We start from the raw sequence: 45,023 nt of genomic DNA on the forward strand, positions 1-45,023 counted from the left end.
AATTCGACACTCCGTATCGTCAGTGCGATGAGTTACCTGGTCAGAGCTTGTTCTGTGTATATTATAATGCTAATGTATGCATACATTAGCATTATAATTTTTCCAGTGGAAACACGTAACGGATTAACTTAGGTTATGGCATTGGGAGGAATGCCAGACAAGCGGCGAATAGGCTCACCGTACAATATTTCACTATATTCAAACTAATCAATATGGGGGTCTACGCCGGACAATGGCATTCGGTTAAACTCTTGCCGGGGCATCAAAAGAGTTCCATCGGGTTCTGGGACGCATAGATTTTCGTGGATAGTGCCTCCCAGGCCTCACCCGGTGAGTCATTCCGGCAAGTCCCTCTGAAAGAGCACAATAAAATGATTTTAAATGTTTTTTTATCCCCTGAATTAGCAAAGACAAGTGTCTTACTACAAGAAACAAACAGTTTTTGAAATTCAATTTCTGTTTATTTTCTCTGCTATCAATGCAGTCGCTATCGTTGCCTCTGTGATTAATATCATTTTCCGATATCCTTGTCAGGTTCAGTAGTAATATATGCGCCTGGATTTCTTGTTTTACGCCTTTCTCACTCTGTGAATGGAAATCCTCAATGCAAAGGATTGACTTGGACAATTTATATAACTCTTCTATATTCCATCGATGGTGATATAAATCATGAAAAGCTTCGACTTCATAATATCCTCGTTCAACAAGAGTAGTGGCAAGAATATATTCACCATTTCGGTCAATATGCTTTATTAGTCTTAACGTTAAGCATGGGAATTCTGAAAGAAGGTTTCTCTTTCTAAGATCTGACTTTACCGCTTCCGATGGCGTATAACTAACAATAAGATCATCTGAATTACTGTCAGAAAAATCTCTAATAGTCTTATTCCTGTTTCCCTCCTGTACTCTAAATACGGCATTCAGATTGTTTTGCATTACTTGATATAACAAGTAATAGCTAAAATATCCCCGATCGAAGATCACGACAGCATTGCTATCCAAACACTGGAGATGCTTTTCGGCACAAGCCCTCTCATTGTTATGGTTAACAAAATCAACGTCATATATGATCGAATTCAATACATCATAGAGACAACTCATCATTGCATAGGGATAATGTCGTGATGTGTTTTTGGGTGTTTTATATCCATTTTCCAGCAACCCTCTGGGAATGTTTAATTTTGAGCCATCTATAGCAAACAGTCGATGTCCTTTCCATGTTTCAGGATGGGTATTATCTTCCCATACAGAAACGATATTTTTGTTTATGGTTTTTATTGCATCATCAGGTAATTTCATTCTGGCTTCGCACATTGATGAAGCAGAGACGGGCTTATGCTGAGGTAACGGTATTTTTTCATGAATGCACTCAGCCCATATTTCATTAATAATATAAGAGTATCCGTGGTTATTTTTCCCTGATATGATTTTCATGAGAAATAGCACAATCAATTTTGTGTCTATTGATCTTTTTCTTTTTCGCCAAAAATTATCAATTTTCGAGCATGAATAAAAAAAAGTTTTGTTCAGAAAATGATATATATCCATCAGCATACTCTCCGAGGAAACTTAGATTTTTATAGCATAGTTGTTATCTTAACCGAATGCCATTGTCCGGCGTAGAACCCCAATATTATATAAAAATTGTTCTTCAAACTTTTCATAGGCGAAAGATAGTTAAAGTGAGCGTTAAAGTATATTCGCCTGTAAGGGGCGAAAAAATGTTTCAGAGGACATTAGGAGTTGATGCGCCCCGAAGCGGAGCATTATTAGCCCAAGAGCGTAAGCGAAGGGCAAGTAATGCGACTGAGAGTAAAATAGAGAACCTCGATACCCCCTGCCCTGCTAAGCTGTGAGCGAAGCGAACTGAATGGCACGATATGATAGCAGTAGAGATGTTGGATGGTCGGAGACGAGAGGATGTTGAAGCAGTATGATTGAAAATCGGTTAGTTATTCCCTTATTTATTGTATGTGTTCATACATCTCCTTTCTGAGCGACAGCAGCGAAGCTGCTTGTAAGCGAAGTCATTTTTTTGTTTTTTTTTGGGGTTGCAGGGGAGCGTTGTTAAGCTCCCTGCTAACTCCCTTGTTAAAGGGTCGTTTAGTTCAGAAATAAAGATCGAATTTAATATGATTTTCTTTATATAGTTCGAATTTAATAGTTTTATTTTTAAACTATTCTAATTTAATTGATTGTAATTTAATCTTTACAAATGCTTGTCACTTAAACAACCGTTATTTTAGTGTTTTCCCCATGAGGAGGAAGCATAAAAAATAACCAACCATTGATTTCAGACAACACGAGAACCGCCAGTAAAGGCGGTTTATGTTAATTAGACGGGTTATTTGTCTGGTAGATGCTTTACATACACCTGATATAATTCATCGTTAGAAAGCCCTGGGAAACGGCCCTGGATATCTTTTTCAAATGCCATTACCCAGGCAATAGGTTGCTTTTGTTTCCAGTTTTCATATTGCTGCCAGTATACTTGATTCTGATCTGGCATCGGGCTAGTCGCATCAATAAGCTCTTGCCGGTGTTTAATAGCTTTTATTGCGTGTTTTTTTTCATTCTTCATGGCCTCATCTTCACCAACAACTAGGCGTTTAATCTTCTTCAATAGGTTTTTTAATGAATGACTATCATCGATAGATGCAACATTTGATTTGGCTAACCGTAAAATATGTTGGGCATAACGACGTTGATAAGAGTCACGTAATCCATTTTTTTCCATCCAACGCTTAAATTTATTCAACATATCTCTAATTTCAGCGATAGAAAAACCAAGTCCAATGAAAAACTCAGGACGAATCCAGATACGCATTGCTTTATATTGCTTCGCTTCAGGATCAAACCCTTCCTTAATTATTATTAAATTAGCCCCCTGCCAATCGTGTAATGCATGAAGAATAGGATCATAACTTTTCCGGCCATTCTCATAACGATATAGCTGACCACACAGTTCAGCAAGTTTTTCCACTGAACACATGACTTCGAAGAGATATTCATTGTTGGGGTTGTAATCAGCATAAGCGATCATTGCTAGTGCTAATTCAGAGAACGTTTCTCTTCGTTCAGAACGAATTGAAACACGCTGATTACGCTTGCAACGCAATTGATACATAAAGGGATTACGATTCCAATCATGCACATTTAATGCACCTGCAAAACGCCGGACAGTAACTATTTTTGGCAAGCCCCCGCTGTATTTAGGGACATAGTGACGATGAATTTTTGTTCTTTTATGCTGTTGCTCTAGATTATTCACCCCGACCTGCACTTAGGCCGGTCATAAAAGGGTATTGCATTCTGCTAGACATGAATTTATACTTCCCACTGGATCAAAACAATTTCTAGTAGTTCTAGATCAGCCCCGTAATCTGTGACATCCGGCCAAAGTTGAAACAGATTTGCGGGGTTTCTCTTGTGCGTGGCAGTTATGCTCTCGCCTCTCTCTCTAACACACTTTCGGCTGCGTTTACCAAATTGATGAGAATTTACCATTTCAAACGGATATGATCAACAATCTACTTCCAATTTTTTCGAGCTTGTTCAAGTAACATAGTGATATACATAGACTGTGAAACTCCTTCTTTTTTACAGAAAATTATCAAATCTTCTTTTATTTCTTGAGGTATAAAAACCCTTAACTCTTTTTCATTGTTAGCTATTCTTTTTTGTTTGTACCTGCTGTTATGCTCATTTTGAGTTAGTGGGTTGCCTTTTCTATACTCACGTTTTTTTCCTTCACTAGTTGACTTAGGCATAACACATCGTTCCTGATAGTTTCAAAACTAAGTTTTATAGATTTATTACTACTAATCATAACTTACGGTAATCCCTCGTAAAAGAGCAAATTTCGAGAGATTCACTAACTAAGCAAAGGCAATGACTACACCGCTATGCTCAATGAGTCAATAGATTTACCAACAAATCAGCACCATATTCTGTAATATGAACACCGTCACCTGTTCTAAGAGCCCGGTCATTTAATGAATTAATATAACGTTGTCCTAGTGCCGTTCTCATATCTATGGTGCCTATCTGTTTTTCTATTGCTGCCATCATAATTGCTTTCCTAGTATTATTTAATGATTGATTTTTCTTAACTTCTTTAAGTGTAGAAAGTAAAACCTAAGTAATATTTTTATTTTGTTGTTTAAGCACTCTAATTAGATCAATTGCTTTATCTCGATAACTCTCTATCTCTTCATAGCTGATAAGATCATTAGTACCTAAAACAATATACACGTTACCATATTGGCTTGTATTGATCTGGTTTACATAACCAAACCAATCAAATTGCAATTGGTTCTTTAGGCCAGATCCAACTAGATATTTTGCGTCTACAGATTGATATTTTTATAGCTCATTGCTACTCGATAAGTAAGCGAGTCTCCTAGAAAGATAGGCTCAGAATTGGCTATGATTGGTATACAAAAAATCAATATCACTATGTTTTTCATTAAGTTATAATTGTAATCACTCTCTTATAAATATTTCGATTATACTATACACTAAATTTATCTACAGGTTAAATATGTTATAAAAATCATATTTTGACATAATAAAAATATATTTTTTCGGGTTAATTGTTTATATTTTGTTACCTATGATACAATTAAAAATATGTTTATACTAATGAGAGTTTAGCAATGCTTGACACACTACCGCCTGATAATTCAATGATTACTATACCCATCTGTATACGACAAGCGGCTGAACGATTTCGCATTCCACTGAGAGTCTTTATAGGCGTTTTGAAAACTGAAGGAGGACGGGTCGGTATGCAAAACAAAAATAAGAATGGCACTATTGATTATGGCGCTTTTCAAGTAAATACAGTATGGGCTAAGGAACTACAAAAGTATAGAATTACCCCTGAACACCTTACCAATGATTTTTGCATTTCTGCTTATTCTTCAGCTTATATTATCCGTTATCATATCAATGAAGCAGGAGGGAATTTTTGGGATGGAATAGGCCGCTATCATTCTAAAACACCCTCGCTAAAAAATGCTTATATAAAACGTGTTTATAAGAACTCTATCAACTTTTAGATTAAGCACAAGGGGGTTACGTGAAAGTTTTACCAACAGAACAAATGATAGCTATCTTTACCTTTGTTTTTGTCTTGTTATCCAGTTTAGCATGGATAACTTTAGGGGTAGAGATAGTAAAAATTTATAGCTTTATCACGTATCATATTTATAATATTCTACCTAGTTTTGAATGGGTGGAAAATATTAAAATCATGCTAAAAAGTGCCAGTAAACATGCTGACAACGTTTCTTTGTTGAATTTTCTCTATATTCTAAATCACTCAGCATGGTTCTATGCAATTATTTTTTCTTTCTTTTCCGCATTTATTTTTTATAAAGTAAGAAAGTCTCCACATTACCGGTTTAATAGGCAAATTGACGTTAATAAGTTAGCTCACCTTATTGTAAGACGTTCACCGTCAATTGCTCATACTTTAGCTCGTTACTCTAATTTCTCAGATCAACTATTGAATTATGATGATGATGAGTCTAAATCACCATTGACGCCAATAGAATTTGCTAAAAAACATAATCTAATAGATAACGAAAAAAAGACATTTAGAAAATCTCAAACTAGAAAAATTTTTCGGCAACAAATTAACTTTGATTCTTTGAAAAATGGAAAATTGCAATTAAAAGACTATGAAAAAATATTAGCAGCTATATTTTCGCTTGCACGTTTTTTCAATGATTACACTAACGCTAAAGAATTATTATTTGATTTAAATTTATCATGTTTAGAAACAGAGGACGCCTACCCTAATTTTGAGCCTATTTTAGAGAAATGCGAAGTCGTTCTGAATACAGAAGAATTTCAAATTTTTTCATCTGGGTACCGAAGTTCAAGAACAATGTTATATGCCCTTTTAGACTCAGACTTATCCATTCCTTCTGCTCATTTTAGATGGCTTAAAGGATTAGATCGTACTTTATGGATGGCACTCACCAGCGTTGGCCGAGGTAAAAAATTTGTCGAAGGTGCAGGAGTGATCGCATATAGCATCACTGAAACATGGCTAAACGAAAACCCTACATATAAAGATTTAGATATATCTCCTACCGTTAGACCTGCAACAAATGGCTTAGAAACTGAGCTAATTAAGGAAGGAATTATAAAACGTTTCAAACCTTATACTGCAAGCGGTCAGTTCCTTTATATCAACGATATTGAATCACTAAGACTACAATCAAACAAAGAGGAAACTAAAAATAATAAAGGAAAATCAGACAGCGATAAAAATAACGCTCAATATTCTGAACCAAAAGAAGCAACACCAGAAAATAAAGAAATACCACCATTCTTCTAATGAGGATCACTATGCAAATTTCTATTAAAGATAACATTTTATTTTTGAATATTAACGGGGCTGTAGATAAAGAAAAACATGTCTCTGTATCTGTTTCTAACTATATCTTTTCTATAGAAAAAAACAAAAGTTATGACTTATTTTTGATATCAAACGATAGAAAAGAGATAATTATCTCCTTTGAAAATGAATATCATGCAATACAAGCGATAGAGAGAATTAGAAAAAAAGTAAGAAACTACTTTTTACTCAAAAAAATAATTAAGAGCATTAACTACGTTATTTACCCTGTTTTAATTGCCGGATTTATCTTATCCATAAATGGGGCTATTACTAATGCTTCATACATGCTCGCACAAACTCATCAGTCTATAACATTAGGTGATGAAACTTTATCTAACCCACCTGTGACAAACACAAATGCAAAGGAAATGCTAAACTCACTGAAACAAGCAGCAGCCACCGGGAAATTTACAGTTAGACTATCTAGCGGCTATGAACAAACAATCTATGTTTACTCTGATCCATTATGCCCTTATTGCCGCAAAATCGAACCAAAACTTGAAGAACTCGCCAAACACTTTAATGTTGAAATTCTTCCTGTTTCTGTAATTGGCCGTGAAAATTCAATACAAATCATTGAACAAATATTAAGTGCTCCAATTGAAAATAGGGTATCGATTTGGAAAACAGCAATTGAAGGTAAGCCCCTGGAAAAATCGCCTAAAATTACCTCTGAAGCCAAGAAATTTGCTGAAGCAAATAATATAGCTTTTTCAATGATGGAGTTGCAAGGTACACCAACAATCATTTCCGATAAAGGATTTGAAATATCCCAGAGTCTAATTAATGACATTCCTAAATTAAAATATATCTTAGAGCAAAAATGATACTATGACCGAAGAGATAAAAACCCCAGAACAACGAGATCCAATAGGTAATTTTATTATTACACCAGGAAATCTAATGATATTCTTGGTTATCACCTCTTGTTTATGCCTGATTTTTCCAGCACTACTAATCTTGTTCATACCGATCACGTTAGGGTGGAGCTCCGCTTTTTTTAGTCAACCGGAAAGAGCCCCCCTAAGACTACCGTTTGATGCTGATATGGTAGATCCCTCTCTATCTGTAGAAACAGCATCAGAATCCCGCTTTCTATGGGTTAGGTACGTTAAAAAAATATTTCGTACCTCCCCGGCAAATGGCCGGATATTTATCGGTTATTCCCGTAAGGATAATGCTGGAAAAGAGCTTTGGGCGACCGACGAAGATTGGTTACGTCACGTTGCTGTATTAGGAACAACAGGTTCTGGTAAAACAGAGATTCTTTTAGGCTTCTACCTACAATCTGTTCTGAATGGCAGCGGTAACGTCTTTATAGATGGTAAAGCGACAATGGCTTTACCGTTTGCGTACTGGTCATTGGCTAGAAGATTCGGAAGAGAAGAAGATGTTTATTTCGTTAACTTTATAACAGGGAACTTAGATAGATTTGAACACATTGCCAAGCAGAATGATCCCGATGTAATCACAAGTAACCCAGGGCTTGTTTCAAATACGATTGCCTTATTTAATGTTGCTACACCAACCCTAATCATTAACTTACTGCAATCGATGCTACCTAAAGTTGGCGGGGATTCTGCACAATGGCAAGAATCAGCCAAATCATACCTAGAGGCTTTGACCAATGCACTGTGCTATAAACGAGCCAGAGGGGAATTGAAACTAAATCAGCAAGTGATTAGAGAACATTTGTCGCTACATAATATTGTGAATTTATACAATGAAGCTATTGCTAATGATTGGCATCATGAGGGCTATTCAGCCTTAGAAACTTACCTCGAAAACCTGCCAGGCTTTAACCTTCAATTGCGTAATAATTCTGAACTCTGGGCTAAGGAGGCATTTGAACAGCATAACTACCGCTCAAACCAATTTGTAAAACTATTAAACTTTTTTTCTGAAACCTATAGCCATGTTTTCCCGGATGATAACGGAGATATTAACATGCAAGACGTTCTACATAATGGTCGTTTATTGTGTATTTTAATTCCAGGCACAGAATTATCAGAAACAGAAATGCAAACAATTGGCGGCATGTTCATTAATTTACTTAGAATGTCCGTCACTAAAGATTTGGGAAATAAAATTGAAGGTGATAAAGAAGTTTTAGAATACGCGAAAAATCGGTATTTTGGATTTCCATTCCAACTAATATTTGATGAATTGGGGCAATATTTTTCACGAGGATTAGCCTCACTCTTTGCCCTGATCCGCGCCTTAAAATATAACGGCATCTTTGGTACTCAAGACCTAAATTCTATGTCTAAGGTTGATAGAAATGAAACCTATAGCATGTTAGGTAATACTAGGGTGAAATGTTTCCTAGCTGTGGAAGACATGGGGGAAACCTATTCTACAATAGAAAAAAATGCAGGTACGGCCAATGTAGCCGATGTGAGTACCATCAAAGATAAAGGAAGTGCATTTTCTTCAGCTTCAGAAATATCAGACACTTACCAGATTAGGGAAAAATCCCGTGTGAAGTCTAATGAAATCAAAGGGCTAAAACAAGGCGAAGGGTTAATATCCATCGAAGATATGTTGGTTAAAAGCCGAGCATTTTATATTTCAGATAATGAAAAACTATCTAATACTATGAGCTTACGGGTAAATAAATTTATCAGTGTCGAAAAGCCAACAGTTAAAGCATTAACATCAATTTTTCCGGTACTTCAGGAAAGAAAAATCATTCAGCTTAATGAAGTCAGAACATCATTAACTGACTTATGGGAAGCCTTAGAGAAAATCCATGTTGACTACAGAAGAAATGATATAGAAGCCGAAATAGCTAGTGTCTTATTATTCGAACAGGCTTTCAAATTTTTTAATGAACTTGATAAAGTTGATGCACCTTGCTTTATAGAAAAAGAAGATGAATTTGAACTATTGTTATAAAGGTTGAAATGTGGGCGTACTCGATTCATGTACTCTCGGACTGAACGGGGATTTTTATGCATCTAATCAATTATCATCTGGTCTTGATAATGCGTTTCTTCCAAAGTGCTCTTCGGTCAAAAACCAACAGAACTGCGCTATAATAACAGAATGAAACCCGCTATAATTGGCCCACTGGCAGACAATGAGTTAAGTAGGAAAAATGAAAAAGATTTATGCTAAGGCTTTCTCCGAACAACTAGCGCGAGAATTCCTGAATTTACGGTCAGCAATGGAAAGAAAGGATAAGGACAGTGCTTACCTGCATTATGCCATGACGATGGGGATGATTAGCGGTGCCACACTCAGCGGCGGCATGAGCAGCAATGCAGGCTTAGACTTTATCAATACACTTGAAGAAATTCGGCACGCATTCATTGAAACATTTCATGAATCTCTCGATCTACCCGCTGACCTCAACGAATGAGACCGGACGGCCACCCCCTATATTTTGTTGTGTTTTCAAATACAGGTTCTTACAATTAATTGTCGGTAAGGCAACCATTCGTATATACGTAAGAAATGCTATTAAATAACTATGATAGATCATTCTACCAATAGTCAGGTTTAATGGCCGGTTTCTTATGAGTAGGTACTTTTACTGGAAACTGATGTTCTCTCAACTCGCTCATAGTCACATAACGTCTTATCCAATTGGAGTAGTTTTGAAGAGAACCAGGAACACCTCGTTCAATACCTTCCCGATGTGGTAAAATGATTCCAATCGTCAGCTCAGGAAAATCTTCTTTAATTGCACGTAATGCGGGGGTCATATCCGTATCAGCCGAAACTAATACAATCTGCGTGATACGCTCTTCTTCGGGAAGGAATGCTTGCTTTACAGCCAAACGGTACATACTTATTGCCAAATGAACGTCAGTTTCCTTTTCCTCAAGATCCCATATGTCTACTTTATCTTGTCTGGACGCAGGAATATCTTTACTTATGTAACGTGGAGCTGTTCCATGTTCCAGCCGGTGGCGCCCAAAAAAAACATTTACGCCTTTTGTCTTAAGCGCCCTAATATAGGTATCCTGAGCTTGTTTAGATAAGATCCCGCGCGTAGCAAGGTCAGGTTTAACAGGGGCAGTGAAATAGTTTACAGACACAGGCTCACTCTGTGGATTTTGTATACGTACAATATAAGAAAGCAGACTATGAAGATCGAGCCATTTGTACTCTGTTCCAGCCAGTAAACCGTAATATAAATTGTAACCATCGACAAAAAATGTTGTGCGCACACCTTACCCCTAGATACGAAAAAACCGGCCTATAGCCGGTTTTTTCACCCCAACAGCCATTGAACTTAATCAATGCGTACGAGGTTGAGTTATGTATATATGATACTACATTTAACAGAAACGTCAATACTAAGAAAAAGCGGCCACAATTGACCGCTTTTTCTTAGTACATTTAAGCTTGTTATTAGCATTTAGATACTAAAGACGGACGAATTGAGGTATTGAATTTCTCTGTTCCTGGTACTATCAGCCAACCCTTATTTAACGTTTCTTGTCGCCAGGCTTGATAACCATCCCCCCTAACTGCGGCCAATTGTTCCGGGGTTTTATGCGTAATCGCTGAAGCTGTTCGGAAAAATGCTGCCTCGTATTTAGTCGGTAGGGTAAACACTATCTGCGATACATCTACAGAATCTAACGTAAGTATCACTTGGTATGTTGCCGATGATATCAACGTAAACTGGAAGTGTAAGACGTGCTCAAACTCGATGATAGACACATGCCTATCAAAGTTTTTGTAAGGAGAAATCAAGCACATGCATAAAATGCCTGTGGTATCATCACACCCTATTTGAAATTCTCTACAGCTCCCACGCCAGCCCCGTTTAGCCCAATCAAAATAACCTGACTTTTCAAGCTTGTAGTACGGCTCTAACTGTTTCAAGTTATAGCAACCGGACTTCACAATGATATACACCATCAGTATGTCGGCTAGTAAAAACAATTGTAAAACCGGCTCTTCCAATAGGCCATGATTTGGCCTTTGCAGTGCCGGGATAATTGCTACTAACCCTACATTCCAAAATCCAATAAACAGGTATAAGTAGGCCAATATAGACCATATACGCCAAGGATTTTGTTTTACTGTATTAGCAGTTAAATTAGTCATACCCCTCCTTAATGTTTGCCGTCCATGCCATCACCCGTAGGAGTTTTTTGTGATGAACTTCCGACACTTGGTGTTCTTGTAACACGAGATAACCCCCCAAATATGCCAGAAACATGGCTACTGATGTCACCCAGGATAGAATCATAGCCCCGATTGCCAATCCAACTGATTACCCAATTTGGCAGACGAACAGGTAAGGAAAAAACCCGCAGGATAATCCCCCCCATAATTCGGGCATAACATAGTAAAAAGAAAATAAAAGTAACCAACCCTGTAGTAGATGTACCTTGAGCAATTCTAAATGCTGGCACAACAATAACATCAACAAGCGTTCCTAATGCTATTATGGCTAAGGTAGCGAATAAAAAACCAATGGCCATTAACAAGGGTCGAATCAAAACATCAATGAGAAAAATATAACCCGTTTGGCTACGGTTTTCGTTGCTATCACCAACATTTAAATGTGTGGCCGCCCATAATGTAGAAGCGACAGATCCAGTTATTACCGCAACAAGCCAGTCAGTAACAGCAACCAGCCAATTCAATATAGGTATCAAAGGAATGTAGACAGACATTATACCGCCTAGAATAATTAGCACCATTAAGGCTGTATAAACCCAACCATTCAGGATTTTTAACCCTTCATCGGCAGCATCACCAATCCCTGTAAAAAAATTGGCAACCCGGCCACCAATATTGTTTTTTACAACTTTTTCACCAACATTCAGACCAAACCACGCCGCCAACCCCATTTCGGACAATCCTATTGTCCAATCACCAACCTCTTTAACTTTTAAAACCGGGTTAGTCAGTTCTGTTTCACCATCACCAGTTCCCCATTTAGCCTGAAAGAATTTTTCCCAGGGAATGATTTTACTAATTATCCCTGAAACATCACTTGGATCGACTTTTTCACTATTTGATGTAGGTTCTAGTGCATCGATATTGGAACCACTACCCCCTAATGCTGGCGTATAAGTGCTATTTTTAAGCTGTGAATGATAAGCTTGAAATACTCCCTGGAAATAATCAAGAGAAGAGTAATCTCCTTCCGGTTGAATCCCGAAAACGGTAGGTGTATGAGAAGAAACATTCTGAAGGCTAGTGTTCATTGAAGATATAAGACGGAAATAGCTTCCTAGCGCCATCCAACCCTTTTCCTCCAATTCCTGAGTTAATAACCGGCGTTCTGTTTCTGCCATTCCTCTCATATTTATTGATGCACTAACCGACTGCTGATATTGTCTTGCTGCCTGTTGAATTTTTGTTTCAACATCTGGTAACACAACATCTACTCCTCTCAACCGGGCAAAGTAAGCGTTATTAAATTCCTGAGCAGTATTTCTCATTGAATCAAACATCGTCCGGGAAGCATTTCTAATGCTGTTCGTAATGCTCAAAAATTCCGCTCTACTATCAAGAATAATGGCAGGTTTTAAGGTAAACCCACCACAATTGGCCGAACCGTTAGTAACTTCCAGGCTATAACCTCGTATATCATCTTTTACTTTTACCCGCATTTCTGCACTGGCTTCATAGCCTTCCCCGGAAGCTTTTTGTTGCGCTAAACCTTGATTGATACCTATCTCACAAAGATTCGTTTCAAACATAGACTTAGCAACCGATACCATTTCCGGCATGACCGGCTGAGTATAAATCGTTTGTCCTCTATCCAATTCACTCACTATCTTATCGCTGACGATATTTCCAGCACCAATCCCGGCCAAAGACGCAGCCCATAAGAAAAACAATTGAGCAATATTCCAACCTGATGCTGTTGGAACTAATGAGACAAAACCAAGAGTTGTTTTTACAAACTTATTGCCAGTATCAGTACCAGCTTCCATGATTTGTCCAAGTTGTGCCCCTCTCGTTGTTTTCCTTAAAGAGATCCAACATAGATAAACAATGGCTAATGCGATAACCACCGCATTAAATGAAAAAACAACGTTACCCAATAATCCACCATCACCATTAAATTTAAGCGGGTTTTCAATAACTTCACCAAAAATTAGCTTTAATACTTGTCTGGATAAATCACCGGATCGTTTAGCTGCATCAATGAGATTATCAACCCCCATATCATCAGCGGCCAAGGTAATACTTGGAATAAAAGCAAAAAACCAGGGAAGTTTATTAAAGATTGATATTTTCATTTTTTTCCTGCTTTCCGCATTGTTGGAAATTTAGTGTTTGCCATACCCAATCAGTATTTTTAAATGATTGAAAACTACCGCCTTCCTCTTGTGAATGGCGCTTATTGGCTATTTGCCAGGCTAAAAACTCATTGATCATGCTTTTAATAAAGATATAACCGCTAAACAGGATCACTAAGACAAACATTCCCCAAGATTTAAGATAAACAGAAAAAGGTAGGTTACTGACAAATAATGTAGATAGACAAACAACGGCAGAAGCTACGGCCACAACCCCTAAAATCACCAACAAAACTAACCAGAGCCTTTTGGCTGATTTTAACGCCTGTAATAATTCCCTCTCCTTTTCAGGGGACACAGCGAAATCAGAGTAGTTTTTATCAGAATAATCTTCCTTGCCGTATTGACTTCTGAAATCATCATATTGGCCTTTCAATAAAGAAAAACGTTTCTTCTGTTCACCAACGACATCACTTAATACTTTCTTTATAAAAAAAATATCTGAAAGGCCACTTGCGTGATAAATAAACGTTTTCGTTTTTCTAAATTTCTTAGGATTTACATCTTCATTTTTATTATCACTCATTAAATTTTACCTTTGATATTTTGACAGCATAGAGATAATTTTATATCAAAACATAAATTTCAACAATTAACTGTCCACCAATATCAACCCATTATCATCACCTAGAGCTAATTGACTGATTTAATTGATTAACTTTAGAATCAAGCAAATCTTTATATTGACCATAAGCTAAAATAGTAAGTATCTGACCAGTTAAGATGTTTTGTTTTTCTAGCTGTTTTTTATTTTCCAATAAAAGCCAGTTATTAAGGTTAGTTACCATAATCTGTTCTTTTAAAAGATCTGTATCAGTTTTACTTGTTAAATCAGCTTGATAAGCGATATTGGCGTAACGCCTACCAACCTCGAACTGTTCAAACTCCCTTAAAGACATTCCTTTTGATTTAGCCGTGTTGGAAACCGTTTTATCATAATAATATTTCATGCTCGGTACTTTTAAGGTTTCTCTAACAGGCTCTATCGTTTGTGGATTAGGTTTACTGGCCGCAATCATTTCCAATTGCGGTTGCTGAGATGCATCAATATACGCTTGGTACTGTTTTAACAACCCTAAATAAACTCGACCAGCAGCGGATTTAACCTCGCCTTTTGCCGGTGCTCTTCCAGCACTGCGCCCAGTAGTATTTTTGGCATATAGTAAAGCCGCATCTGTTTGTTCTTCAGTAAAAGTTAAATCTGGTTGCTTATCTGCTTTTCCAGCTCCCTGTAATACGCTTGTAAGCGAGATATCACCGCTAGGCATATCCGACGGCCTCTCACAAAACTTAGTGCCACCATAGGCCACCATATCCGCTTCACTACAATAGGCGCTATGTGCTGAAGCGGTATTCCCTGTATCAACATCCGTTGATTTGGCCGGAGCTAAATAAGCATTTCTCACATTTTTATTTGAACTGGATGCCCCTAAAGAGGACACACCAGAGTGAGCCGCATTACTTGCCCTCCCCATACCTCCTGAAATCGACTGAGCACAAATATCATCGGGGATCTTGTACTTATCAATAACCTCTTTCTGTCTGTCCTGTTTTTTCTGTGCAATTTCAAATTGTTGCTGCTTTTTAAAAGCCTGGTCTATCAGGGCTGCTTGTCTATCCCCTTGCTGTGTAATGGCTGTACCAATATTAATTAATGTTGCCTGGATTGTGCCTAACTGAGAATTAACCGTTCCCAATGCCGGCATTATCTGAGACGAAACCGGCGTTGAACTTGCTATATGGCACGTATAAGCCAAAGCATTAGAACTGAAGAACAAAGCAGATAAAACCAATGACAGTTTTTTTAATGGTGATCGGGAATATTTCATTTCGCCCCCTTATGAGAATGAGCCACGATTAATTCTTTAGCCAATTTTTCAATCATCGTTGTATCTTCGCTATCGTCGCTATCCGAATCAGATAAGCTATTGAGGTAAGGATCAGCCGTAGATGTAGGGAAACGTTCTGCCAGAATATCTAAGGTAGCGTTAACCCCTACCGCTTTGTACAGTAATTCACGCAGCTTTCTATCCTTCATGTTTGAAGTTAGTGCCCATAACTGCTTAGTACCCACTGTATTTTTCAAAATATGGCAAATATTCCCCTCTATCGTTTTGAATACGGCCAAAAAATATGTACCGCTGCCGTCTCTGGCAGCACCGGCTGAAAGCCGATTAAAACGTTTAATAACATCACCTGGAATCGATATCCCCAGCCCATCGAGATATTCTTTATCACCTTCAGCTAACCGCATCATAAACAAGGTATTTACTGATTTAACAACGGATTCCGGCATATGCTGAACGTACTGAGAAGAAAAGACTGTTCTTACACCAAACTTACGATCTTCCAAATCAGCGGTATTCAGGGCTGTTTGAATAAATTTAATATCTTTAAAGTTATGGCATTCATCATAAAAAGTATGCTTTGTTTCTTCTGAGAGTTCAGCTATACGCTTTTCATGATACTTACGATAACGAGGGTGAATTCCTTGTAAGAAGGACTCTGTACATTGCGGTAGATAGTAATTCTTGGTTGCTAAGTGCCGGGCAAATAAGTACATAATCCCTGACTGTAATTGTCCTTCAGGGGTATTTGCACCTAAAACATTCATCATATCGATGATCACAATACGGGTTTGAGCGTTGTAATCATAGTTTGTTATATCAGATAGAATTGGGTACTTGCTAACTGCTGCCCGGATTGAACGGCCTATATAATCAAGTACACTTTCCTGAGAGCCTTCGATATTGACTTTCTCAAAGTCTGAAGTCAGTTTTGCATCAGAGAGATAGGATTGAAAATCATCCAAAACTGGCATTGCGTAACGGTGCGCTATTGTAGCAGCATAAATTTCGACTTTATCAAATAACACATCTTCCACATCGAACCAGGTCGCCGTATCGAGCCAACTTTCACCTTTTTCTTTTAAAATCCCTGTACGCTCAAGCGCCTCATTAACAACCTGTTGGCTAGGCTCAAATAGCTTAGCCTTTTCATGGCGCAATTTCTCATACACGAGATCAACTAAGATATTTAAAACAGAATTAATATCATTTGCATTAGGGGGCAATCCCTTTTCCGGGTCAATACAAAATGCTGATAGCATCTGTACAACGAATGTTTTCTCTAAGGTCGTTAAGTAACGACTTCCTAATTGGGTTTCAAGGAAATTAACCCTGTGTGTACGGCTGTTTTCTAAAATGATATGTGCAATCTGGTGTCGCTTTTCAGGTGGTAATACCTGGGAAAGCAGATCATAAATCCCTTTCGCTGACAACCCCTTATCAACAATAGTCGCAAATGGTAAATTTTTTTGTGATAAGTAAACTAGGGCAAGATTGTTTCTATTCGCTAACACACTTTTACCACTGCCTGGTGTACCAGTGATCATTTCGGTATGCTTCAACTGTAAATTACTGGCTATACGATAAGGAAATAACTTACCATCTTCTGTAAGGTAAAAAACAATACCATTTTTAGCCCATACACTAGCTGGGCGTTCAAATGGTAAAAAATGGAGTGCTTCACTCAATGGCGAGTACGCGATTTCTCCCGTAGTGCGTTGTGCTAAAGCAGGAATACTTGAAATAAAAGGAACCACAGGATCAGCGTAGCTATCTGATACGGTAGAAATTCCCCAACCTTGAACAGCTTTAGATAGCATTGAGGAATTACGTTTTACTTCTTGAATAGTACGCCCCCAGGTCAACATTTCGATAGCAAATCTAATAGGGGTGTCTATTTCCTTTTTACCTTCAATATAATCTAAATCATCTGCAATATTTTTTAACGAAGGAATAAAACGAATAACAGATAAAACACTAGAACGCCAATTAGTATCACAACCACCAATTAAATCATATTTGATTCTATAAGGCGTAACTTTAGGTATCTCCCTAAATAGTTTCTGAAAAGCCACTTTGTGTAATGGCATATCCTCTACAAATGAAGATTTGTAAAACCAATTATCACATTCAACAATATCATCATGAACATCAATCTTACCTGTTAGAACTTGACTCTTTAAATTTGCAGGAAATATATTATCTTCATCTGTATACGATTTACGGTCATAGATAATATTTTTATCATAAATAGTTCTAGGCTCCCAACCTTTAGGCGTTGAATCAGGCATAAGCCAAGTTTTTTGTATATTTCCAACTTGTTTCACATCTAACACATCGATAATTAAACCATTATCGGCGGTACCTTTTAGTGTATTAATACACTGCCAAAATACAGCATCATGTAAAATCTTTAATCCAGTCAAAGTATAAACGAGGGGATTTTGCCCCCGTGTAGTAGACATTAACCCTTCTAACTCTTTACTAATCCTTTTTACATCTTCTTCTCTATCTTCTTTATCAAGTAAAGAGACGCTAGTATATAAAACTAAATAACATCGTTCCTGTGCGTAATGTGCTGATAATTTTACCGCTTCATCTTTAATAATCGGTGTCAAATCAACGTTTAATCGCTCCATAGCAACAATATGAGGGTGATATATATCATTTAATTCTGAGTTATTTTTATAACAATCTCTTTCAAAGAAAAGACTAATTTTATGCCCTGGGCCACTGTAAATATGACTTAATCCCGTCGCCAAATTATTTATATATTCTCTATAACCATCAGTACCAAATGCAGATTTAGCACCGATAATTTCAACCACTGATAAATATTCGGTATTTTCAGTAGTCAGAATATAAGAGTGTTGGATTTCAGGGTGTAAAATTTTATCATCATTAGTTAAACCAATAATAGTCGCTAAGTCTGCATAATGTAGTGTGTCGTTGCTAATAAACTTTTTAGCAATTGCTTCGGCAAAAATATCTAGTAAATTCATATCTTCCCCTTATAAGATTGATAGATTCTTTCCCATTCTTTGATATCAGGATAGTTATCATTTTCTTTTTTAACTTTATCAGCAAGTTGCTTATCACTATCAATCAAAACTAATTTTGGTTGTTGTTGTAACTGAACTTTTAAATCCTCTCGTTGGTTTGAACCAAATAAACCCTCTACTAAGGAAGCTGATTCACTCATCTTTTTTAAAATTACAAGTGCCTTTTTCCGTGTTTTTTCATCGTTACTATTGAGAGCTTTTATAATAGCTCTCTTAAGTAACATATAACATTCACGTGGTTTCCTCCTTACCCCAAAAAAGCCAACAGTCGCATCTGAAGGAAATAACTCTGTTTGCTGTTCCGCGCACAACAAACAGATTAATTTCTTTTTTTCACCCTCTTTGAATTCATAAAGAGCATCTGTTCTTACACCACAAAAAAAACAGCGTCTTGCGACTTGTTGGCTATTACTCATTTATATATTCCTTCTTCTTATAAAGATGATTCAACACCTGCTGTCTTGGTGGAGATTTTGATAAACGAGGCTAAACCAACCAAAGCTGCACCAATGACAATAGCCCAAACACCAGTCATAACACTACGTCCTGAGTTTTGGCCTTGCCTTTTAGCATCATTAACATTTTTAATAATAATTAAACCAGATATAATAGAAAAAATACCCACTGTGCCGCTAATCCAAAAGATAGGCTCTCTAATGGATTTCATACCATCTCCCCAACTTCTAACTATTTCCCATATATCACCTTCAGCATGTGCAGGTGAAGAAGCTAATAGAAGAGTAGAAATAGCACCCATCAATTGATATTTGCGAATTTGCATTGCAATTTTTATTTTCAAGGCTATATTATAAATTGTAGTCAACATATTTTTCACTTATTAACCAAAAGTTATACCTAAAGAATCGAGGATTTCTGGATTAAATATAAGTAGTACACCACAAACTACTTTTATTATCCCCTTCCCCCTTGCTTGAGAACTAGACAGATCAGTATTACCATCTAAATTAGAATCAGATAATTGTTTTAACCCTCCATAAACAGAAAGAACACCTATCACCCTAGCAATAGCTAAAGCTGCATTAATTGTATCAGCCCCATAGCCATACAAACTTTTTGAAGCTACGTTAGGAATGCCATAATTTACCACGCCATATCCTAAATTGAAACCATTCCCAATTTTTGAAATAAATTCAGGCATTGAGCAGATAAAAGCAGCACAACAAATTCCGAAAATAATACGCCCATATCGCATTGATTGAGCATGGTTAGCTTGCCTTTTCATAGATAGTAAATAACTACCTGTGATAATGATTCCAGCTACACTTCCAATAGCAAAGATAGTGAGGACAATAAGAGGCGCATTTTGGCCTATCGTTGTCAGAATTTTATCGATATCCAGGTTCATATATTCACCAACACCTTATCGGATTAATCCTTTATTCGTGACAACTAATCTTTCTTGGGGATCAATAGATATAACTCTTGTGCCGCCTAATGAATCCCCAACTTGTACCGCATAAGTTTTTCCTTGGTACTTAATCCAAGCAATACTTACATTGATATCGTTCAGAGTCATATTGGTTAACAACACTCTGGACGGATAATATGGTTTAGATTTTGTAATAGCCATAGTAGCTTGTGAAACACCAGCGTTTCTATTCCGTTGTAATTGTTCAATAGCTCGCCTATTTTGAATGATCGCCAATTTTAACTGTCCATTCTCTTGCTCTAGTTGCGTTATTTGATTTTTTTGTTCAAGCAAAATTTGCGAAAGGTTTGTTACTTGTTCTGTAGATTGTTGACGTTCAATATAATCTGACGATTCAGCTTGTTTTTCTTGTTGTACAGGCTGAGTAATCACCATAGATTGTGCTGATTCGCTACTGCTTTCCGAAGGTTCATAAGTACCAAGCCAAATAAACCCTAAAACAAGGGGAATCGCGATAGCGAAAGGCCAATATTTACTTACAAGACCTTGTTTATTATCTAACTGTTTTTTATTACTACGTTCCTGTTGTAGTGGTGATTTAACTTTTCTCTTTAAATCAGGTTCATCCATCGGCAGAGTATTTAGATTTTCATTACCTAAAATGAGTTCTTTATCTGACATCTTTACCCCTCTTATTGGATCGCATCAGTACTATAAACAGGCTTGACAAACTGAATCCCAATAACTTTGTTAACATCAACTGTGACTTGTTTAACTGGTAACTTACTGGCATCTTCAGCCATGACTTTTCCAGCTTGTTCACCGATACCGCCGACAATAGTTCCAGTTATAGCTTCACCATTCGGGCTACCAGTGCTGCGGTATTCACCTCCATTGGGGGTGACAATGACATTTGAATTACTATCTTTATATAATTTCCCGGTTTGACCGATTCCATACGTTAAAGCAGGTAGCAAAATACGACTGAACCAGCGGTTATTAACCTCACTCGCTATGGCAAATTCATTTGTTCCTGTCTCAACTGCATAGGCTTCAATTCGGTAATAACGGCCATTCCATTGCATCGTACTGAATTTCACTTCAACACCATCCCCGGCCAGTGATAACTGATTAGAAAAAAATTGCGCCCCTTTTAATTTTCCGGCAGCAATATGAGCTACCATTTTCATATTTTGATTATCACTGTTAACGGCACTATCAACAACCGCCGGGAATGTCGCTAATCCTTTAACTAACTGAATGCCTGGTTCTTGTTGTGTATTAGTTTGCGTCGCTACCGGATTAGAAGCAGGATAAAGGCTTGCTAACCACTTATTTTCACCGCTACTATTACCGCCGTATACATTGGCCGCAGCAATGATTGTTCCATTATCTGGTACGCCCCTTTTATCCTCAATTTTCTGTAAAAGTGCTAACTTCCGTTTTAGAACCTCTTCCTGAAGCCGTGAATTTTGAGGCTGTGAATTGTTAGTTTGCGTTACCGTGTTTTGAATTGGCTTAGAATCTTTTTCCCACTCATATTTTTGAGTTTGATCATGTGGCGCAGCAACTTCCTTACCAGAAGCTGTGCCGACAAAACTTGCCCCAGACGCTAATGCTTTTTGACTATTAATTTCGTTATATTCCTGCATTAACTGACGATAACTTTCATCATCATTATTACTATCAGTAGTTAATGAGGTTCGCTTATTAACCACTTTTGAATTAGCGGCCATAATTGAATCATCACTACCAGATGAAATGATGATTGCACCTAATGCAATACCAATTACAACTACAGTACCTATGATAATAGTCAATTTTTTCATTGCTTGTTTTTTAGCCGCCATTCACTATTCCCCTTAATCAACATCAACCATTACACGGCGTGTAGTATTGAGATCAGAAAGTAAAATTTCTGGCGTAACATCGAGCACATAAACATGAGTACCGTCTATGGCGGTTAATGTCCGGCTAAATTCATCACGCATATATAAATCAGTCCTGATAACTAACTCATCCCCCATTAACCAAGCTTGAGTATTAGCCGGTGCATTTTTTAGCTTAATTTTCCTTGCATTTTCAGGAGGTACACCATCAACAAATGCTTGAAGCTCTTTACTATACAAATCAATTTTTTGAGTTGGTATCAGTGTTCTTGCCGGAGTATTTGGGCTACGTTTAGGAATGCGTAAATCTAAGCGGTAATCAACACTGACTGTTTTTTTCTGTTTATCTGGGGTAGCTGTCACAACGTTGAGTGTTATCGGTGTTGGTAGCCCCTCTAAAGCAACTGTTACGTTACCGTTTACATAGTTAGAAAGTGGTTGGATAAACATAATCGGAGATTCCGATATGTAATCAACCTTCATTGCTTTACTGTTGGAATTTACCGGAGCAACTAATATTTTCCAGGGCTGACCTGTAATATCGGAAAAAGTAACTGTTGTTGTTACCCCTTTGTAAATCCTGACTTGAGGAATAGCAGAGCCAGCAGAGAGGCTTACAGTTTGACTACTTACCTTAGGGATCGGAGAATAAGACACTTCATTTACAGCTTCTTCAACATTATCCAATTTCTGTTTAATCGTCCTAATTTCCCCTGGTGTTATTGGCTCAACTAAAGACTGTAAATCTTCTGGTAATGGTGGGAGTTCTTCAACAGATTCTACTGGTACTTGTTGAGTAGGTGTATTGTGCTGTGCTTGTCTAACAACATCATCAGAAGAAGGTAAAGCTGTGGTTGGCCTCATTACTCCTGCCTGATTATCTTTTGAAGTATTACTATCAACCGCCTGAGTATCCATAGAAACAGAATCTTGAATCGATGGGACATTTGACTTTTGAACTTTTTCAGCACTTACACCAAAAGAAAACAAGGCAGAGAAGGCGATCACAATGTATTTTACTTTCATAAATATCGTCCTCGTATCAATCCGCTGGCGTTAAAACTACTTGGTTAACAGCTATCCCATTAGGTTTACTTTTGGTACTAACTCTTATTACTTGCACGTATGCGCTGTAATTGACGCTCCGATAGTTACCGCTTCCATTAACTTTTTGCATTATGATTGGGAACCTGAACTTCCAAGCAAAAACATCATTGGGCAACCTCCCCATTGTTGTTAAATTCCCCGGTGAAAAAAGTGTTTTGAGGTTTAAATGTTTTGTTTTTATCTCATTGATTAGCCCGCTTTTTTCCAAAGCGGTATAGAATGAATCATAACCTGCTTGCGTAAAATCTGGTTTGATTTTGGATAGCTGGTTATCGATGTGGACGAAGTTTAATTGTAGTGAATCACTTAAAGTTGATGCTGCGAATTTTTGAACCTCGTTTTCATCATAAACAGGTTCTTTTGTGGGAACCACAGGGAAAACATATCCTTCGCTGGTCGCAAAATACTCTCGCTCCTTATTGGCTAATTTTACAGAAAAGTAAATATTTGAAAGGATAGATATGAGTAATGCAATACTTAACAAAATACCGATCTTCAACCATGACCTATTAAGCTCTTTGATAACATTTTGAATAGTATATTGAATGACAGCAGCTACAATGTCTTTATTATCATTTTCCATATTAGCCCCTGGAGGTAAGTAGAATGACAGATATGGTTTTTACCAGGAATTTGAATTTTCTTAGAAAAACGCTAACTGACCAGAAAATTATTCAACGATACTTAACGGAATTTACCGATGATGAACTATACCATATGCAACAAAACATGAGCAACTTACTATCAAGATTAATTAAAGGTAGAAAGTCAAAACATGAGAAGTTAATCTCAATAAAAAATAAACTTATTGACAAATTAAAAAAAGAAGGAATGACAAATGATGAGATAGAAAATTTTATTACTGAACTCGTTATCACTGATATTGATAACACAAAAGATGTTGTCGAAAACAGAAGAAAATTCAATAAAAACAATAAGTTTCCCGTTAAATACAAGTCTGTCACTACAGACAAAAATGGGAATCAAAAAGTATATTCTTGGACAGGAGTAGGTAGGAGACCAAAATTTTTCAAAGATTTATCTGATGAGCAGTTAGAAAAATACAACATTTCACCAGGACAAAAAAATAAATTACCTATCATGTATAGGGCTGTAGAAATAAAAAATGGAAAAGAGATTGTACATACTTGGTCAGGCGTTGGTAATAGATCATCCTTTTTTTCTAATTTAACACCAAAAGAACTTGAACAGTACAAAGTTATCTAATTATATCAGCGTTGATTAATATAAAAAAGCACTAAATATCGTTCAAATCAAACACATTGCATTTAAATATATTACTATGTATTTCCCCGCATACACGGGGAAATACAGTCAAAGTGACCATGGAAAAGAAGAATCATCCTTAAATTTATCTTGGGTATTGACATTTATTGATTTATTTCCAGTACTTGGCAGATATTCACCATATTTACTATCAGGAATTTGGTCGGTTGCATATTTCCACGGATCTATTGAGGATGGTAATTTACCTCTAATATGACCGTCTATTTGATCCCTAGCTACCTGACAAGCCTTATCTTTTATTTTACCTAAAATATCATCAATAGAAGGAAATGTAGGGATTCTAATACTAACTGATAACCCGCCTAAACATTTTCCTAAATCATCACTGAAATCCTGGCTTTCATTCGCCATATCCTCAATCCTTTTCATTTCAGCTTCTATTGCCGCTTTCTGTGAGGCCAGTGCAATTTTACCCGCCGGGCAATCCAAATGCTTTGGTACTGAATTAGCATTTGCAGCCAACACATCACAAGGAAATATTTGTGCAAATAGTAAAGTAGCAAATACCGCAAACACTCCACACTTACATTTTTTGTTTTGCTGATCTTGTTTGTTTATTAACATGCTGCGCCTCCTGCTGCTGAGTATTTTTTTGATTGTTTTGATCTCTATCATTTTTAAATAATCCACCATAACCATTTTGATATTTTAGATCTTCATTAGTAAGCATCATCCCTCTAATTTCCTTTGAATCAGAGAGCTTATATTTTAATACTTTTCCTGACTTATCTATATTTCCGTATGCCATATAATTACACTGTTCATCTTTAAACCCCACAAATGTCGCATAAGTTTTATTGATGTTTTCCCTTTGCTTAGTTTGATTTATCGGCACAATAACATCATGGAAAACATCTGTTTGTCGGTCACGAACAACCCCTTGCAAATAGCCATCACGCCCAACAACAAGTACAGCATTTATCGGGGATGCCCCTGATGTTCCCTGCTCTACAAACACCATTTGCCCGGACAATCGACAAAAATCAGAAAGATTTGGTGGAGTCATTGGTTTTTTAACATCATCTGGAACAGGCTTTCCATTAGGATAAAACCAAACGTAATCCCCTTTGTATTTCTCAACATCATTACTTAAATTTGGTACTGTGTTATTTTTCGCGTAAAAAGAGTAAAGTTGTTCGTGTACTTTTTCCTGTATTTCTTTAAAAGTTTTAACATCATATCCTTTAAAATCTCTAGCGGGTATCGCTTCAGGGTTGTTATTAGTAGGTTTTGGATATTCAGGAATTACTTCCCAGGCATTTCTAATAGTTTCTATTTTTTCATATCCTACTATTTTATTTTTTTCATCTTTAATAGGTACACTAACAGTAACAGGCTTTCTTCCCAAATGTCTAATCTTAACCAAATCACCTTCTTTAGCATGAAATTCAGCTATAGCCCTAGGAAAATCTACCCCCCATAGTGTACGGGTAGGATTTCTCTCATTATCAGTCTTTAACACGATATAAGGACTAAATTTTTCACCTTCTTTAAATAAATACGGGGCATTGTCTACTTTAACCAACTCCCCTCTAATATAGCCATGTTGATCTACTGCTGTATCATCAGGTTCATTTTCTTTTTTATTATTATTTCCTACTATAATAGCATCTGTATCAAGGGAAAAATTATGATTATTGCTTTCATCTGGTTTACCCTGATAAAATTTATTTTCATCTGTTTTATTTTCTGTTTGTGAAGTATGAGAATCAACTAGTGATGTTTTTTTGTTTTGATATTCTTGTTTAAATTTTTCAAGCTCCACTTGTTGGTTTTTATCTGTTAGTGTGACTTTTAAATCATATTCAGCGATCAATGATAATGCTTTCTGTTTAAATTCATCACTACCAACAATTTTGAAACCACTTTTATGATGTAAGATTGCCGTTTGTAACGCAATTAACACCATATCATCCCGCTTTGACGCTTGTTCTGAAGCCATTCTGATAGACTGTCCATAATCGAAAAATGCTAACTCGTTATTAAAATAGTAGTTAGTTTTTTCTCCATCATAGTGGGTTGTAATTGCTTGCGCTAAAGCCTCTAAATCAAGCCTTTCTTTTGTCATAACTCCATTGTCAAAAGCAAAGCCATTTATCTCAGTTTGTTGCGCTTCCTGCATTGTTTCAGGCCCCCCTTCATTCTGAGGTTGAGGAGCTTCACTCTGTTTTCGGCCTGGCTTCGGTAAATATTTTGCTAGCCAATCCGGGGTGGAAAAACGAAAAACCTGATTATTTTCTTTCTGAGCTACCAACTGATAATTTCTGCCAGAGTTGTTATAAACATAAGCATTATCAGCAAGTTCTATAGCACGCTCCAAACGCATGAGCGTTTCAGGATAACGTCGTTCTATAGTATCAGGCAGAATGCCATGCCCCCCCCTTGCAACTCGCTCTAAAACACGTTCTTTTGCTATATCAGCCGAATCCAGGGCAACATATATTAAATTAACTTGATAACCCTGTTTTCTTGCTTCTTGCATCACCTTCATAGCGTAAGTGTCTCTATCTCCTTTACCTCCCAAGGTAGATTCAATACTGAAAGATTGATGATTTGTTAAGGCTTCTCGTACTTGCTGTATTGCTTCACGACCGCCGCCGAAAGTATTTGCTACCCCACTAGAAAGTAAGGGTTTCTGTGCGGTCAACACATCGGCGTTAATTACTTTTACTTCATCATTTTCAAAGATTCTTTGTTGAATTGTGGATTTACCTGCACCATTAATGCCAGCAAAAACCCACAATGTAGGGCTGTTATCCATGTTACTAATCTCTATTAATCGTTGGTTAATACGGCCTTACCTGAATTTCATTGCCTTGTTCATCACGTTTGAACACAAATTTTTTACCGTCTGGGTATTCACGAATAAAGTAATCCTTCGGGATATCATGCGTTCTGTAGACAATAGATTGACCTTCGTCAAGTAGTTCATTAGCGATTGCATCAGGATTTCTATTCAACGCCTTTATGCGTTCTTCCGGTGTTGGATATTCTGACCAATTAATAGTGTTTCGTTTCTGCATAACCTACCTCTCTATTTATCAATTTTTTCTCATCCACCAAGGGCGCCCTGTTAAGTGATTACCTCTCAACCAACAACGGGCTTTACCGAATAATAGGGACAAGGACAGTTTTTTGTAATTAAGTATCATCAGAAATACTAACCAAAAAATGACCAAAAAGGCATGTATAAAGGTCATATGAAAGAACCAGGTAAAAATTAATAAATACCACCCCCACGATACACCAAATATCTTCATAGGCTTGGCAGCATTTCTCCATCTGTTAATTTCCATAAGTGCCATCCTCTAATTTTCTGAAGTCTTTCATTGTTCCGGCTACTTCGATCATGTCTTGCTTTGAAATTAATCCTTCCTGATAATCCTTAAAAGCTTTTTGTGGTATTGTTTGGCCGGATTTAGCTAAGTCACGGTCTATTATTTTCCCCCATTGATAGTAGGGTTCTTCTAATAATTTGTTTTTATATTCTTGATCAAAAACAACAAGTTCCCTGACAGCAATACGTTTACCATCCAGGCTTCTAATTAACTTTTGAACAACAATATATTTAATCGCTTTAAGCAAAGAGTAAGCTATCGCCTCTCTATATCCAGCCGGATACATGAATAGTGAACGCGGGAAGGCTTCTCCTACACTGCTTATGTGCAGCGTTCCCATACAAAAATGGCCGGATTCACCGGCCACCAAAGCAGCTTCAAATGCCTTAGCCTCTAATAGTTCACCAATACCGATGATTTTAGGGGCTCGTCTTAACGCTGATAGAGAAAGGCCATCAGCAAAACTGGGGATATCAACCCCCACTTCCGACTGAGCCGGTTCTGGTGCTATCCAGTCCTTACCGCCAAGTAAATATTCTACCGGATGTTCTAAAGTGATTATTTTTCGGTCAATGAAGTTTTCCCCGGAATGCTGAAGAGTTGCCGCCATTAATGTACTTTTACCCGAACCTGTTTGCCCTCCGATCAAACCTAATCCAGAAGCCGGTAATAAATTTTCCTCTAATTCTTGCTCTAAATTAAGAGATTTTAATTTAGGTATATGGCTGTTCAGCACACGTAAAGTAGCTGAAATTACGCCACTATTTCCATTAACAGTAGCTTGGGTAAAATTCACTCTGAAACGGCAAACTTCACCTTTTTTTAAACCATAAGGATCTTCTTCTTGCCCTTTAATTTGAAAGGTTGTGTTGTGGATTTTGCCTTGTCTTAGGTTACCTCTGATATGATCTCCCCACAATTCAGAAACAATTAAATCCATTCTGTTTTGTAAAAGGTTGAAATTAGGCGTTACACAAATTTGCCGCCCATAACGCTCGCCCCATATCTTAGCCCCTCCCTGCAATAAGATATCTGAAACGTCGTTTCTAGCGCATTTCACCAAGAAAGATTTAACCCCTTCCACTGAAGGCTGTTGCTTTAGCACCAAATTAGCTATGGCGCCACTTATTTGATTGTCGGTTTCCATTTGCTTTTATTTAGCTCCAGAGTCGCTTTGCTTTCAATTTTCTTAACTTCGTCACCTAATATCATGCGTTCGTCTGAACCTGTGACTGTTAGCGTTCTCTGTGAAATTATAGGTGGTTTAATCATGTTTAACTGTAATAATGTTGAATAACGCAACATACCATTATAATCACGGGTTAATCGATTAAAATTAGCCCGTAAAACATCGTCTGCATTTTCACGACCTTTCACCCAACCGGCTATGATTCCTTTTTTCCAAATATCACGTTCCGCAGAATTTTTAGGTAATACAGCCCGTTCCGGTGGCTCTATAGCACTACTATAAAGTCCAACTTTAAGGTATTGCCGCCAAGAAGGGGGATTACTAACAAATCGAGCTGGTTTCAGGATTTCATAGACTTTAACCCCTGTTCTCATCTGTTCATCAGTAATATGAGCAACGTCCTTCACTTCGACAATAACAGGCGGAGCATAGCTTTCAGGACTGATTAAAGGCTCAAATCGATACATCATATCGAGTGTAGACGCATATTTTTCTAAAACGTTTAAAAGCTCTACGGAACGTTCCTCTTTACCACCTCGAAAACCGATAGTTTCAGCAACTTCTTTTAACATTGAGTAACTAACATCATCAACATCACTACTGCTATTTGGTGATAAATAATCACTTATAGGTTTAGCCTTTGGCGCTAAATCTTGCTCATGACTCTGTGCTACAGCTAATGAGCTAAAAAATATTGGAAGTAATATAAATAATTTTTTCATAACTTACCGCCATTGAGCATTTTTAGGCGTTTTGGTGTTCCCTCTATAATGCAAAATGATCGCATCAGTGCGATCTTCTATTATCCCCCTATATCCAGTTTGCTCCTGTATTAAATTAATAACAGAATAATAAGAAGCATTTACGACATTGATATTAGTAGGAAGGGGCAAACTTAAACCCTGAGTTGAGAATTTCTTACCTCTTTGTTTAGCAAGTTGAGCTAAAAGCTCCTTAGCGTCACCTTGCCAATCAACACGAATATGTTGGGCATCATTCATAATGACAGTAGGTAATTTAAAGTTAGTTCGATTTATAGCGCCAGCCTGATAAAGTTCGTCCTGCGCCAGCTTAATAGTTATAGCTTGTTTGCTTAACTCATCATAGACAAGTTGGTCTGCACTAATTTCTTTATCTAACTTTTTATTAGCACAACCCGCCAATAATATACTGATAAAAATAATAATTTTTTTATTGTGCATAAATAAGCCCCAGAAGTAGTATTACTTGTAGCTTAAATGTACACCATTATTATTGTTTTGCAATTGTTGATTTATATTTTTTTGATCTTCATTTTTCATATTTTGACCATCTATATCATATTCTATAGAAACATGAGAAAGTTGTTTATAGTGAGATTTATACTGTTCAGCAACCTTATAACAAGCAGCTTTAAAATCGTCACTACCCATTGCTTTAATACGGCTTGTATCACCTTTTAAAGCAAGTCCAACTGCTGCAACTTTATGTTGTTCCTGAGCATTGGAGCGAGTGAAAATAATTCTTCCCCGATCAAGTAAAATTGGATCATTTGTAGCTGAATCACGATAAACAATAGATCCATCTTTTAGTAACTCTGGTTTCAGCCCAAATGATTCTGAATTAGCCGGAACAACTTCACCCCGACCATAACAAATAATGGCATTTACGGCTGAATCTCTGGTTTCACCAAACTTAGACATAACAGCCTCTTGATGATGTTTTTTCTTAGCCTGTGAGTAATACCAGCCCCTTAATTGTGATAAAGCCGCTGCATCACCAGATAACGCTTCATTTTCTACCCATTGACAGTAAGTTAAACAAGGGTTAGCCGCATAAAAACCGTTGCGTGATTCACTCTCTGCCAATTTTAATGCTGAGATTTGTTTGTATCGCTCAAATTCACATAAATTATAGAATTGTCTCCTTACTACAGGGTCAGAATATGTAGCCTTTATCGTGCGTTTCATGCTTCTTACATGAGCATGTATAGCTTTCATATTCTGGCTAAATTCATTCTTATTGAAAGGATAAAGAGGTAAGTTAGATTTATATTGTTCGTAGCGCCCTCTGAGCAATAAACGTTGAGCTAAACGCGCTGAGCGTTTCTCTTTTCTTAGGTCCACTTCCCCGATTGAAAGGTAAGATGAATATCCTTGCCCTAAGTCATGCTTCATACTAAGTTTTTCAATAGTTGGAGGTTCAAATACACCAAAACGCAAACATAAATTATCGTACTCATCATGCTGGCTTTTAAACAAATTTCTCCAATTTACAGAGATTTGTTCCGGTTCACCTTTGTTATAGGTTAAAAGCAATCCTCCAGCATGTTTACTAGGCTCTAAAGTGAACCCTGCTCTAGCAAATATGCGATGTACATCTTGCCAAGAATTAGCAGATTTAAGCCCATATTTGAACTCATCTAATAAAGTCTTCTTACTTCCGTCAAAGTGCTCTACAACCTCATTTTGAATATAACTATAAAGCGATTGCATACCTGTATAACGCTCTTTTTTATAAGCATTTTCAGGTTTAGTTACCTCTGCATTACGTGAACGATTTTGGTTACGTACAACATTACCAAGTTCATCGACGATATAAGCCCCTGCATCATGTTTAAAGCCATACTGAAGCTCTAAAATACGGCAAGATTTATGCAAAATTTCCTGTGAATACGTAGCCTTATTAACCCGTAAAGTCAGTGGATTTACACGGTTAACAGCTATGTGAACGTGAATATTGTCTGTGTCTCTATGAATAGCGGCCATGTACTGATGATCTTTCATTCCCAAAGCTTCAAGCGTAAATCTTGCCGATTCGAAAATTTGTTTTTCAGTAGGAGTTTCATCAGCTTGCCAGGACAATACATAGTGCATTATAGGATGTGAACATCTGACAGCTTCTTGTGCTGTAGCTTGCATTGAAATGGCGGCATTTTGAAAATCACAATCAAGATTGTGAATGATAGAAATTCCATCAACACTAACCATACTTGTATCATCAAAATAGGAAGAAAATTCAATAACATTCTGATTTTTTCTAACAAGGTAGTTAGCCAGGTTTTCAACATAGTTTAACGTAGAAGAATGCAGATCACTCAGGTCGTCTGATTGACCTGCATTCTTTGTACTTATGTATGAAATCAAACGTTGTATGCCTTCTTTTCCTGGCGCTTGATTTTTGTTTTTAATAATTTTAGGTATCATCTTGTTCTATTTCAGAAATCAATAGATTTGCCGCCTCTTTAAGTAAATACAAAACTTCTGAATACTCCTTATCACCAACCTTTTTACCCTCATTAAAAAGATGCTTTTGCAAGGCCGCCACTCGGTTTATCTGAGCTAACGCCTTATATTGGCTACGATTTACTATCTTTCTAGAAAGTCCTGTTTTGATAAGGTATGAACTGAGAGAAAGACCAGTTAAAGACGCTTTTTCTTTTAGCCTTTCTTTAACTTCACTTGTACATCTCAAAACTATTACTGAGTCTGTTTTTCTACTTTCGCTCTTACTCATAATTCTCCGGGTGTCGGGGCTCGCCCTGACCTTGTAGTCTTGTATATATTGCTTTAGCGGTATATACAAGGCACATCCTGTTATATCTTTAGCTATCTTATAACGATTTTAACTTTTTAGCTGTCTTATAGCTAGAAAAAATAACAAAAAAGTATTAATATTTGAACAAACAGACAGTACATAGGAATTAAAATGAGAGAAAAAAATCAATTTTATTCACTTGAAAAATTAGAACAGATCACTGCTGAATTAAATAAGCTACCTGACCTATCAACTCAAAGACTGGTCAAAGACGAAGCCCTTTCAATGTTAAAAGATACAATATTGACTTTAAAAAAAGATAAAGGATATACGATTACAGAACTTTTAGAAAAATTAAAGGAATTAGGTATGAGTGATCTTACCCAAAAAGATATCAAATTATTATTTGAAACTAAGAAAAAAACAAGACAAAACAGACCTAATAGCAACCAAACTAACTCACCAACTAACCAATAGCACCACCTCCAAAAAACTTATCCATAAATCCACATGGAAACCAATCAATGAAGCTAGGCAGCTAACCAGCGGCCTAGCAGACACAAGCTAAAAATATTCTCTACAATGCAACTTTTACTTATGGATTCGAAATATCCGAAAAACGTAGGGAAAACGCATCGAGCCTTTTCCCTACGTGCGGCTAAACAGTTACCCACCGCAACGCAAAATCGCAGGTACGGCTTCGCTACGCTATCGCCTACCCGTACGCTACGGCTTTTCGCCCTTTTTGGGGGCGAAAAGCCTGCTCGATTTTGCTTATGCCGTGGATAACTAGCCGCCTTTTAACTGCACCGCTTTAGCGTCCTTTCGTCTCCGACCGTTCAACACCTCTACCGCTGTTATATCGTGCCCTTAGTTCGCTTCGCTCACGGCTTATTAGGACGGGGGGTATCGAGGTTCTCTATTTCGCTCTCAGTCGCATTACTTGCCCTTCGCTTACGCTCTTGGGCTAATAATGCTCCGCTTCGGGGCGCATCAGCTCCTGGCTCTCCCTGGAGTATTCTTTCGCCCCTTATATTTACTTCCTAAAGTAAAAGACCACCTCCCTAGGAGGTGGTTTAAGGATGACAATAAAAAAACTTATGGCGTTTCTTCTAACAGAAGGCACTATTAGACATATTCCTTTGACTAAAAATAATAGATATCCTAAGATGCTATGCTTCTATCAGACTTCGCATATTTATAACATCAAAGAAAATCTCTCTTCCTTCAATCATTAATGAACGATAATTCTTCTCCTATTTTTACTAATTTTTCGTAGAATTTTAACAAATTGTTTAAACTCCTTTCCTTGCATTGCTGGTATAGTTACACGCTCACCCTTTACGATGCTATCTATGATTGCTATCATATTTTTTGACATTGAATTAACCTATTACTTAACTTGATGTTTGGTATAAGGGGGGCAATCCCTTATACCACCTAATTTATTTTCAGTTGATTTGTTTAGCAAAAATACCAAAATAGTTTTGATTTATATAATTTACTTTTCTTAAATTTTTCAACGGCTTCATTCTCATTTTTTGCTATTATTGGTTGTGTAGAACAATCAACCATTTTACCTTCAAAATTCTTACCTAAAAAATAAACTTTATATTGATTCATTCTTATTACTCCTGCCATATAGCATTAATGATAGGTTTACCGTTTTGCCACATTTGTTACTCCCACCCAAGGAATAAAATCAAGAAAAAACAATATTTCAAGAAAAAACTCAATATATTCCCCCCTACGTTCAAGCGGATACTTTGATGAATAAAGGATATAAATAAAGGGCATTTTAAGCCCTTTATTTATTATAAATTTTTAATTTGTTCTTTAACCACTCTAGCTGCATGTAATGCGTTTGGAGTTATTTTTCTAACCCATGCTTTTCTAGTAGGACTCCACTTGATAGCATTTTTTTTCAAAACCTCTCTTACTTCATCTCCTGGTTTACCTTTAAAAATAAACATTATTCTATTTTCTTTGTTATCTATAATAAACGTAAATTTATTATATTCTTCTTTTACTTCCTCCCTATCCTTTCTGTTTTCTAATACTGAAATACGATTTTTAATTCTATTAATTTCTGCATTATTATTTTGCAATGAATAACTAGCAAAGCCTTTTTTTCCTAAAAAACCACCTTTTACTAATTCGCTTGCATCTTTTTCTGACATTCCTAATTCTATAATCTCATTTACTTTTTCTTCATCTGATTTATTGGTTCTAATGATTTTATTACATTCTTTCATTAACTCTTGACTTTTGACACAATTATCTAATTTATCTTTAAGTTTTTTTATAGCATTAGGATCATCACTTGATATTCCTCCGCTACCAACTTTTGACGCCTTATCTTCGTAATAATTAGCTTTATCTAGTAATTTAAATGATTTACCAAAAGTATTATGTATTTTATTTCGATAGTTACGATCTTTTTTTTCGCTATAGTGGCCAATTAAAATTGGCTGCCCGAATGGGATCAAAGAAGCCATATCTTTTGCTCTGTTATAATAACAGCTACTTTCACTTTTTGCTTTATCTGCTAATTCTTTATATCTTTCCCGGCGAGCTTGTAATTTCATTTCATAAGAGTTTAACTCTGGCTCCGGTTGTTGTTCAATTTCATAATAATTTGATTTCTGCTCTGATTGCTGTCCATTAAGTGGCTTAGTTTGTGAAATATGAAAAACTGTCGTTATTTTTGTTTTCAATACGCTTATTTCTTCCCCTGTTTCCTTATCTTTTATCTTACATGGAATACGAGTTATTACCTTAACCCCTTTTTCTCCTTTTATGACAACTCTGTTTATTGCTTTCCAAGCCTTAAAAGTCAATACATTAACTCTCGGCTCAATATCACTTTCAGGAATACCAATTAAAATAAAACCCTCATAAATAGCTTTATAATTTGCCTCAGAGTTATTTGTTAACGCTCTTTCTAATGCTTCTTGATAAGATTTATTTTTTTCATGTTTCACTTTTTAGCTCCGGCCGTATGGCGTTAATAATGGGTAGCCCCGTTTCGTTGTGCTTATTATTCCCCATTTAGGGAACTGAGTCAAGGAAAAATAATATTCCATATGCTTAAATTAATCGCTACCTTTGATAATAGCATTTTAATTGAAAAGGTTTTATGCCGTAGGCATGTAAGGGGCGAAAGAATACTCCAGGGAGAGCCAGGAGCTGATTCGCCCCGAAGCGGAGCATTAATTAGCCCAAGAGCGTAAGCGAAGGGCAAGTAATGCGACTGAGAGCGAAATAGAGAACCTCGATACCCCCCGTCCTAATAAGCCGTGAGCGAAGCGAACTAAGGGCACGATATAACAGCGGTAGAGGTGTTGAACGGTCGGAGACGAAAGGACGCTAAAGCGGTGCAGTTAAAAGGCGGCTAGTTATCCACGGCATAAGCAAAATCGAGCAGGCTTTTCGCCCCCAAAAAGGGCGAAAAGCCGTAGCGTACGGGTAGGCGATAGCGTAGCGAAGCCGTACCTGCGATTTTGCGTTGCGGTGGGTAACTGTTTAGCCGCACGTAGGGAAAAGGCTCGATGCGTTTTCCCTACGTTGACGGTTTTTCTAGTATAACTTTAATGTCAAATTTTCCTGTTAAATCTTTAAATGGTAATCTATTAAAATCAATATTCTCTAATTTATCAAAAAAATATTCTTTTTTATCGACTAAATATCTTTTTTGTTTTATTCCTTTAGCTTTTTCTGAAATTAATGGATCAGTTCGTTCAAATTTCAAAAACCGTAAATGATAACGATTACCATCATAAAACACTTGAAATGTACGTGAAAAGCGATTTCCTGTAGATTTACTAAATAGCAATTCTTCATTATCTATTTTTAAGTCAAAATCTAATATTTTCATATTCTTACTCTAACTTTAAGGACGGATGTTCACCCCTAAGTAATACTAGATATTCATACTCTAATTTACTTAATAACTTTCTCTTGACAGAATTATTACTCTTACGGTTATACCATGTTTTAAGAGCAATTCCCAATAGATCAGCCATTTCTTGATCTGAGAAACCTAATTTATCCTGTGTTTCTATTAAAAACGCATGAGTAATATTTTGATATTTAGTAACCATTTTATACCCTTATCTTTCTTCACATAGAAAGAAGGGGGCTTATATGCCCCCTTCATCAATACGTTAAGCCCACGATGAATAATAATATTCTTTTCCTATATCCGTTTTATAGGCGTTTTCATATTCCTCTATTCTTATACAAGGGACATTACTACACTCTTTAACTTGTCTCTTAAGTGGTTGACCGATAAATTTATTCATTAAAGGCTTCTTACTTCCTGACATAGAAGTTTTATAACTAGTTATTTCAGAGTCAATCTGTTTTACAACAATTGTTTTTTTACCGTGTATTGATACTACTTGATAAAAAGCTACATTTGTCTGTTCATAACCATAAGAAGAACAAAAAACATCACCAACCGAAACTGTTCCATTACGAAAAACTAGTATGTGCATATTTTATCTCCTGCCGTATGGCATTAATGATGGGTCTCCCCGTTTCGATATTGACATTATTCCCTTGATTGGGAATAATGTCAATATTTTTTACATTTTAAGTGACTCTAATAACCAGCGATTTTTGTTATTTTCGTCTAGTTGACTGTACGCTAGGATTGCAGCTTTCAAGATCATTGTTTTGTTTTGCCCGGTTCTATGAGAATCATCCTCAAGCAGCTCAATAACAGCTTTTGGCAAACGAAATGTTGAAGGTATTAATTTTCCGCTGTTTGGTCTTTTATCACCATCATTGATAAAACGTGATGTTTGACCTTGTTTACCTTCGTTGTTAACAGCTTCGGTTGAAAGTATAGATGGTTTTTTTAACTTCATGCTCATGTCAATCTCAATATAATGTAAGTACAATATACATACATCGTACTATATTTTTTATCGTATGTACATCGTATGATTACTGTATTCAAATTAGATTAATTTCCTGAGCTATCAACTCTATTTGAGCTTTTGCAGCCCCTAGACTACTAGCTCTATCTACCTCATGAACCCCTGCGCCAACATTTACTGCGTTCTCAAAAATATCGAAATCTGATATTCTATTTTTAAGTGGCTGAAGCCAAATATCATCCTCTTTTAGCTCATTTTCTAATGATATTGCATCCGGTATTTTATGGGGTTTTATCCTGGTCATTACCACGTGGGCTTTTAAGTTTGGATTACCATGTTTCACCTGTGCAGTTCTAACTGTTTCAGTTATATTAGTTAGTGTATTCTTTTCTAACAAAGAAGACGGCTTAACTAACGTTATCAATGTGTCAGCTACCGTTAATGTACTTCTAAATTCAGAGCTGTCATGCCCAGGACAGTCAACAATCAGCACATCACACATTTTTTTTAATCTTCTGATTTCATTACTAACATTACCGTATGCTTCATAAATAGGGATAGGTGCAAGACCGTTCTTTTTCCTATATCCATCCCAAACAAATAGATCTCCATTTTTATCCGTCTTTAACATGATTACACATTTTCCTTTACTCAATAACATAACAGCCATATTTATTGCTGTTGTAGTTTTCCCTACACCACCTTTATCAGATGCAAACGCTAGAATCATAATTACCTCACGTTAATCTCAACCTACAAATCACATACAAAAGCAATACTAAGTATGTACACAAAACCCAATAGTATGACCATTGTACATACACAAACGTATGTACAACATATTTACAATATGTGTTTTTATATCACGACCGCAGTACAATGTAAATACAAATTTGTAATGCTATAGAACATACAATGTAAATACAAATTGGTGATGTATTGTCATTATCAATACAACATAATACATAGGGGCTAGTTTGGATATGGTAAAATATTGTACTGTAAGCCTATTTGTCGCTTGTCCGGCATTCCTCCCAATGCCATAACCTAAATTAATCCGTTACGTGTTTCCACTGGAAAAATTATAATGCTAATGTATGCATACATTAGCATTATAATATACACAGAACAAGCTCTGACCAGGTAACTCATCGCACTGACGATACGGAGTGTCGAATTGTGTCCATTTAGTTGGGAGTATATCAATACTGGTTGAATAATGTGCTAAACGTACAATAACTTCCAAATTCCAAGCCGCTCCCAGTAAGGCTTGCTCAGGTTATGTATTAATGCTAATGTATGCGTACACTAGCATTAATTAAGACAAATTTACATGGAAGAATCAGCAACAGAGCAGGCAAGAGCCTTTTTTTACATGAACGAATGCTACACGGCGGAGAAACTGAAGGAGGATTACCATGCCGAATTTGCAAAATACAGTAACGACAGTTGGAAAGCGCCGCAGCGTGCGGCCCGCCTCGCTGCGGCGGTAAAGCGTTACAAAACGTCTGAAATGCTGCGATTCATCTTAGACACCGTTGCGCCGGAAGTTGATCCAGATTTAACCCCGCTGGTCGTGAAGCGGCTATGTAACGCGCTGTTCGGCAGGACGGGGAGCCAGGCAATTATCGTTTCCGTCTTCGGACAGAAGGGCCGCATTCATCGCAGTACTGACAGCGCTCCAGATGTCATAGAACAGGTTGCAGCCAGATATCGCCCCGCCGCACAACGCTACTGGATAACCACCCTGGCGAATATTGAGAGAGTCAAGCGCGGTTATCAGGCGAAAATTAGGGAGTCCAAAAATGCCGAGACCGGGACGGGATGACCCACCTCTTAACGCTAATGTACGCATACATTAGCATTAATGTTTAAACTGAAGATAGGGGTTTCGGGAGCAATGGAGCAGTAAACGGGGTCTGAGTTGAGTAGACCCCCTAAACACCGTTAAGTGGTCAATTTAAATAGCCAAAAACAAGAGATTTGGACAAGCAAAACAAAAAACCCCGGCATAAGCCGAGGTTCTTCGGGTTGTTTGGTTTAGCGGGACGGTTTGTTACGCCATTGACCCGGCACCATGCCGATTATCATTTTAAGCTAATCCTACGTATACGCCCATAAGTAGAATCAACCGATCCGCTCACGCTCAGATTTATGCGGCTCGTTTTAATCAGATTGATGGTAAAATATACCTAACTATTTTGTCAATAAAAAAGAGCTATGTAAGTACCTGAGTCAGGCGACATTGCAGGCAGCTAATGACTGCATCAGATGCTATATTCATCTCTTTTGGTCTAGAAACATTCACGACTGAAAGATTTGGTAGCGAGGGGACGGTTGAGTAGACCCGCCAGTTACTCAGACGGGTCTACTCAATCCAAACCACTTTATCAATATTTTTATTCATCGTTATCTTCTCGTTTCATAATGAAGCCAGTATTTTATAAACAGTCGAACGACCTATCTTCAATTGCCTGGTGATCTCAGTCGCCCCCACTCCCTGACTGCGTAGTGCGCGAACCTTGCCCCTATCCACTGTTTGCTTACGCCCAAATTTGACCCCTTTGTTTCTGGCTTCTAAACGGCCTTCATTTGTACGTTCAAGTATCCTTTGACGTTCAGCCTGAGCTACAGCTGACAAGATTGTAACTATCATTTTACCCATAGTACCCTCTGTACTGATCCCGTCATCTAAAAAACGGATTGCCACGCCCATATCATCAAATTCCTTAATGAGTTGGATCATGTCGGCTGTATCACGACCCAGCCGATCAAGTTTTTTTACAAGAATGATGTCACCTTCTTCTACCTTAAACCGAAGCATTTGTAGTCCTTCGCGGTTCACATTGCTACCGGATACCTTATCGGTAAAAATGCGGTCCGCTCTGACACCTTCGGCCTTGAGCGCTTTCACTTGAACATCAAGGGATTGCTGACTTGTAGAAACGCGGGCATAACCAAAAGTTCTCATTGCAAAAAATGTCTCCTAAATCGATTTGTAGACTGGGTGTCTACTAAGTCGGGGATTTGCGATTTAATAGACAGTTTAGATAGGGCATTTTATGTTGTCTATAAATTTATAATATTTGAGACATAAAAACGAACATTGTTCGTTCTGGATATTGCGTTCGTTTATATTGCTGTGTATAATTTGGACAATCAAATATGTTGGAGTATTGAAGATGACTGAACAAATTGTTTCAATTCAAGATCGTGTCAATGAGATATGTAATGGCATGTACAGTAGAGGAATAAAACCGAGTGTCCGTCTCGTGCTTGCTGAATTACCAGATGTCAGAAGTACATCGACTGTTCACAAATATTTTGCAAATTGGAAAAATGAACTGGAAGCAAATCAACAGTCTCTATATGAACGTTTGGGATTTTCATCCGAATTTACTCAAAGTTTTATGAGAGAGATAACGCGATTTAGCGTTGAAGCGGAGCAACGTTACAAAGAACAAGCTCAAGATGCGAATGAACAACGTGATCATGCTGTAGCCGACTTAGCGCAGTCAGAAGAAAAACTGTGCAAGCAAAATGCTGTTGTTTCTCAGCAAGAGAAAACAATTAAGGAATTGCAAACTGAATTAGCAAAAGAGAGAGAGGCCCATGACGCAACAGTAAATGAAATTAGACAACAGCTTTCTCATGTATTAGAGGAAAACAAAATACTTCATTCAACTGTAGTTGAGTTGAATAAATCTATAGCAAGTTACGAGTCTGCTATTGCTGGGAACGAAAAACTTATACAAAGTCTAGATTCTCATCAAGAGTCAATGACTAAACGTAATGATGAACTTGTTGCAGAGAATAAGTCTCTTAATTCAACTGTAGTTGAATTGAATAAATCTATAGCAAGTTACGAGTCTGCTATTGCCGGAAACGAAAAACTTATACAAAGTCTAAATTCTCATCAAGAGTCAATCACTAAACGTAACGCTGAACTTGTTGCAGAAAATAAATCTCTTAATTCAATTGTAGTTGAATTGAAAGATAAGCTGATTACTCAAATCGAGCGGGAAAATGAAAAGCTTGAATTAGCCAATAAGACCTTGGGAAAAAAAGACTAAATTGGGATAGAAAGTATAGTGAAATGCCTATTTATATTGAAAGCACCGGCCTTAGCTTGAAATCGTCATCATAGACAGCCTAGGTGTACCTTTGCTGAACACATTACTGAAACATGGTAGCTAATGCGCCTTGCTAAATATTTCCTCCATGCAAGTATTAATTTACAAATAAGATGTGTTAAATATTTATTTAAATAATATCCCATTCGTGTTAAGTAAAAGGATAAGAAGGAATTTTTTCATAGAAATAAGATGATAGAATTTATTCTTCACTAAATACATGTGTTTCAAGTGAACATGTTTTTTGCTCATGATGAGTATATTCCTTAGAAAATTCAGCTCTGTTCCAAAGGGAGGAGTGATCATAAATCCAAATATAATAAAATGATTGTGAGGAATTTTAGGTGGAACTTAATGCTGAATTATCAAAAATCCATCATGACTTTTTATATTTTATTCACCAAAATTCGCTATTTTGCTAATGATTTGATATTGTATAGGTGTATTTTATGTTATAAAATATATTTTTAGGGTTAAATGTATAATATATTTAAATTAATAGTGAAAATAACTAACATATAGTAATGTTATATTGAAATTATAATCAATAAGTAAAATTTTATACAATGTTAAATATTAACATGTTGAAGATATTTAAAGGAGATCTCGTATAAAATGACGAGCCTCATTTGAAATTTATAAACATAATTACCTATTACGTTGTAAAAGTGGTAACCTTATATAGAATTTATTCTAGTTTTACAGCTTAATCATGATGGGTGAAATTATGAATGATAAAAGTATGAGTTTCTCTGTAAATAAAGATTTGGATGTTCGTTCAAAAAGCTTTGACGCCTTCATTTCTTACATGGAAAATAGCAACGATTTTTGGTTGATAAAAGACAACGAATCTCGATTTGTCTATATTAATGATGTTACGCATTATTACAGTGGACTTCCTACAGGCTTTAATATAGAAGGTAGGCTTGATAGTGAATGTCCGGCGCCGTGGGCTGAATTTTCAGATATTATACAAGCCAATGATAAAAACGTAATGACTAGTCAAAAAACTATTCCAGTATTAAACACCTTTACTTATGGCGGGAAAGAAAAAATGATCCAGCCGTTTCTAGTTGACATTACACCGCTAATGAAGGATGGAAAATGCATTGGGGTTGTTGGTCACGGCAAAAAACTAGAAATTTATTCCATGTATCATTGTGAAAATAATAGACATCCCGATTCATTAACTTTTGGCACACCAGATTTATTTACTGACAGAGAATTCGATATAGTATTTTTTGCTTTGCAATCGTTAAGTGCTAAAGATATAGCAAAAAAATTAAATATTTCATATAGAACGGTACAAAGTAGGCTATATATAATTTATCAGAAAATAGGGATAAATTCATTAAGCCAGTTAAAGGAATATTGTAGGGGGAAGGGGTATGATAACTATGCTCCTACTAGATTTCTTAACCCCAATCCTTATATACCTCTAGCATAAATACGCAACAATATACCATAAGGGTTCTGCCAAGTAGAACCCTTAAAAAGTTGAAGTTTATTTTAATTTATATCTGCTAGGCCATATTTCGCAAGGCTCACAATTCAAAGCGGTAGCAATAAGTTGTTCACCTTTAGGCCACGAGCGATGTAATGCATTACTTAACGTGGATGATGCAAGTCCTGCTTCTCTTGAAACCGCTGATAACGATGTGCCTCGTTTTCTAAGTCCCGCAATGATATCAGCAGGGTGCCAATCGTCTTTTACAATCATTCTTTCGTCTCCTTTCAGTTTGGTTATTCAAGGTACTATTCATATTAATATTTTTATATTGTTACAGTTTTTATTTTCCCTGAGTCCGTCCTGATGCGGAATGTCAAAAAATAAATATAAAAAATTAACTTTAATGTTCAAAAAACTAAGTTATTTTTGGAAATGTTAGAAGCGCATTAAATGCTTTAACGAAACTCTTTAAATAAACCCTCCAATTATAGAGAGGAATGCTAGAAAATCATGTTGTTTATCCCATATAATTATGAATATGAAATATTTGTTTTAGACTTTCAGATCTGATACTATCGTTTTAGAGTATATTTTTTCGGTTCTGAAATATACTAGCCTCAAAAATTGATTTATGAGAGGATATAAATCGTCGTCTTTGGGGATTAAACATGCTAAAACGTTACATGCTCGTCCTATATCTCTTGCTTCAATAATAAGATCTAGAAGATCTGTTTGAATTGTGTTATCGTACTTAATCGCCATAATATATCTACGTTACGGATTTATAGTGGTAGAGGGGGTATATGGTTTATGGAGTATGCCCCCTCGTATATTTACAGCCTGTTATAGATGGAATGCCTCATTATCATGAAGTTTTTAATTGATTGGCATAAACTTTTGCCAAAACTGCTGATAACCTAAGTCCGTCAATTATCTTATTATCCTTTGAATAATTTTCATATATCTTTATTTCTTCAAGTATATTTAGTGCAAAATTATTAACAGCATCAGATTGTATTTGATTATATATAGCATTCGTATCAATTTTGCTTAAAATATAATCACTCTTATTTTCTTTTGTTGTTTTCTGAATAACAATGCCCCAACATATATTTTCAATTCCGCTATCCCAATTACCATCTATAGAACAAGTTCTATATAAATCTATTTCTTTATGGGTCGCGAAAATGGCTTCTTCACTAAACTTATAGATATTAAATCCTACTTCTGGGCTGTATGAAAAATATCCTGCCCCAGTGGCTAGACTTAACTCAACTATTTTTTTCAAATTATAATCGTTTTTATCAGTCATTTAAGTTACCTAATTTTTTATTAAATAACATGTATGGGAATGAAAGATTCTTTCTAGATTCGGAATAGCTCAGAGGATAAATTTGAATTGGTACATGATGAAAGCTCCATTCAGTGGTTTTTTTACCACCTTGAGTTCTCACTCTCAAAGGTGGTAACCCAGACGGGAGTGAGAAACCGGCCTGAATGACACCGGCCAACCTATTCGGTTGCCCCGCCTGAGTCACCATAATCGATGCTCTCAGGCTGTGCGCAAAAAAAAACACGCATTGGCGTGTTGCGCCATTCAGGGTAGTTCGGATTCTCACGTCCGGTTACAGATTTTGCTGTAACTAAGCAACTTTACATTGAACTGATAACTATCGTCAATAAAAAATTTAATTCGAGTAAATATGAAGCTACTAACGCTCCATGTGATTATGAATTGACTATCTTTTTTTGTAATTGAGGTGTGAAGTGCTCATTGGTACGGAAACTTACGCTAAACGAAATAATGATCGGATAGCGGAGATAATTGTCGGCTTTTTATCACTATAAAAACTACCATTTTGGCTCAAAAATGTATTGAAATACTTTGTATTATTTTTGTAAATACATTATTGTTATTACAGTGTATGGTTAATGTATTAATGAAATGTGTTTACATTGGTTAATATGTCTTAATTTGTAATAACAATTTGTTATTTCTTTTTTTAGGCTTGGAATTTGGAAATTATTGTACGTTTAGCACATTATTCAACCAGTATTGATACACTCCCAACTAAATGGACACAATTCGACACTCCGTATCGTCAGTGCGATGAGTTACCTGGTCAGAGCTTGTTCTGTGTATATTATAATGCTAATGTATGCATACATTAGCATTATAATTTTTCCAGTGGAAACACGTAACGGATTAA

Annotated in this window: 47 protein-coding genes; 11 read left to right on the top strand and 36 right to left on the bottom strand. The window is 36.6% G+C overall.

Translation table 11 applies throughout. From position 1 onward, the window contains the following. Positions 1-243: 243 nt before the first annotated feature. On the bottom strand, positions 244-1,548 hold the full coding sequence (locus EAE92_RS19925) for an IS4 family transposase (RefSeq protein ID WP_214069339.1): 1,305 nt from the start codon (positions 1,546-1,548) through the stop codon (positions 244-246). 173 nt (positions 1,549-1,721) lie between these two features. Between EAE92_RS19925 and EAE92_RS25055 the strand changes: the two genes are divergently transcribed. Beyond that, positions 1,722-1,856, top strand: coding sequence for a hypothetical protein (locus tag EAE92_RS25055; protein ID WP_281422795.1), 135 nt, complete (start codon positions 1,722-1,724; stop codon positions 1,854-1,856). A 488-nt stretch (positions 1,857-2,344) separates the two neighbouring features. On the opposite strand, the gene EAE92_RS19930 is transcribed toward EAE92_RS25055, so the two are convergent. The 3 genes from EAE92_RS19930 to EAE92_RS19940 all read right to left on the bottom strand — a co-directional run bounded on the left by EAE92_RS19930 (position 2,345) and on the right by EAE92_RS19940 (position 4,071). Further along, positions 2,345-3,271 carry a RepA family replication protein gene (locus tag EAE92_RS19930; protein WP_246545310.1) on the bottom strand — a complete coding sequence of 309 codons (927 nt, stop codon included), beginning with the start codon at positions 3,269-3,271 and terminating at the stop codon, positions 2,345-2,347. A gap of 259 nt (positions 3,272-3,530) precedes the next feature. After that, a complete protein-coding gene (locus EAE92_RS19935; RefSeq protein WP_214069341.1) occupies positions 3,531-3,770 on the bottom strand; it encodes a RepB family protein in 240 nt (79 codons plus the stop codon). A 139-nt stretch (positions 3,771-3,909) separates the two neighbouring features. After that, positions 3,910-4,071, bottom strand: a complete 162-nt coding sequence (locus tag EAE92_RS19940) for a hypothetical protein (protein ID WP_214069342.1) — start codon at positions 4,069-4,071, stop codon at positions 3,910-3,912. Positions 4,072-4,658: 587 nt separating this feature from the next. On the opposite strand from EAE92_RS19940, the gene EAE92_RS19945 reads away from it, so the two are divergent. From EAE92_RS19945 to EAE92_RS19965, 5 genes are all read left to right on the top strand, one after another. Continuing rightward, complete coding sequence (locus tag EAE92_RS19945; protein WP_246545311.1) at positions 4,659-5,063, top strand: lytic transglycosylase domain-containing protein; 405 nt, start codon at positions 4,659-4,661, stop codon at positions 5,061-5,063. Between the two features lie 20 nt (positions 5,064-5,083). Continuing rightward, complete coding sequence (locus EAE92_RS19950) at positions 5,084-6,352, top strand: secretion/conjugation apparatus DotM-related subunit (RefSeq protein ID WP_214069343.1); 1,269 nt, start codon at positions 5,084-5,086, stop codon at positions 6,350-6,352. A gap of 11 nt (positions 6,353-6,363) precedes the next feature. Continuing rightward, positions 6,364-7,242 (top strand): thioredoxin fold domain-containing protein, encoded by an 879-nt coding sequence (locus tag EAE92_RS19955; protein WP_214069344.1) that lies wholly within the window; start codon positions 6,364-6,366, stop codon positions 7,240-7,242. A 4-nt stretch (positions 7,243-7,246) separates the two neighbouring features. Continuing rightward, entirely contained in the window at positions 7,247-9,313 is a 2,067-nt protein-coding gene (locus EAE92_RS19960; protein WP_214069345.1) for a type IV secretory system conjugative DNA transfer family protein, read from the top strand. A 202-nt stretch (positions 9,314-9,515) separates the two neighbouring features. Then, the gene (locus tag EAE92_RS19965) at positions 9,516-9,779 is read left to right on the top strand and encodes a hypothetical protein (protein WP_214069346.1); all 264 of its coding nucleotides are present in this window, start codon (positions 9,516-9,518) and stop codon (positions 9,777-9,779) included. 124 nt (positions 9,780-9,903) lie between these two features. On the opposite strand, the gene EAE92_RS19970 is transcribed toward EAE92_RS19965, so the two are convergent. The 13 genes from EAE92_RS19970 to EAE92_RS20030 all read right to left on the bottom strand — a co-directional run bounded on the left by EAE92_RS19970 (position 9,904) and on the right by EAE92_RS20030 (position 23,576). Beyond that, positions 9,904-10,593: an NYN domain-containing protein gene (locus EAE92_RS19970; protein WP_214069347.1), complete on the bottom strand. Its 690-nt coding sequence runs from the start codon at positions 10,591-10,593 to the stop codon at positions 9,904-9,906. Positions 10,594-10,777: 184 nt separating this feature from the next. Next, complete coding sequence (locus EAE92_RS19975; protein ID WP_214069348.1) at positions 10,778-11,482, bottom strand: hypothetical protein; 705 nt, start codon at positions 11,480-11,482, stop codon at positions 10,778-10,780. 8 nt (positions 11,483-11,490) lie between these two features. Next, the gene (locus EAE92_RS19980) at positions 11,491-13,638 is read right to left on the bottom strand and encodes a DotA/TraY family protein (RefSeq protein WP_214069349.1); all 2,148 of its coding nucleotides are present in this window, start codon (positions 13,636-13,638) and stop codon (positions 11,491-11,493) included. Further along, positions 13,619-14,224 carry a hypothetical protein gene (locus EAE92_RS19985; protein ID WP_214069350.1) on the bottom strand — a complete coding sequence of 202 codons (606 nt, stop codon included), beginning with the start codon at positions 14,222-14,224 and terminating at the stop codon, positions 13,619-13,621. The genes EAE92_RS19980 and EAE92_RS19985 overlap by 20 nt, the downstream gene beginning before the upstream one ends. A 97-nt stretch (positions 14,225-14,321) precedes the next feature. Continuing rightward, complete coding sequence (gene traW, locus EAE92_RS19990; RefSeq protein WP_214069351.1) at positions 14,322-15,527, bottom strand: conjugal transfer protein TraW; 1,206 nt, start codon at positions 15,525-15,527, stop codon at positions 14,322-14,324. Then, positions 15,524-18,547, bottom strand: coding sequence for a conjugal transfer protein (locus EAE92_RS19995; protein ID WP_214069352.1), 3,024 nt, complete (start codon positions 18,545-18,547; stop codon positions 15,524-15,526). Before EAE92_RS19995 ends, traW begins: the two co-directional genes overlap by 4 nt. Continuing rightward, on the bottom strand, positions 18,544-19,023 hold the full coding sequence (locus EAE92_RS20000) for a hypothetical protein (RefSeq protein WP_214069353.1): 480 nt from the start codon (positions 19,021-19,023) through the stop codon (positions 18,544-18,546). Before EAE92_RS20000 ends, EAE92_RS19995 begins: the two co-directional genes overlap by 4 nt. Positions 19,024-19,040: 17 nt before the next feature. After that, positions 19,041-19,433: a DUF6750 family protein gene (locus tag EAE92_RS20005; RefSeq protein WP_214069354.1), complete on the bottom strand. Its 393-nt coding sequence runs from the start codon at positions 19,431-19,433 to the stop codon at positions 19,041-19,043. A 12-nt stretch (positions 19,434-19,445) separates the two neighbouring features. Then, a complete protein-coding gene (gene traQ / locus EAE92_RS20010; protein ID WP_214069355.1) occupies positions 19,446-19,973 on the bottom strand; it encodes a conjugal transfer protein TraQ in 528 nt (175 codons plus the stop codon). 15 nt (positions 19,974-19,988) lie between these two features. Next, on the bottom strand, positions 19,989-20,678 hold the full coding sequence (locus EAE92_RS20015) for a hypothetical protein (protein WP_214069356.1): 690 nt from the start codon (positions 20,676-20,678) through the stop codon (positions 19,989-19,991). A gap of 11 nt (positions 20,679-20,689) precedes the next feature. Further along, positions 20,690-21,847, bottom strand: coding sequence for a conjugal transfer protein TraO (gene traO / locus EAE92_RS20020; protein WP_214069357.1), 1,158 nt, complete (start codon positions 21,845-21,847; stop codon positions 20,690-20,692). Positions 21,848-21,859: 12 nt separating this feature from the next. Beyond that, positions 21,860-22,912 carry a DotH/IcmK family type IV secretion protein gene (locus EAE92_RS20025; RefSeq protein WP_214069358.1) on the bottom strand — a complete coding sequence of 351 codons (1,053 nt, stop codon included), beginning with the start codon at positions 22,910-22,912 and terminating at the stop codon, positions 21,860-21,862. Between the two features lie 16 nt (positions 22,913-22,928). Beyond that, positions 22,929-23,576 (bottom strand): DotI/IcmL family type IV secretion protein, encoded by a 648-nt coding sequence (locus tag EAE92_RS20030; RefSeq protein WP_214069359.1) that lies wholly within the window; start codon positions 23,574-23,576, stop codon positions 22,929-22,931. Between the two features lie 23 nt (positions 23,577-23,599). On the opposite strand from EAE92_RS20030, the gene EAE92_RS20035 reads away from it, so the two are divergent. After that, positions 23,600-24,220, top strand: a complete 621-nt coding sequence (locus EAE92_RS20035; protein ID WP_214069360.1) for a hypothetical protein — start codon at positions 23,600-23,602, stop codon at positions 24,218-24,220. A 108-nt stretch (positions 24,221-24,328) separates the two neighbouring features. On the opposite strand, the gene EAE92_RS20040 is transcribed toward EAE92_RS20035, so the two are convergent. The 9 genes from EAE92_RS20040 to mobA are packed head-to-tail and all read right to left on the bottom strand — an operon-like array spanning position 24,329 to position 32,323. Continuing rightward, entirely contained in the window at positions 24,329-24,865 is a 537-nt protein-coding gene (locus EAE92_RS20040) for a hypothetical protein (protein WP_214069361.1), read from the bottom strand. Then, positions 24,825-27,062 (bottom strand): LPD7 domain-containing protein, encoded by a 2,238-nt coding sequence (locus EAE92_RS20045; protein ID WP_214069362.1) that lies wholly within the window; start codon positions 27,060-27,062, stop codon positions 24,825-24,827. Before EAE92_RS20045 ends, EAE92_RS20040 begins: the two co-directional genes overlap by 41 nt. 25 nt (positions 27,063-27,087) lie before the next feature. Further along, a complete protein-coding gene (locus tag EAE92_RS20050) occupies positions 27,088-27,324 on the bottom strand; it encodes a hypothetical protein (protein ID WP_214069363.1) in 237 nt (78 codons plus the stop codon). 18 nt (positions 27,325-27,342) lie between these two features. After that, positions 27,343-27,606, bottom strand: coding sequence for an IcmT/TraK family protein (gene icmT, locus EAE92_RS25470; protein WP_422616069.1), 264 nt, complete (start codon positions 27,604-27,606; stop codon positions 27,343-27,345). Next, positions 27,587-28,786, bottom strand: a complete 1,200-nt coding sequence (traJ, locus tag EAE92_RS20060) for a plasmid transfer ATPase TraJ (RefSeq protein WP_214069365.1) — start codon at positions 28,784-28,786, stop codon at positions 27,587-27,589. Before traJ ends, icmT begins: the two co-directional genes overlap by 20 nt. Next, the gene (locus EAE92_RS20065; RefSeq protein ID WP_214069366.1) at positions 28,765-29,550 is read right to left on the bottom strand and encodes a type IV secretory system conjugative DNA transfer family protein; all 786 of its coding nucleotides are present in this window, start codon (positions 29,548-29,550) and stop codon (positions 28,765-28,767) included. The genes traJ and EAE92_RS20065 overlap by 22 nt, the downstream gene beginning before the upstream one ends. A gap of 3 nt (positions 29,551-29,553) precedes the next feature. Further along, on the bottom strand, positions 29,554-30,030 hold the full coding sequence (locus EAE92_RS20070; protein ID WP_214069367.1) for a DotD/TraH family lipoprotein: 477 nt from the start codon (positions 30,028-30,030) through the stop codon (positions 29,554-29,556). A gap of 21 nt (positions 30,031-30,051) precedes the next feature. Then, complete coding sequence (gene traI / locus EAE92_RS20075) at positions 30,052-32,013, bottom strand: TraI/MobA(P) family conjugative relaxase (RefSeq protein ID WP_214069368.1); 1,962 nt, start codon at positions 32,011-32,013, stop codon at positions 30,052-30,054. Then, positions 32,003-32,323, bottom strand: a complete 321-nt coding sequence (gene mobA, locus EAE92_RS20080; protein ID WP_214069369.1) for a plasmid mobilization protein MobA — start codon at positions 32,321-32,323, stop codon at positions 32,003-32,005. Before mobA ends, traI begins: the two co-directional genes overlap by 11 nt. A gap of 192 nt (positions 32,324-32,515) precedes the next feature. Between mobA and EAE92_RS20085 the strand changes: the two genes are divergently transcribed. Beyond that, the gene (locus EAE92_RS20085; RefSeq protein ID WP_214069370.1) at positions 32,516-32,821 is read left to right on the top strand and encodes a mobilization protein MobC; all 306 of its coding nucleotides are present in this window, start codon (positions 32,516-32,518) and stop codon (positions 32,819-32,821) included. A 987-nt stretch (positions 32,822-33,808) separates the two neighbouring features. Here EAE92_RS20085 and EAE92_RS20090 read toward each other — a convergent pair. The 7 genes from EAE92_RS20090 to EAE92_RS20120 form a co-directional block, all read right to left on the bottom strand. Further along, positions 33,809-33,967 (bottom strand): hypothetical protein, encoded by a 159-nt coding sequence (locus EAE92_RS20090; protein ID WP_214069371.1) that lies wholly within the window; start codon positions 33,965-33,967, stop codon positions 33,809-33,811. A gap of 191 nt (positions 33,968-34,158) precedes the next feature. Beyond that, positions 34,159-35,328 carry a DUF3560 domain-containing protein gene (locus tag EAE92_RS20095; RefSeq protein WP_214069372.1) on the bottom strand — a complete coding sequence of 390 codons (1,170 nt, stop codon included), beginning with the start codon at positions 35,326-35,328 and terminating at the stop codon, positions 34,159-34,161. Positions 35,329-35,906: 578 nt separating this feature from the next. Continuing rightward, positions 35,907-36,221 (bottom strand): hypothetical protein, encoded by a 315-nt coding sequence (locus tag EAE92_RS20100; protein ID WP_214069373.1) that lies wholly within the window; start codon positions 36,219-36,221, stop codon positions 35,907-35,909. Between the two features lie 4 nt (positions 36,222-36,225). Then, positions 36,226-36,447: a hypothetical protein gene (locus EAE92_RS20105; RefSeq protein WP_214069374.1), complete on the bottom strand. Its 222-nt coding sequence runs from the start codon at positions 36,445-36,447 to the stop codon at positions 36,226-36,228. A gap of 63 nt (positions 36,448-36,510) precedes the next feature. Beyond that, a complete protein-coding gene (locus EAE92_RS20110; protein ID WP_214069375.1) occupies positions 36,511-36,843 on the bottom strand; it encodes a hypothetical protein in 333 nt (110 codons plus the stop codon). Positions 36,844-36,933: 90 nt separating this feature from the next. After that, positions 36,934-37,224 (bottom strand): stability/ partitioning determinant, encoded by a 291-nt coding sequence (locus EAE92_RS20115; RefSeq protein WP_214069376.1) that lies wholly within the window; start codon positions 37,222-37,224, stop codon positions 36,934-36,936. Positions 37,225-37,306: 82 nt separating this feature from the next. Continuing rightward, positions 37,307-37,960 (bottom strand): AAA family ATPase, encoded by a 654-nt coding sequence (locus EAE92_RS20120; protein ID WP_214069377.1) that lies wholly within the window; start codon positions 37,958-37,960, stop codon positions 37,307-37,309. Between the two features lie 603 nt (positions 37,961-38,563). Here EAE92_RS20120 and EAE92_RS20125 point away from each other — a divergent pair. Further along, complete coding sequence (locus EAE92_RS20125) at positions 38,564-39,058, top strand: hypothetical protein (protein WP_246545312.1); 495 nt, start codon at positions 38,564-38,566, stop codon at positions 39,056-39,058. A 594-nt stretch (positions 39,059-39,652) separates the two neighbouring features. On the opposite strand, the gene EAE92_RS20130 is transcribed toward EAE92_RS20125, so the two are convergent. Continuing rightward, a complete protein-coding gene (locus EAE92_RS20130; protein ID WP_214069378.1) occupies positions 39,653-40,201 on the bottom strand; it encodes a recombinase family protein in 549 nt (182 codons plus the stop codon). Positions 40,202-40,412: 211 nt separating this feature from the next. Between EAE92_RS20130 and EAE92_RS20135 the strand changes: the two genes are divergently transcribed. Both EAE92_RS20135 and EAE92_RS20140 read left to right on the top strand, forming a co-directional pair. Beyond that, on the top strand, positions 40,413-41,303 hold the full coding sequence (locus tag EAE92_RS20135; RefSeq protein WP_214069379.1) for a DNA-binding protein: 891 nt from the start codon (positions 40,413-40,415) through the stop codon (positions 41,301-41,303). A 787-nt stretch (positions 41,304-42,090) separates the two neighbouring features. Next, positions 42,091-42,810: a helix-turn-helix transcriptional regulator gene (locus EAE92_RS20140; RefSeq protein ID WP_214069380.1), complete on the top strand. Its 720-nt coding sequence runs from the start codon at positions 42,091-42,093 to the stop codon at positions 42,808-42,810. 57 nt (positions 42,811-42,867) lie between these two features. On the opposite strand, the gene EAE92_RS20145 is transcribed toward EAE92_RS20140, so the two are convergent. Beyond that, the gene (locus EAE92_RS20145; RefSeq protein WP_214069381.1) at positions 42,868-43,083 is read right to left on the bottom strand and encodes a helix-turn-helix domain-containing protein; all 216 of its coding nucleotides are present in this window, start codon (positions 43,081-43,083) and stop codon (positions 42,868-42,870) included. A gap of 595 nt (positions 43,084-43,678) precedes the next feature. Continuing rightward, on the bottom strand, positions 43,679-44,125 hold the full coding sequence (locus EAE92_RS20150; RefSeq protein WP_214069382.1) for a hypothetical protein: 447 nt from the start codon (positions 44,123-44,125) through the stop codon (positions 43,679-43,681). Between the last annotated feature and the right edge of the window lie 898 nt (positions 44,126-45,023).

The sequence above is a fragment of the Photorhabdus hainanensis genome (assembly GCF_018448965.1).
GTDB classification, from domain to species: domain Bacteria; phylum Pseudomonadota; class Gammaproteobacteria; order Enterobacterales; family Enterobacteriaceae; genus Photorhabdus; species Photorhabdus akhurstii.

Bases quoted from the DNA above. Each gene is read 5' to 3' on its own strand.
- EAE92_RS19925 (WP_214069339.1), bottom strand. From the start codon at position 1,548: ATGGATATATATCATTTTCTGAACAAAACTTTTTTTTATTCATGCTCG.
- EAE92_RS25055 (WP_281422795.1), top strand. From the start codon at position 1,722: ATGTTTCAGAGGACATTAGGAGTTGATGCGCCCCGAAGCGGAGCATTA.
- EAE92_RS19935 (WP_214069341.1), bottom strand. From the start codon at position 3,770: ATGCCTAAGTCAACTAGTGAAGGAAAAAAACGTGAGTATAGAAAAGGC.
- EAE92_RS19940 (WP_214069342.1), bottom strand. From the start codon at position 4,071: ATGATGGCAGCAATAGAAAAACAGATAGGCACCATAGATATGAGAACG.
- EAE92_RS19945 (WP_246545311.1), top strand. From the start codon at position 4,659: ATGCTTGACACACTACCGCCTGATAATTCAATGATTACTATACCCATC.
- EAE92_RS19955 (WP_214069344.1), top strand. From the start codon at position 6,364: ATGCAAATTTCTATTAAAGATAACATTTTATTTTTGAATATTAACGGG.
- EAE92_RS19960 (WP_214069345.1), top strand. From the start codon at position 7,247: ATGACCGAAGAGATAAAAACCCCAGAACAACGAGATCCAATAGGTAAT.
- EAE92_RS19965 (WP_214069346.1), top strand. From the start codon at position 9,516: ATGAAAAAGATTTATGCTAAGGCTTTCTCCGAACAACTAGCGCGAGAA.
- EAE92_RS19975 (WP_214069348.1), bottom strand. From the start codon at position 11,482: ATGACTAATTTAACTGCTAATACAGTAAAACAAAATCCTTGGCGTATA.
- EAE92_RS19980 (WP_214069349.1), bottom strand. From the start codon at position 13,638: ATGAAAATATCAATCTTTAATAAACTTCCCTGGTTTTTTGCTTTTATT.
- EAE92_RS19985 (WP_214069350.1), bottom strand. From the start codon at position 14,224: ATGAGTGATAATAAAAATGAAGATGTAAATCCTAAGAAATTTAGAAAA.
- traW (WP_214069351.1), bottom strand. From the start codon at position 15,527: ATGAAATATTCCCGATCACCATTAAAAAAACTGTCATTGGTTTTATCT.
- EAE92_RS19995 (WP_214069352.1), bottom strand. From the start codon at position 18,547: ATGAATTTACTAGATATTTTTGCCGAAGCAATTGCTAAAAAGTTTATT.
- EAE92_RS20000 (WP_214069353.1), bottom strand. From the start codon at position 19,023: ATGAGTAATAGCCAACAAGTCGCAAGACGCTGTTTTTTTTGTGGTGTA.
- EAE92_RS20005 (WP_214069354.1), bottom strand. From the start codon at position 19,433: ATGTTGACTACAATTTATAATATAGCCTTGAAAATAAAAATTGCAATG.
- traQ (WP_214069355.1), bottom strand. From the start codon at position 19,973: ATGAACCTGGATATCGATAAAATTCTGACAACGATAGGCCAAAATGCG.
- EAE92_RS20015 (WP_214069356.1), bottom strand. From the start codon at position 20,678: ATGTCAGATAAAGAACTCATTTTAGGTAATGAAAATCTAAATACTCTG.
- traO (WP_214069357.1), bottom strand. From the start codon at position 21,847: ATGGCGGCTAAAAAACAAGCAATGAAAAAATTGACTATTATCATAGGT.
- EAE92_RS20025 (WP_214069358.1), bottom strand. From the start codon at position 22,912: ATGAAAGTAAAATACATTGTGATCGCCTTCTCTGCCTTGTTTTCTTTT.
- EAE92_RS20030 (WP_214069359.1), bottom strand. From the start codon at position 23,576: ATGGAAAATGATAATAAAGACATTGTAGCTGCTGTCATTCAATATACT.
- EAE92_RS20035 (WP_214069360.1), top strand. From the start codon at position 23,600: ATGACAGATATGGTTTTTACCAGGAATTTGAATTTTCTTAGAAAAACG.
- EAE92_RS20040 (WP_214069361.1), bottom strand. From the start codon at position 24,865: ATGTTAATAAACAAACAAGATCAGCAAAACAAAAAATGTAAGTGTGGA.
- EAE92_RS20045 (WP_214069362.1), bottom strand. From the start codon at position 27,062: ATGGATAACAGCCCTACATTGTGGGTTTTTGCTGGCATTAATGGTGCA.
- EAE92_RS20050 (WP_214069363.1), bottom strand. From the start codon at position 27,324: ATGCAGAAACGAAACACTATTAATTGGTCAGAATATCCAACACCGGAA.
- icmT (WP_422616069.1), bottom strand. From the start codon at position 27,606: ATGGCACTTATGGAAATTAACAGATGGAGAAATGCTGCCAAGCCTATG.
- traJ (WP_214069365.1), bottom strand. From the start codon at position 28,786: ATGGAAACCGACAATCAAATAAGTGGCGCCATAGCTAATTTGGTGCTA.
- EAE92_RS20065 (WP_214069366.1), bottom strand. From the start codon at position 29,550: ATGAAAAAATTATTTATATTACTTCCAATATTTTTTAGCTCATTAGCT.
- EAE92_RS20070 (WP_214069367.1), bottom strand. From the start codon at position 30,030: ATGCACAATAAAAAAATTATTATTTTTATCAGTATATTATTGGCGGGT.
- traI (WP_214069368.1), bottom strand. From the start codon at position 32,013: ATGATACCTAAAATTATTAAAAACAAAAATCAAGCGCCAGGAAAAGAA.
- mobA (WP_214069369.1), bottom strand. From the start codon at position 32,323: ATGAGTAAGAGCGAAAGTAGAAAAACAGACTCAGTAATAGTTTTGAGA.
- EAE92_RS20085 (WP_214069370.1), top strand. From the start codon at position 32,516: ATGAGAGAAAAAAATCAATTTTATTCACTTGAAAAATTAGAACAGATC.
- EAE92_RS20090 (WP_214069371.1), bottom strand. From the start codon at position 33,967: ATGAATCAATATAAAGTTTATTTTTTAGGTAAGAATTTTGAAGGTAAA.
- EAE92_RS20100 (WP_214069373.1), bottom strand. From the start codon at position 36,221: ATGAAAATATTAGATTTTGACTTAAAAATAGATAATGAAGAATTGCTA.
- EAE92_RS20105 (WP_214069374.1), bottom strand. From the start codon at position 36,447: ATGGTTACTAAATATCAAAATATTACTCATGCGTTTTTAATAGAAACA.
- EAE92_RS20110 (WP_214069375.1), bottom strand. From the start codon at position 36,843: ATGCACATACTAGTTTTTCGTAATGGAACAGTTTCGGTTGGTGATGTT.
- EAE92_RS20115 (WP_214069376.1), bottom strand. From the start codon at position 37,224: ATGAGCATGAAGTTAAAAAAACCATCTATACTTTCAACCGAAGCTGTT.
- EAE92_RS20120 (WP_214069377.1), bottom strand. From the start codon at position 37,960: ATGATTCTAGCGTTTGCATCTGATAAAGGTGGTGTAGGGAAAACTACA.
- EAE92_RS20125 (WP_246545312.1), top strand. From the start codon at position 38,564: ATGGAAGAATCAGCAACAGAGCAGGCAAGAGCCTTTTTTTACATGAAC.
- EAE92_RS20130 (WP_214069378.1), bottom strand. From the start codon at position 40,201: ATGAGAACTTTTGGTTATGCCCGCGTTTCTACAAGTCAGCAATCCCTT.
- EAE92_RS20135 (WP_214069379.1), top strand. From the start codon at position 40,413: ATGACTGAACAAATTGTTTCAATTCAAGATCGTGTCAATGAGATATGT.
- EAE92_RS20140 (WP_214069380.1), top strand. From the start codon at position 42,091: ATGAATGATAAAAGTATGAGTTTCTCTGTAAATAAAGATTTGGATGTT.
- EAE92_RS20145 (WP_214069381.1), bottom strand. From the start codon at position 43,083: ATGATTGTAAAAGACGATTGGCACCCTGCTGATATCATTGCGGGACTT.
- EAE92_RS20150 (WP_214069382.1), bottom strand. From the start codon at position 44,125: ATGACTGATAAAAACGATTATAATTTGAAAAAAATAGTTGAGTTAAGT.